The sequence below is a fragment of the Anaerotignum sp. genome, assembly GCF_031981185.1.
Classification (GTDB): Bacteria; Bacillota; Clostridia; order Lachnospirales; family Anaerotignaceae; genus Chakrabartyella.
In genome coordinates this window covers 42,193-99,863 of sequence record NZ_DALYUL010000003.1, presented here as the reverse complement: position 1 = coordinate 99,863, position 57,671 = coordinate 42,193, and the positions used below count along the sequence as shown (strand labels likewise).

48 protein-coding genes, 1 tRNA gene, 1 pseudogene and 2 other annotated features are annotated in these 57,671 nt (G+C 39.2%); of the genes and pseudogenes, 34 read left to right on the top strand and 16 right to left on the bottom strand.

All coding sequences use genetic code 11. The features are described from left to right. Window positions 1–124: 124 nt before the first annotated feature. From RTK36_RS02430 to RTK36_RS02415, 4 genes are all read right to left on the bottom strand, one after another. Window positions 125–1,123 (bottom strand): isocitrate/isopropylmalate dehydrogenase family protein, encoded by a 999-nt coding sequence (locus RTK36_RS02430; RefSeq protein WP_312043968.1) that lies wholly within the window; start codon window positions 1,121–1,123, stop codon window positions 125–127. 162 nt (window positions 1,124–1,285) lie between these two features. Further along, window positions 1,286–3,214, bottom strand: coding sequence for an aconitate hydratase (locus RTK36_RS02425; RefSeq protein ID WP_312043966.1), 1,929 nt, complete (start codon window positions 3,212–3,214; stop codon window positions 1,286–1,288). Window positions 3,215–3,229: 15 nt separating this feature from the next. Continuing rightward, entirely contained in the window at window positions 3,230–4,618 is a 1,389-nt protein-coding gene (locus RTK36_RS02420) for a 2-isopropylmalate synthase (protein ID WP_312043964.1), read from the bottom strand. Between the two features lie 450 nt (window positions 4,619–5,068). Next, window positions 5,069–6,076: an ABC transporter substrate-binding protein gene (locus RTK36_RS02415; RefSeq protein WP_312043962.1), complete on the bottom strand. Its 1,008-nt coding sequence runs from the start codon at window positions 6,074–6,076 to the stop codon at window positions 5,069–5,071. 307 nt (window positions 6,077–6,383) lie between these two features. Between RTK36_RS02415 and polA the strand changes: the two genes are divergently transcribed. The 5 genes from polA to galT all read left to right on the top strand — a co-directional run bounded on the left by polA (window position 6,384) and on the right by galT (window position 12,972). Continuing rightward, a complete protein-coding gene (polA, locus tag RTK36_RS02410; protein ID WP_312043960.1) occupies window positions 6,384–9,038 on the top strand; it encodes a DNA polymerase I in 2,655 nt (884 codons plus the stop codon). A 17-nt stretch (window positions 9,039–9,055) separates the two neighbouring features. Then, window positions 9,056–9,649 (top strand): dephospho-CoA kinase, encoded by a 594-nt coding sequence (gene coaE, locus RTK36_RS02405; RefSeq protein ID WP_312043958.1) that lies wholly within the window; start codon window positions 9,056–9,058, stop codon window positions 9,647–9,649. A 186-nt stretch (window positions 9,650–9,835) separates the two neighbouring features. Continuing rightward, a complete protein-coding gene (locus RTK36_RS02400) occupies window positions 9,836–10,390 on the top strand; it encodes a lytic transglycosylase domain-containing protein (protein WP_312043956.1) in 555 nt (184 codons plus the stop codon). A gap of 16 nt (window positions 10,391–10,406) precedes the next feature. Beyond that, on the top strand, window positions 10,407–12,008 hold the full coding sequence (locus RTK36_RS02395; protein ID WP_312043954.1) for an ABC transporter substrate-binding protein: 1,602 nt from the start codon (window positions 10,407–10,409) through the stop codon (window positions 12,006–12,008). 10 nt (window positions 12,009–12,018) lie between these two features. Next, on the top strand, window positions 12,019–12,972 hold the full coding sequence (gene galT / locus RTK36_RS02390; protein ID WP_312043952.1) for a galactose-1-phosphate uridylyltransferase: 954 nt from the start codon (window positions 12,019–12,021) through the stop codon (window positions 12,970–12,972). Window positions 12,973–13,258: 286 nt separating this feature from the next. On the opposite strand, the gene RTK36_RS02385 is transcribed toward galT, so the two are convergent. The 3 genes from RTK36_RS02385 to RTK36_RS02375 form a co-directional block, all read right to left on the bottom strand. Continuing rightward, a tRNA-Leu gene (locus RTK36_RS02385) sits at window positions 13,259–13,342 on the bottom strand. Between the two features lie 74 nt (window positions 13,343–13,416). Continuing rightward, window positions 13,417–13,938 (bottom strand): peptidylprolyl isomerase, encoded by a 522-nt coding sequence (locus tag RTK36_RS02380; RefSeq protein ID WP_312043949.1) that lies wholly within the window; start codon window positions 13,936–13,938, stop codon window positions 13,417–13,419. Window positions 13,939–14,098: 160 nt separating this feature from the next. Continuing rightward, window positions 14,099–14,920, bottom strand: a complete 822-nt coding sequence (locus tag RTK36_RS02375; protein ID WP_312043947.1) for a metallophosphoesterase — start codon at window positions 14,918–14,920, stop codon at window positions 14,099–14,101. 278 nt (window positions 14,921–15,198) lie between these two features. Between RTK36_RS02375 and RTK36_RS02370 the strand changes: the two genes are divergently transcribed. From RTK36_RS02370 to RTK36_RS02310, 13 genes and pseudogenes are all read left to right on the top strand, one after another. After that, on the top strand, window positions 15,199–16,434 hold the full coding sequence (locus RTK36_RS02370; RefSeq protein WP_312043945.1) for a DNA polymerase Y family protein: 1,236 nt from the start codon (window positions 15,199–15,201) through the stop codon (window positions 16,432–16,434). A gap of 394 nt (window positions 16,435–16,828) precedes the next feature. Then, window positions 16,829–17,134, top strand: coding sequence for a hypothetical protein (locus RTK36_RS02365; RefSeq protein WP_312043943.1), 306 nt, complete (start codon window positions 16,829–16,831; stop codon window positions 17,132–17,134). Between the two features lie 11 nt (window positions 17,135–17,145). After that, on the top strand, window positions 17,146–17,541 hold the full coding sequence (locus tag RTK36_RS02360) for a (deoxy)nucleoside triphosphate pyrophosphohydrolase (protein ID WP_312043941.1): 396 nt from the start codon (window positions 17,146–17,148) through the stop codon (window positions 17,539–17,541). 193 nt (window positions 17,542–17,734) lie between these two features. After that, a complete protein-coding gene (locus RTK36_RS02355; protein ID WP_312043939.1) occupies window positions 17,735–18,025 on the top strand; it encodes a putative quinol monooxygenase in 291 nt (96 codons plus the stop codon). Between the two features lie 76 nt (window positions 18,026–18,101). Next, window positions 18,102–18,383, top strand: a pseudogene (locus RTK36_RS16535) (DUF402 domain-containing protein); the annotation flags it as partial. Continuing rightward, on the top strand, window positions 18,384–18,530 hold the full coding sequence (locus RTK36_RS02345; RefSeq protein ID WP_312043937.1) for a hypothetical protein: 147 nt from the start codon (window positions 18,384–18,386) through the stop codon (window positions 18,528–18,530). Between the two features lie 3 nt (window positions 18,531–18,533). Continuing rightward, window positions 18,534–19,238, top strand: a complete 705-nt coding sequence (radC, locus tag RTK36_RS02340; protein WP_312043935.1) for a RadC family protein — start codon at window positions 18,534–18,536, stop codon at window positions 19,236–19,238. Beyond that, window positions 19,235–19,456, top strand: coding sequence for a PspC domain-containing protein (locus tag RTK36_RS02335; RefSeq protein ID WP_312043933.1), 222 nt, complete (start codon window positions 19,235–19,237; stop codon window positions 19,454–19,456). Before radC ends, RTK36_RS02335 begins: the two co-directional genes overlap by 4 nt. An 85-nt stretch (window positions 19,457–19,541) precedes the next feature. Then, complete coding sequence (gene trpS / locus RTK36_RS02330; RefSeq protein ID WP_312043931.1) at window positions 19,542–20,546, top strand: tryptophan--tRNA ligase; 1,005 nt, start codon at window positions 19,542–19,544, stop codon at window positions 20,544–20,546. Window positions 20,547–20,719: 173 nt separating this feature from the next. Further along, window positions 20,720–22,138: a S1C family serine protease gene (locus RTK36_RS02325; protein WP_312043929.1), complete on the top strand. Its 1,419-nt coding sequence runs from the start codon at window positions 20,720–20,722 to the stop codon at window positions 22,136–22,138. A 482-nt stretch (window positions 22,139–22,620) separates the two neighbouring features. Next, a complete protein-coding gene (locus RTK36_RS02320) occupies window positions 22,621–27,471 on the top strand; it encodes a nicotinate-nicotinamide nucleotide adenylyltransferase (RefSeq protein ID WP_312043927.1) in 4,851 nt (1,616 codons plus the stop codon). Window positions 27,472–27,487: 16 nt separating this feature from the next. Further along, window positions 27,488–28,369, top strand: coding sequence for a hypothetical protein (locus tag RTK36_RS02315; RefSeq protein ID WP_331654925.1), 882 nt, complete (start codon window positions 27,488–27,490; stop codon window positions 28,367–28,369). Then, window positions 28,366–29,442 (top strand): flavodoxin family protein, encoded by a 1,077-nt coding sequence (locus tag RTK36_RS02310; protein ID WP_312043925.1) that lies wholly within the window; start codon window positions 28,366–28,368, stop codon window positions 29,440–29,442. Before RTK36_RS02315 ends, RTK36_RS02310 begins: the two co-directional genes overlap by 4 nt. A 193-nt stretch (window positions 29,443–29,635) precedes the next feature. On the opposite strand, the gene asnB is transcribed toward RTK36_RS02310, so the two are convergent. Then, window positions 29,636–31,210 (bottom strand): asparagine synthase B, encoded by a 1,575-nt coding sequence (asnB, locus tag RTK36_RS02305; protein ID WP_312043923.1) that lies wholly within the window; start codon window positions 31,208–31,210, stop codon window positions 29,636–29,638. A gap of 49 nt (window positions 31,211–31,259) precedes the next feature. Next, window positions 31,260–31,503: a binding site (T-box leader), on the bottom strand. A 440-nt stretch (window positions 31,504–31,943) separates the two neighbouring features. Between asnB and RTK36_RS02300 the strand changes: the two genes are divergently transcribed. From RTK36_RS02300 to RTK36_RS02270, 7 genes are all read left to right on the top strand, one after another. Further along, the gene (locus RTK36_RS02300) at window positions 31,944–34,040 is read left to right on the top strand and encodes a glutamine synthetase III family protein (protein ID WP_312043921.1); all 2,097 of its coding nucleotides are present in this window, start codon (window positions 31,944–31,946) and stop codon (window positions 34,038–34,040) included. A gap of 79 nt (window positions 34,041–34,119) precedes the next feature. Further along, window positions 34,120–34,362, top strand: coding sequence for a hypothetical protein (locus tag RTK36_RS02295; protein ID WP_312043919.1), 243 nt, complete (start codon window positions 34,120–34,122; stop codon window positions 34,360–34,362). Window positions 34,363–34,755: 393 nt separating this feature from the next. Further along, window positions 34,756–36,447, top strand: a complete 1,692-nt coding sequence (locus RTK36_RS02290) for a GGDEF domain-containing protein (protein WP_312043917.1) — start codon at window positions 34,756–34,758, stop codon at window positions 36,445–36,447. Window positions 36,448–37,127: 680 nt separating this feature from the next. Next, a complete protein-coding gene (locus RTK36_RS02285; protein ID WP_312043915.1) occupies window positions 37,128–37,895 on the top strand; it encodes a Rossmann-like and DUF2520 domain-containing protein in 768 nt (255 codons plus the stop codon). Continuing rightward, the gene (gene panB / locus RTK36_RS02280; protein WP_312043912.1) at window positions 37,892–38,719 is read left to right on the top strand and encodes a 3-methyl-2-oxobutanoate hydroxymethyltransferase; all 828 of its coding nucleotides are present in this window, start codon (window positions 37,892–37,894) and stop codon (window positions 38,717–38,719) included. The genes RTK36_RS02285 and panB overlap by 4 nt, the downstream gene beginning before the upstream one ends. An 18-nt stretch (window positions 38,720–38,737) precedes the next feature. Further along, window positions 38,738–39,586: a pantoate--beta-alanine ligase gene (panC, locus tag RTK36_RS02275; protein WP_331654923.1), complete on the top strand. Its 849-nt coding sequence runs from the start codon at window positions 38,738–38,740 to the stop codon at window positions 39,584–39,586. A gap of 197 nt (window positions 39,587–39,783) precedes the next feature. Beyond that, window positions 39,784–39,981, top strand: coding sequence for a transcription initiation factor TFIIIB (locus tag RTK36_RS02270; RefSeq protein ID WP_312043910.1), 198 nt, complete (start codon window positions 39,784–39,786; stop codon window positions 39,979–39,981). A gap of 85 nt (window positions 39,982–40,066) precedes the next feature. Here the strand turns inward: RTK36_RS02270 and RTK36_RS02265 are convergent, their stop codons facing one another. Then, complete coding sequence (locus RTK36_RS02265; protein ID WP_312043908.1) at window positions 40,067–40,558, bottom strand: hypothetical protein; 492 nt, start codon at window positions 40,556–40,558, stop codon at window positions 40,067–40,069. A gap of 606 nt (window positions 40,559–41,164) precedes the next feature. On the opposite strand from RTK36_RS02265, the gene RTK36_RS02260 reads away from it, so the two are divergent. Further along, window positions 41,165–42,997 (top strand): methyl-accepting chemotaxis protein, encoded by a 1,833-nt coding sequence (locus RTK36_RS02260; protein ID WP_312043906.1) that lies wholly within the window; start codon window positions 41,165–41,167, stop codon window positions 42,995–42,997. 87 nt (window positions 42,998–43,084) lie between these two features. On the opposite strand, the gene RTK36_RS02255 is transcribed toward RTK36_RS02260, so the two are convergent. Both RTK36_RS02255 and RTK36_RS02250 read right to left on the bottom strand, forming a co-directional pair. Then, on the bottom strand, window positions 43,085–43,276 hold the full coding sequence (locus RTK36_RS02255; RefSeq protein ID WP_312043904.1) for a hypothetical protein: 192 nt from the start codon (window positions 43,274–43,276) through the stop codon (window positions 43,085–43,087). A gap of 495 nt (window positions 43,277–43,771) precedes the next feature. Continuing rightward, window positions 43,772–44,263: a helix-turn-helix domain-containing protein gene (locus RTK36_RS02250; protein WP_312043902.1), complete on the bottom strand. Its 492-nt coding sequence runs from the start codon at window positions 44,261–44,263 to the stop codon at window positions 43,772–43,774. A 187-nt stretch (window positions 44,264–44,450) separates the two neighbouring features. On the opposite strand from RTK36_RS02250, the gene RTK36_RS02245 reads away from it, so the two are divergent. From RTK36_RS02245 to RTK36_RS02225, 5 genes are all read left to right on the top strand, one after another. Continuing rightward, on the top strand, window positions 44,451–44,660 hold the full coding sequence (locus RTK36_RS02245; protein WP_312043900.1) for a hypothetical protein: 210 nt from the start codon (window positions 44,451–44,453) through the stop codon (window positions 44,658–44,660). A 145-nt stretch (window positions 44,661–44,805) separates the two neighbouring features. Then, on the top strand, window positions 44,806–44,961 hold the full coding sequence (locus tag RTK36_RS02240) for a hypothetical protein (protein WP_312043898.1): 156 nt from the start codon (window positions 44,806–44,808) through the stop codon (window positions 44,959–44,961). A 331-nt stretch (window positions 44,962–45,292) separates the two neighbouring features. Further along, window positions 45,293–45,472 carry a hypothetical protein gene (locus tag RTK36_RS02235; RefSeq protein ID WP_312043896.1) on the top strand — a complete coding sequence of 60 codons (180 nt, stop codon included), beginning with the start codon at window positions 45,293–45,295 and terminating at the stop codon, window positions 45,470–45,472. A 5-nt stretch (window positions 45,473–45,477) separates the two neighbouring features. Beyond that, entirely contained in the window at window positions 45,478–45,864 is a 387-nt protein-coding gene (locus RTK36_RS02230) for a hypothetical protein (protein ID WP_312043894.1), read from the top strand. A 336-nt stretch (window positions 45,865–46,200) separates the two neighbouring features. Then, entirely contained in the window at window positions 46,201–47,796 is a 1,596-nt protein-coding gene (locus RTK36_RS02225) for a potassium/proton antiporter (protein WP_312043892.1), read from the top strand. Between the two features lie 141 nt (window positions 47,797–47,937). Here the strand turns inward: RTK36_RS02225 and leuB are convergent, their stop codons facing one another. The 5 genes from leuB to RTK36_RS02200 all read right to left on the bottom strand — a co-directional run bounded on the left by leuB (window position 47,938) and on the right by RTK36_RS02200 (window position 53,905). Next, the gene (gene leuB, locus RTK36_RS02220) at window positions 47,938–49,011 is read right to left on the bottom strand and encodes a 3-isopropylmalate dehydrogenase (protein WP_312043890.1); all 1,074 of its coding nucleotides are present in this window, start codon (window positions 49,009–49,011) and stop codon (window positions 47,938–47,940) included. A gap of 5 nt (window positions 49,012–49,016) precedes the next feature. Then, window positions 49,017–49,511 (bottom strand): 3-isopropylmalate dehydratase small subunit, encoded by a 495-nt coding sequence (gene leuD, locus RTK36_RS02215; RefSeq protein ID WP_312043888.1) that lies wholly within the window; start codon window positions 49,509–49,511, stop codon window positions 49,017–49,019. Further along, window positions 49,508–50,782 (bottom strand): 3-isopropylmalate dehydratase large subunit, encoded by a 1,275-nt coding sequence (leuC, locus tag RTK36_RS02210; RefSeq protein ID WP_312043886.1) that lies wholly within the window; start codon window positions 50,780–50,782, stop codon window positions 49,508–49,510. Before leuC ends, leuD begins: the two co-directional genes overlap by 4 nt. Before the next feature lie 118 nt (window positions 50,783–50,900). Then, complete coding sequence (gene leuA / locus RTK36_RS02205) at window positions 50,901–52,565, bottom strand: 2-isopropylmalate synthase (protein WP_312043884.1); 1,665 nt, start codon at window positions 52,563–52,565, stop codon at window positions 50,901–50,903. A 141-nt stretch (window positions 52,566–52,706) separates the two neighbouring features. Next, window positions 52,707–52,951: a binding site (T-box leader), on the bottom strand. A 246-nt stretch (window positions 52,952–53,197) separates the two neighbouring features. Then, complete coding sequence (locus tag RTK36_RS02200; protein ID WP_312043882.1) at window positions 53,198–53,905, bottom strand: FadR/GntR family transcriptional regulator; 708 nt, start codon at window positions 53,903–53,905, stop codon at window positions 53,198–53,200. 524 nt (window positions 53,906–54,429) lie between these two features. On the opposite strand from RTK36_RS02200, the gene ilvD reads away from it, so the two are divergent. The 3 genes from ilvD to RTK36_RS02185 form a co-directional block, all read left to right on the top strand. Further along, a complete protein-coding gene (gene ilvD, locus RTK36_RS02195; protein ID WP_312043879.1) occupies window positions 54,430–56,091 on the top strand; it encodes a dihydroxy-acid dehydratase in 1,662 nt (553 codons plus the stop codon). Window positions 56,092–56,191: 100 nt separating this feature from the next. Next, window positions 56,192–57,217 (top strand): TRAP transporter substrate-binding protein, encoded by a 1,026-nt coding sequence (locus RTK36_RS02190; RefSeq protein WP_312043876.1) that lies wholly within the window; start codon window positions 56,192–56,194, stop codon window positions 57,215–57,217. Window positions 57,218–57,249: 32 nt separating this feature from the next. Then, the coding region (locus RTK36_RS02185; RefSeq protein WP_312043874.1) for a TRAP transporter small permease at window positions 57,250–57,671 on the top strand (422 nt) is incomplete at its 3' end.

Sequence of the window (57,671 nt, the reverse complement as noted above, 5' to 3'; positions counted from 1 at the left end):
CTTTCATTCAATAGTAGATTATTGTTATTTAACCCAACAAAAAAGACTGGTAAAGCGCGAAATAACGCTTTTATCCAGTCTTTTTCTACTATGTGGCAACTCCTTATGAATGGGACTGCATAATTTACAATGCAGAAATCACTGCATCTGCAAATTCTTCTGTAGAAGCGGTTCCTCCCATATCAACAGTGAGAACCTTGCCCTCACCAATAACTTTTTCCACTGCTTTTTCAATACTTGCCGCCGCTTTGCCCTCGCCCAAATGAGCAAGCATAAGAGAAGCGGAAAGAATTGCCGCGGTGGGGTTGATTTTGTGCTGTCCGGCAATGTCGGGTGCAGAACCGTGAATGGGTTCAAAAATTGCGCCATCTACACCGATATTCGCACTAGGGGTTAACCCTAGTCCGCCAACCAAGCCGGCACAAAGGTCGGAAACGATGTCCCCATAAAGGTTGGGACAAACTAACACATCATAATCCTCGGGATGCATTACCAAGCGCATGCACATGGCATCCACAATACTGTCGTTAAACTGAATCTGAGGGTATTCTTTGGCAATTTCTCTGGCAATATCAAGAAACATACCATCAGTACATTTCATAATATTTGCTTTATGAACGGCGGTTACTTTTTTTCTGCCTTCTCTAACGGCATACTCGAAGGCATAACGAATAATACGTTCACAGCCCTTTCTAGTAAAGAGCTTGATGCTTTCTGCCGTATCGTTGTCTACCATACGTTCAATTCCGGCATAGAGATCCTCAGTATTTTCCCGCACGATAACCAAATCAATATTTTCAAACTTTGTAATAACGCCTGGATAGGTTTTTGCGGGGCGAACGTTTGCGTATAAATCAAAAGTTTTCCTCATTGCAACATTTACACTGCGAAATCCTGTGCCAACTGGGGTGGCAACGGGTCCTTTTAATGCAATTCCCGTTTTACGAATGGAAGCAATGGTTTCATCGGGAAGGGGTGTTCCATATTTTTCGATCATCGCCGCACCGGCATGGGCTTCTTCCCACTGTATTTCAACGCCTGTTGCTTCCACAACCTTTTTAGCCGCAGCAATAACCTCGGGCCCGCTGCCGTCACCTGGGATTAAAGTAACATGATGTGCCATTTTTTCTTTCCTCCTGCAATAATAAGGGTTTAGAAACTGCCCTTTTAAGCAATATTAAAGTCAAGTCCTCAAGGGAGTTTGACTTTAATATTGCTTTTTTGGCAATTCCCGCTGATGAAAAAACAAATTTCAGATTCTTTTAAAACAAATAACGTTCTTCTCTCAGTTTGATTCCTTTGTATAGTTTAAAAGACCGCCAGCCAAGAGAATATCTCTTTGTCTTGCAGAAATATTCAAACGAGTTGCAATTTCTTCGCCTTTACGTACATGGGTCACAATAACATCCTGACCGTCTACAGCACCTTTGATTTGATCTGCTGCATATTTAATGATGAATTCATCCCCCAGTTGAATGGAATCATAATCCCATTCGTTAGCAAAAACCAAGGGCAAAATGCCGTTATTAATCAGGTTCGCCATATGGATTCTTGCAAAGGATTTTGCAAGAACGGCCTTTACACCCAATTGTAGCGGTGCCAATGCTGCATGTTCACGGCTACTTCCCTGACCATAGTTTTGACCTGCCACAATGAAACCGCCACCTGCCGCCTTGGCACGAGCGGGAAATTTGGGGTCACAGGGTGTTAAGCAGTAATCTGCCAAAAAAGGCACATTAGAGCGATAAGGGAGCAGTTTCGCGTTGGAAGGCATAATATGATCGGTGGTAATATTATCATCTACTTTAATCAAAGCGCCACCACGAATATCCTTGGGAACTTTTATGTTTTTGGGGAAGGGCTGAATATTTGGCCCTCTTACCACGTTGACCATCTCCCCTTCGGGGGAGGGTGGAATAATTAAATTATCATTTACCAAGAAGTGCTCAGGCATGGAAATGAAAGGTGCTTCACCCAGAGAGTTGGGATCGGTCAGCTTTCCTGTAAGGGCACTGGCAACGGCTGTTTCTGGGCTTACAATATAAACCTGTGCCGATTTTGTTCCGCTTCTTCCTTCAAAGTTACGGTTGATGGTTCTTAACGATACTGCATTGGTAGCGGGAGCTTGTCCCATACCGATGCAAGGGCCACAGCCGCATTCCAAAATACGAGCACCGGCAGAAATAATATCTGCAAGGCCGCCATTTGCCGCCAGCATATTCATTACCTGCTTAGAACCGGGTGCAATAACCAAACTTACATTAGGGTCTACAGTTTTATCTTTCAACAGAGCGGCAACGGTCATCATATCTGTATAAGAAGAATTTGTACAGCTACCGATGGCAACCTGATCTACTGCCAAGCCTTCAATTTCTTTTACTCTTTTGATATTATCGGGGCTGTGTGGACAAGCCACCAAAGGAACAATTTTGTTTAAATCAACGGTGATTTCCTCGTCATATGTAGCATCAGCGTCAGCGGAAAGCTCGATCCAATCTTCTTCACGTCCCTGTGCTTTTAAGAAGGTTTTTGTCACTTCGTCACTGGGGAAAACGGAAGTGGTTGCACCCAACTCTGCACCCATGTTTGTAATGGTTGCTCTTTGGGGAACACTCAAGCTTTTTACACCCTCGCCGCTGTATTCCATCACCTTGCCAACGCCGCCCTTTACAGAAAGAAGACGAAGCACTTCCAAAATGACATCTTTCGCAGTGACCCAAGGCTGTAGCGAACCAACTAAATTCACACGGCAAACCTTAGGCATAGCTAAGTAGTAAGCACCGCCACCCATGGCTACTGCAACATCAAGGCCACCTGCACCAATAGCAAGCATACCAATGCCGCCGCCTGTAGGGGTATGACTGTCGGAGCCCAAAAGGGTTTTACCGGGTTTGCCAAAACGCTCCAAATGAACCTGATGGCAAATACCATTACCCGGTTTTGAAAAATAAATACCATGTTTATTTGCTACGGTTTGAATATACTTGTGATCATCGGCATTTTCAAAGCCTGTCTGCAAAGTATTGTGGTCAATGTAGGCAACGGAGCGTTCTGTTTTTACCCTAGGAATACCCATTGCTTCAAACTGCAAGTAAGCCATGGTTCCTGTGGAATCCTGTGTTAAAGTTTGGTCGATTTTAATAGCAATTTCTTTTCCTGAAATCATGTTACCGCTAATCAGATGGGTGCTGATGAGCTTTTCGGTTAGGTTCATATGGTTGGTTCCTCCTTATTTCTTCTTCTTTTTTAATGCTAATAGATGAGGTGTAAGGGTTTTCATCGCCTCAATCAATTCTTCTTTACTGATAAAGGTAACACGGCCATCTGCATAAAGGCCATCTACCCAGTTTAATAAAGTTGTTGCTTCTGGAGAGTTTTTATGAATCGCTTCTTCATCTTTCAAACTAAGGTATTGATTTAACCAATATGCAATACCTGCGGATCCTGAGTTCTTATTAATTTCAACGCCTATTGGGCGGTTTAAAATCTTTGCAGTATTAAAGATATTGTAGATTTCTTCATCCTTTGCCATGCCATCTGCATGAATGCCTGCTCGGGTTACGTTAAAATCTCTGCCCACAAAGGGCGTTCTATCTGGAATTGGATAACCCAAATCGGATTCATAATATTCGGCAATTTCGGTAATCACGGTAGGGTCCATACCATCCAATGTTCCGCGCATCTGCGCATATTCAATTACCATAGCCTCCAATGGAGTATTTCCTGTTCTTTCACCAATACCCAAAAGGGAACAATTGATGGAACTTGCACCGTAAAGCCAAGCAGTTGTGGCATTTACAACGGCTTTATAGAAATCGTTATGACCATGCCACTCAATTAGCTCACTAGGGAACTGAGCGAAGTGATTAATGCCGTAAATAATACCCGCAACACTTCGGGGAAGGGTTGCACCGGGGTAGGGAACGCCATAACCCATAGTATCACAGAATCGAATTTTTACAGGAATCTGATATTGATCCATCAGCTTTTTCAATTCTGTGGCAAAAGGAACCACAAAACCATAGTAGTCTGCCCTTGTTACGTCCTCAAAATGACAGCGGGGACGAATGCCGTAGTCTAAAGCTGCCTTGACAATCTCCAAGTAATCATGTAAAGCTTGTTCTCTTGTTTTATGTAGTTTATGGAAAATATGATAATCAGAGCAGCTAACCAGAATTCCGCATTCCTGAAGGTTCATATCCTTTACCAACTTAAAGTCTTCTTTAGTGGCACGAATCCAGCCTGTAATTTCCGGGAATTTTAGCCCCATTTCCTGACAAGCACGAATTGCTTTGCGGTCGGTTTCGCTATAAACGAAGAATTCACATTGGCGCACTTTTCCTTTAGGTCCACCTAAGCGGCTGAGCATTTCGTAAAGGGTGGTGATTTGTTCTACGGTATAAGGCGTTCTTGCCTGCTGACCATCACGAAAAGTAGTGTCGGTCATCCAAATTTCATCAGGTGGGTTCATAGGTACCAAACGATGATTGAAGGTGCACTTTGGAATTTCATCATAATTAAAGTTATCACGATAAAGGTTCGGTTCTTCTACGTTTTGTAAACTGTATTTATACTGTCTAAGTTCCAATAAATTGTTTTTATTATTAAAAGAAAGCATGCAATCCCCCCTGTGTTTAGTTTTCATGATAGTAAGCGTTCTTTTCTATTTATAAAATATATCAATAAATCACTTTTTCGTCAATAGAAAATAATTCATAATTTTAATATATAAAAAGGGATTATTTAAGAAAATGTGCCTAAAATTCAATAAATTAGAGAGAGGGATCGAATAGAAACAATAGAAATGAAGAATATTTGGGGTGTGATATATCAAAACTATGAAAAAAATCTATATGTTTCGTGAAGGCGGAATCTAACATGATATCTGTTTCTCTCAAAATATGTTAAGGAACAATTGTGTAATCTACTTCTAGAAAAATGGATAATTGTAAAAATTGATAACTTCACATATTTTATGAAGTTAAAAAGATACAGCAATAAACAATGAAACCCGCACAAAATGCGGGTTTCATAGAATTTGGGGGTGTTTTTTTAAAATTAAAGTTAATTAAGATTTTTTTATTGCATCTTGAGCAAAATCAGTACGGATCAAATCGGTGAAGGGAACTCTTTGTGTAAGTTGGCCGCCTTGCTCCATAATGTCTTGAATAAGGGTGAAGCCCTCTTCTGAAAAAACGGGATCTTCTTTCCAAGTATCTTGAGCCTTGTAACGTTCAATAATAGTGGTTAGGGTTGCAACATCTGAATCGGGAAATTGAGGGGAAACTACTTTGGCGATTTCTTCGGAAGTATGTTCCTTTACCCAAAGCTGTCCTTTATAGATTGCCCTTGTAAAAGCTTCAATGGTCTCGGGGTGACTGTTCATAAATTCATCCCTTGCCATATAAACAGTGTAAGGCACATATCCGCTGGCTGCACCTAGGGATGCAACAATATGGCCGCTGCCACTGTTTTCCAACGTGGTTGCTACAGGCTCGAATTCCACTGTATAGTCGCCAACGTTGCCAGTAAAAGCCCCTGCTGTGGAGGAGAAATCGATGTTATTAATAATTTCAACATCTTCATTTAATTTCAAGCCGTTTTCCTTTAAAACATACTCTAAAACCATTTCAGGCATACCGCCAAGTCTGCCACCGATGACGGATTTTCCTTTTAAATCTTCCCATTTAAAGTTAGGCTCATCTGTACGGGAAACAAGAAAATTCCCTGCTCTTTGGGTGAGCTGAAGAAAAGCTTTTGGATAATTTTCCTTACCTTCGTTATAAACGTAGATGCCTGCCTCTGTACCCAAAAGAGCAATATCAGCGGAATCAGAGAGCAGTGCTGTCATGGACTTATCTGCACCATTTCCAATGGCAACAGTAACATCCAATCCTTCTTCTTCAAAGAAGCCCAATTCTTGAGCAACATACTGGGGGGCATAAAAAACAGAATGCACAACCTCGTTAAGTCTGACGGGGGTCAGTTCTGCCTGTGCCTCAGGTTTGGAGGAACAGCCTGCCAGTAAAGACAAGGTCATCCCGCCAGTTAATAAAAGAGATATGAATTTTTTCATGAGTAACCTCCTGCGGATGTTTTCATTGCTACTATATGCAAAAAAGGTAGAAAATTCAAATTGTCCTTAGGAAAAATTTCAGTTTTTGTAATAGGTTTTTATAATAAATTGGTGTATAATAATTAGCATGGTAAAATACGTAATTATTTCTAAATGAGATTTTATCTGGTTTTTTTGCTAGCATCTGGTTTCGAATAAATTGTTGGAACAGTAGTGCTTGGAATGTACCCACCTAGTGTGGTGGGCAGTAAAGGCTGATCGTTCCATGGAATAGGAAATATGTTTTAAAGAATATAGGAGGTCAGTTATGACTGAAAAAATAATGTTGATAGATGGAAACAGCATTGTAAATCGTGCGTTTTATGGTGTGCCCCTTTTAACTAACAGGGAAGGCCAACATACCAACGGGGTTTACGGCTTTTTAAATATTCTATTTAAACTGATGGATGAGGATAAGCCTGATTATTTGGCGGTTGCCTTTGATTTGCATGCACCAACTTTTCGCCATGTGGAATTTGATGGCTATAAGGGGACAAGAAAGGGCATGCCTGACGAACTAAGGGAGCAAATGCCCCTTTTAAAAGAAATGCTTCAGGCTATGAATATTCAAATTTATGAGATGGAAGGCTTTGAAGCGGATGATATTTTGGGGACCCTTTCTGCAAAAGCAGAGGAAGCAGGGGTTATCCCTATTGTTGTTTCTGGCGATAGAGATTTATTGCAGCTTGCCAGTGAAACACTCAAGGTACGTATTCCAAAAACAAAGGGCGGGCGTACGGAAACAGAGGATTATTACGCAAAGGATGTTATAGAAAAATATGGGGTTACACCTTTGGAATTTATTGATGTGAAAGCTTTGATGGGTGACACTTCTGATAATATTCCCGGTGTGCCGGGAATTGGAGAAAAAACTGCTGTAAAAATTATTCAAGACTATCACGATTTGGAAAATGCCATTGCACATAGCTTGGAGATAAAACCCAAAAAGGCTTCGGAAAATTTGGCTGAATTTCAAGAACAGGCAAGATTAAGTAAATTTCTTGCCACTATTATTCGGGATATGCCCATTTTATTTGAAAAAGAGCAAACAAAAATCGGAGATCTGTTCAATGCGGGAGCTTACGATTTGGTGAAGCGCTTAGAATTAAAGAGTATGTATAACCGCTTTGAAAAGGAAGAGGTTCAAACAGCGCAAACCGAGGATTTTCAGGGTGTTTATTCCTTTGAAATGGCTAAGGCGTTTTTCGCATCTTTAGAGAAAGGGGAAACAGCCTATCATTTTCTTATGGATGAAGGGAAATGTGAAGGACTGGCCTTGTATCAAGAGAAAATTGGTGGATGTTGGCTTGAAGTGGGAGAGAATTTTTCTGTAGAACAGTTATTTCAAGTTGCAGAGACTTTTTTTAATGACAGCGATTATGTGAAAATCGGTCATGATATTAAAAATGATATTAAGTTGCTCCGAGCAAAGCTTGGAAAAACCATTGAGATTTCCTTTGATACTGCCATTGCTGCTTATATTTTAAATCCTACGGGAACATCTTATGCCTATGACGATTTGGCGAAGACTTTCTTAAATCAAATTTTGCCTTCTGGTGAGGAAGTTATGGGCAAGGGGAAAAGCAAAAAGGCTTTTTCTAGCCTTTCTGAGGATGAAAGGAAGGGCTTTGCTGTAACCCAAGCAAAGGTTTTTTTTGAAACAAAAAAGATGATGACTGAGCAGTTAGAGAAAAATGGCCAGCATGAGCTGTATTATGAGATAGAAATGCCTTTAATATATGTCCTTGCTGATATGGAAGAGTACGGCATAAAGGTGGATAAAAGTGCCTTATTGGAATATCAAAAGAATTTAGAAATTAGTATTGAAGGGATTACAAAAGAAATTTTTGCCCTATCGGGAGAAGAATTTAATTTGAACTCACCAAAACAGTTGGGGGTAATTCTTTTTGAAAAATTAGGTTTAAAGGGTGGAAAGAAAACAAAAACAGGCTACTCCACGGCTGCCGATGTTTTAGAAAAATTAAGGTTCGAACATCCAATGGTGGAAAAAATATTGTATTATCGTCAATTGGCAAAGCTGAAAAGCACTTATGCCGACGGCCTTTTGGCCGTAATGGATGAGAAAACAGAGAAAATCTATTCTACCTTTAATCAGACTATTACCGCCACAGGGCGCATCAGCTCTACTGAGCCAAATTTGCAGAATATTCCCGTTCGCTTGGAATTGGGTAGAGAACTTAGAAAAGTATTTATTCCCCAAAGTGAAGAATACTGTTTTTTGGATGCAGATTATTCCCAAATTGAGCTAAGAGTGTTGGCTCACATTGCAGGAGACGAAACCTTAATCAATGCATTCCGCAATGATCAAGATATTCATAGATTGACGGCATCTCAGGTGTTCCACGTTCCTTTCGAGGAAGTGACAGCTTCGCAAAGAAGTAATGCAAAGGCGGTTAATTTTGGGATTGTGTATGGCATTGGTTCCTTTAGTCTTAGTCAAGATTTGGGAATCACCAGAAAAGAAGCAGAGCAATATATTGGGGCATATTTTGCAAAATATCCTAATATCAAAAAATATCTCAACGAAACCATAGAGAATGCAACCAAACAGGGCTATGTTGCCACCCTTTGGAACAGAAGAAGGGCTATGCCTGAATTGCAGAGCAATAATTTTATACAACGTTCCTTTGGGGAGCGTGTTGCCATGAATATGCCCATTCAGGGGAGTGCAGCAGATATTATTAAGATTGCAATGGTTCAAGTCCATCGGGCTCTGAAAGAAGGGGGCTATCGTTCCCGTTTGATTTTGCAGGTTCACGATGAACTATTGATTGAAACCTATAAAGAGGAAAAGGATGCAGTGGCTAAAATTTTGAAAGAAAAAATGGAGCAGGCGGCGGCACTTTCCGTTCCTTTGGATGTAGATGTGCATGAAGGACATTCATGGTTTGAGGCGAAATGATAAATGAGGGATTCGACATGAAAGTGATTGGATTAACAGGTGGAACAGGCAGCGGAAAAAGCGTGGTTAGCCAATGCCTTCGGGAGGCAGGTGCCGCCATTATTGATGCTGATTTGATTGCCCATGAGATTATAAAAAAAGGGAAACCTGCTTATGATGAGTTGGTTGCCTATTTTGGAGAGCAAATTTTACAGGATAATGGCGAAATTTTTCGTCGTAAGCTTGGGGAAATTGTATTTCGGGATAAAGAGAAGCTGAAATTTTTAAATAGTTGTACCCATAAATATATTGTCCAGGAGATTGCAGAGCAGACTCAGGATACGAGAAAAAAGAATCAGGCAGAGCTGATTATTATAGATGCACCACTGCTAATTGAGGCAGGACTGGATGCTATTTGTGATGCAATTTGGGTTGTTTATGCCCATGAGGAAGCCCGCGCCCGCCGTGTCATGCAGCGGGATGGCATTACATATGAAACAGCTAAGGCTCGTATTGCAAATCAAAAATCATGGGAAGAATATGAAAGTTATGCCCAAGAGGTGATTGATAACAGTGACACTTTGGAAAAAGTCCAAGAGCAGATATCAATCTTGATGAAAAAATATGTTTAGTCCACTTTAGAAATGAAGGTATTGGTATTTTTTGAGAGTATTCAGAAATGTCACGGAAGGAATATTTAAAGCTAATTGCAAAATTCTTCTATGACATTGCTTTTGCCTTCAACTAATATTACATGATAGATAGCATAGTAATATTAAAAGAGATAAATTTAAATCTTAAGATTCGTAGGTGAAGAGATGTTTCGTTTAATTAAGAAAATACTAGTTTGGGTTTTCTTGTTCTTAGGGGTAGGGATATTTGCATATTTTGTTGTGTTACCCCAAGTGCTGCCCTTAAAATATCGTGAGCAGGTTGAGAAGTATGCAAAAATGTATGATGTAGAGGAGTCTTTAATTTTTGCGGTTATTTTTTGTGAAAGTCGCTTTGACCCTGATGCCCACTCCAGAGCGGGCGCAAAGGGATTGATGCAGGTCACGACTGAAACAGGTTGGTGGGCCGCCAGCCGAATAGACTATTTAGATGTGGAAACCATTGACTTAAAAGACCCGGAAACCAGCATAGCAGTGGGAACTTGGTATCTGCAATGGCTTGAGGATAAATTTGACGAGGTAGAGCCAACTGTTTTGGCGGCTTATAATGCAGGCCATGGGAAAGTTAGCCAGTGGCTTGATGATGAAAAATATAGCGATGATGGAGATCATCTGAAAGAAATCCCTTTTGCAGAAACAAATAGTTATGTTAAAAAAGTTGAGTTGATGCAAAAGCTTTATAAAATTTGTTATCGTTTATAGCTTTTGGGAGGCACATATGAAAAAGAAATTAATTCCTCTGTTTTTTGCTTGTATCCTGCTTTTTACAGGATGTACAAGTGGAAGCGGAGAAAAAAATAATTTTAATGTTTCCGGAAACGTGGCAAAAACCCAAGGGGAGAGCCGTGTTTTAACGCTATCCATGCGGGTTCCGGAAACATTGAATCCTTTACGAAACAGAGAGGCTACGGTAGATACGGTACTCAAGCTTATTTATCAGCCCTTAATTACCTTTGATGAAACGGGAAAACCTTCTCCCTCCATTGCAAAAAGTTGGAGTTTTTCGAAAGATGGCTTAACCCTTTCCTTAGAGCTACGTAATAATATTACGTGGCAAAATGGCTCTTCTGTGACGGCGGATGATGTGGCATTTTCTATTGAAACCATTCGGGGTGCTGCAGAAGATTCTGTTTACAAAAAGGTATTGGATTATGTTTCAAGCTATTCTAAAACAGGGCAGTACTCCATTGATATTCGTTTTAAAGAACCATTTAGTAAAAACGTGGATGCCCTAAGTTTTCCAGTGATTTCTGCGGCGTATTATCAAGGGCAGACAGATCCGAAAAGTGGCGCAAATATGTCTCCTATGGGTAGCGGACCCTATTCTATGAAATCTTATTCTATGGCATCAGAAATGATATTGACGGCGAACCCCTCGTATGTTGAGGGCAAGCCAAAGATAGAGACGATCTCTGTTCGCACCACTGGTGGCGCTGAAACGGATGTATATGCTTTTGATCAGGGAATGACGGATATTCTGGTGACTGATGCCATCGAAACAGGTCGTTATGCCGATGAAGGTGTAACAGGGGTACACCAATTTACCTCTGAGCAATATGATTTTATTGGATTTAATTTTCATCGGACTTTATTTCAAGACCGAAATATGCGACAAGTAGTAGCGTATGCATTACCCAAAAAAGCAATCTGTGAAAATGTTTACCTGCAGTACGCAAAAGTTGCTTACACCCCTGTAAGTCCAAGCTCATGGTTGTTTGAAGAAAACGTTGCACCCTTTGATTATGATACAAATATGGCAGCAACGTTACTGAAGAATGCAGGATGGTCTGACAAAAATGGGGATGGCAAGTTGGAAAAAGAAAATGAACCAGAGCCCCTTCATGTTTCAATACTAACAAATCAGGAAAATAGTGCAAGACGGCAGACTGCAACAAAACTTAGGGATGAACTTACCCTTTTGGGTTTTGATGTAACTTTAGAGATATTGCCTTTTGACCAATATCAGGAGAAATTTACAGGCGGGGATTATGACCTAATCGTGGGAGGCTGGCAGATGTCCCCTGTGACAAATTTATATGACTTTTTCGGCAGTAATGGAAGTTTAAATTATATTGGTTATCAAGATGAGCAGATGGACAATTTGCTATTGGCTGCCAATCAGGCTGTGGGAGAAGGTGCCACTTTGTTGGCATATAGCAGCCTTCAAAAACGAATCGCAGAGGAGCTTCCGTATATTAGTATTGCTTATCGCAGTAAGGCAATGTTTGTGTCTAACCGTGTTGGGGGTGTGATTATACCAACGGAGGATAATATTTTTCATTCAGTGAACCAGTGGACTTTCGAGGGTGAGAAAGAATAGGGGGAGGAAAATGTCTGAATTAAGAAAAAATCCGTTTACAGGAGAGTGGACTCATTACGCAGAGAATCGGAAAAACCGCCCCTATGAGTTTTTGCATAAAATCGAAGTGAAAAATAACAGTAATGAGAATTGTCCCTTTTGTGGTGGAAATGAAGATAAAACCACAACCCCTTTCTATCAGGATGGCACAGATGAGTGCTGGACTATTCGGGTTTTTCCAAATATGTTTCCTGCGGTGTGTGAGGAAGAAATGGCTATTTGTGAAAATTCTTTTTATCAGCAGCTTTCAGGACAAGGGACTCATGAGGTTTTGGTTGATACCCCAATTCATGAGGAGACTATTGATCAATTTTCTCTAGAACATCTGGGGAAGGTTTTCGTTGTTCTGCAACATCGATATAACGAAATGATCTTATCAAAAAAAGTAAAGTACATTCAAATTTTTAAAAATTGTGGCCCTTCAGCAGGAATGAGCATTCGTCATTCCCATTGGCAGATTGTTGGGATGCCGGTTTTGCCCCAAAGAGAGGTTATAATGCAAGGGCATATGCAGGATGGAGATTGTCTTTTCTGTAAAATGCTTGTTTATGAAAAAGAACAACAAAATCGGGTTGTGATGGAGAATCAAAGCTTTATGGTGATTGCACCGTATGCATCCCGCTTTCCTTACGAGCTTTGGATTTGTCCCAAAAGGCATATCGCCAGCTTTTCCCATGTAACGGAAGAGGAATTGGAGGCTTTGTCCGTTATCATGAAAGGGCTTTTGCCTAAAGTTGCATCGCTACGTAAGGATGTGGGGTATAATATTTGCATGATTGATGGTGAAGTGGGAGGGGATTTTCACTGGCACATGGAAATCTTACCAAGGATTGGTGGTTTTGCCGGTTTTGAATATGCAACTGGGAGCTATATCAATTCTATTTTACCGGAGCAGGCAGCGGAATATTATCGTAATAAAAATTGACTTTAATATGGTAATTTAGCAATAAAGACCACATGCACCTTGTATGTGGTCTTTATTGCTGGTATTTTGAGAACACAGCATTGCTGAATCTTTCATGGTATAGGCAATCAACCTATAGCGAGATAGGAGAATTGCTGCAATAAGAATCAATAATATAGCCTTCACTGCTTTCAAATCTCAGTAGTCTATCTAAAAGCACCGGCAAGGAAAATGATATACAGCCACACATTTGTGACAAAATAAAAAGTCATGTTTGAGAATAAACTCAAACATGACTTTTTATTAGTGCGGATGGTGGGACTCGAACCCACACGATATCACTACCGCCAGATTTTGAGTCTGGTGCGTCTGCCAGTTCCGCCACATCCGCAAGTAAAACTGCTTGCTTATATTATCATAAAAAGATATATAATGCAAGCAGTTTTTTAAATTTTTTTGTAAAATTTACATTTTTTCTGGTTCTGGATAGGTTTCACCAAAGGTATCAACGCTTACTTTTACCATAACCTGATCTTCAATGGGGCGGTCACCACGGCTGGTACGAACAGTTGCCATGGTATCCACCACACTCTGTCCTTCGATTACCTTGCCGAAAGAGGCATACTGTCCATCCAAATGGGGGGATTTTTCATGCATAATAAAGAACTGTGAGCCTGCACTGTTGGGATTCATTGCACGAGCCATAGAAAGCACACCTTTATCATGAGTAAGGTCGTTTTTTACGCCATTCATGGAAAACTCGCCACGAATCTGATATCCGGGGCCACCCATGCCTGTGCCATCGGGACATCCTCCTTGAATCATGAAACCATTAATAACACGGTGGAAAACCAAGCCATTGTAATAGCCTTTATTCACCAAGGAAATGAAATTGTTTACAGTATTGGGGGCGATTTCGGGATACAGCTCTGCCTTGATTACGCCTCCGTTTTGCATTTCAAATGTTACTACAGGATTTTTTGCCATGAGTATCTTCCTTTCAGATTTTGCATTTAAAATAATTGATTTTTTTAATTTACCCATTGCAAACCAGAGCATACTGTAAAAAGCAAAAAGATTGCCAAGGTTTGGTAAGGGGATAGCTTGGCTCATTATAGCATAATGCCTTTGAGGACGCAAATATTCCTTAAATATTTTCACAACTTAAAGTGACCATTACCAGCTCAGGGCGGTTAAAAATGCGAAAAGGAAAGGTGCTGTTGCCTAAACCCCGGCTGACTATCATCCCAGTATCCTTTTTCTCATATAGGCCAGAAGTATAAGTGGGAAAAAAGCCTTGATTAGGAGCAAAAATCCCTCCAAGAAAAGGCAGTCTAATTTGTCCCCCGTGGGCATGCCCTGTAAAAACCAGATTTACACCACTCTCTACATAGGTTTCAAATAATTCGGGTCGGTGAGAAAGAAGAATTTGAAATGTATCTTCCTCCCGCCCTTTTGTCAGGGTGGATAGCACGGCTTGGTAATAAGGGTTGACACGTTTGTCGGCAAGTCCAATGAGGGCAATGGTATCTCCGTTTTTCTGGAGAACGGATTTTCCGTTATCCAAAACAGTCACACCTGCTTCCGTCAATTGCTCAGAAAGCTCCTCAAAATAGCCTGATTGGTGCTCATGATTGCCACTGACATAGTAAATTGGAGCAATATTCACTGCACCCTCAACGAAAACCATAGCTGAATCCAAATTGGTGCGATTTCTGTCAATTAAATCACCTGTGATAACGATAATATCCGGCGCTGCATTTCTGATTTTTTCAAGTATTCTCTCTTGATTTTGTCCGAAACGCTTATTTTGTAAATCTGAAACCTGTAAAATTTTATAACCATCAAATCCCTTGGGGACTTTTTTTGAATATGTTGTCTGTGTCAGTGTAAGCCCATTGTTTTGCCAATATAAAAAACCTACCAGACAGAGCAACGAGCAAGTACCTTTGTTTTTAAAAAATTTCAATTAATTCACCGCCATCTATTCATTTCTTTTTATTATAAAGAGGTTTTTGTTGGAAAACAAGAGGGTGTCTTTCGGAAGTACTTATGTGACAAGAGGTTCATTTTTCCTTTGCTTACTTAGGTGATTAAGTTCGATTTTATCTAATTGATGACTTGTTTTATTCGTGATATACTTGGTAAACGGAATAAACAATATAAATTTAACTGTGCATTTCTGCTTTTTCTTTCTGTGGGTGTTGCTCTGAGATTCGCTTATTATTTACAACAAGGAGGGATGGTATGAGGACAATTTTTCATATTGACGTAAATAGTGCATTTTTAAGTTGGAGTGCGGTAAAGATGCTGAAAGAAGGCGGTATGTTAGATTTACGTACCGTTCCCTCGGCTGTTGCAGGTGATAGCGAAAGTCGCAGAGGTATTATTCTGGCAAAAAGCAATCCTGCCAAAAAATATGGCATTTCAACAGGGGAACCAAAGGGTTTTGCTTTGCAAAAATGTCCCCAATTGATTTGCGTTCCTCCTGATTTTTCTTTATATACCAGAAATTCGGAAGAAATGTTTCGCATCCTTTCTCAATACTCTGACCGTGTAGAACCCTTTAGTATTGATGAAGGTTTTCTCGACTATACGGGTATGGAACATCTTTTTGGTACTCCCTTGGAGGGTGCTGCAAAAATAAAAGAACAAATTAAAAAGGAACTTGGTTTTACTGTAAATATTGGGATTAGTGTAAATAAGCTTTTGGCAAAAATGGCGGGTGAATTGGAAAAGCCCGATAAAATAATTACCCTCTACCCGGAGGAATTGGCCAAAAAGCTATGGCCTTTGCCTGTGGAAGAAATGTTTATGGTGGGTAGAAAGACTGCACCTCGCCTGAAAAAAATGGGCATCCGCACCATTGGGGAATTAGCAAAATATCCTGTTGCTCTTTTGGAAAAGGAGTTCAATAGCTATGGAAGAATGTTGAATGCTTATGCCAATGGGATAGATGATACCTCGGTAGCCCATGTTGAAACAGTGCAAGAGGTAAAAAGTGTTGGAAACAGCACCACCATTCCTTATGATGTGGAGGAACGTGAAGAGGCATACAAAATACTCCTCTCTTTATCGGAGACGGTTTCCATGCGTTTGCGAGAAGGAAAGTTTTGTGCTAGAGAGATTGGTGTAGTGATTAAAACCACTGATTTTCAGGTGTACTCCCATCAAACAAAATTGTTGAATGCCATTGATTGTACCAACGCTGTCTATGAAACGGCGAAGAAAGTTTTTGATGAAGCATGGAAGAAAGAGCCCATCCGACATCTAGGGATTCGTGCGGGGCATTTATGCAGTGACGAGTGCATTCAGCTTTCTATTTTGGACGAGGACTGGAGCAGGCAGAAGCAGGCGGATGCCGCCATGGATATTCTTCGTGGGAAGTATGGACGAGAAACAGTAGTTAGGTCTACTTTTATTGGCGGGATTGAGCCTGCCTATGGAGGGGGAAGCTTAAAGATAAATCATCTAAAAAAATGATCTAAAACTTAAATAGGATGTTATTAAATTACTATATTTTAGAGTTTTTCATATTTCATATGAAGTATTGTGCAGTGTCAAATGAAGTGTGTGTAATAAGTAGGTCAGGCTTTAGTCTCTTTCAAACACGAAAGGCATTGACCTTTTCTCTGTTTCTTTTGGTGTTCTGAACTGATTCCTGAAAATCCTATGAAGAGGTTTTCATTTGAATTATGAAGATACCAATAGGCGGAGAAAGAGGAGGGAGATATATTAATCCAAGACTGGCGAAGTCTTTTTGATTCCCATTGAAAGAAGCTTTTAATAGGATATGCTTCTATATTTATTAATACTGGCAGATAAAACAAGTTAAAATGTGGGATATATATGGACGATGAAATAAGGAGGAACAAACATGACAGACACAGAAAAAAAATTCTCAGATGAATGGGTAAAAAAGGCAGAGCAGGCACAAGGTATGGATGGCTACAATTCTATAAAACTTATAAAGGATATTCAGCAGTATGGCGGTGTTTCCGTTGCTCGTAGAACTTTGAGCAGAAATGGCTGTTCTGATAATTTTGAAATCCTCAAGAAAAACAAACGGTTAGATTTATCTATGGAGGCTTTGATTGTGAGAGGTGAGTTTGGAACGCTGTTTGAGGATGATGAGGTGAATCAGTGCTTCGCATTGCTTTGTGAATGCGATTATTTTGTTTAAGAGGTGAGCAAATGACAGAGGTTGTTGCAGCACTGCTGTGCAGAGAAAACCGGTTCCTTATTTGTCAACGTCCCGCCCATAAAAAAAGAGGGCTTCTTTGGGAATTTGTGGGAGGCAAGCGAGAAGCTGGAGAAAACCAGGCGGAGGCGTTAATACGGGAGTGTTTTGAAGAATTGGGTATTGAAATAAAGGTAGGAAAAATATATATGGAAGTAACCCATGCATATCCCGATATCACCATAAAGTTGACATTGCTTCGAGGGGAAATTATTCAAGGGGAACCTCAATTACTTGAGCACATGGATTTTCGATGGATTACGGTAGAGGAGATTCCAGAATATACCTTTTGTCCTGCAGATGAAGTGATATTATCCCGTTTGATGGAATTTGGATTGCAGGAAAGCTGAGAAATCTGCAGATCAAATATAGGTGTTTGACCAATTGATTCCCTCAACATGTATATTGCTTTAGACAATCATCTTTATTAAATAAACTTAAAGAAATATTATTTAATAATTTGCTACAATTTAAGCTCTGTTCTTGTATTTTATGGTATAATTTCTTATAATAAAATTATTATAAATACAAAGGACTGAGAACATGATTGTTTTAATTGCAAAAAGCGTTGTGGCGGAGAAAAATCAGGCTGCTTTTTTACAGCTTGGAAAAAAACTGGTGGAAGAAACAAGAAAAGAAACTGGATGTATTTTTTATGATTTGGTTCGGGACGTTAACGAAGCAGGAGTATTTTATTTTGTTGAAAAATATGTTGACCAAGCTGCGTTGGATGCCCACACAGGTTCAGATTATTTTAAGACCTATGTACCTCAACTGCAGCCTTTGCGGGAAGATTCCCAATTGAGCCGCTGCGAAATTGTATCATTTGAATGAGCTTTCTTAGGTGAGGATGGGTGAGAAATTGAATGAAATAAAGCTCTAGCGAAAGCGGTTTGTTCCAAATGAAACAATTTTTCTAAAAGATGATATCATTCTTCATCATGATGATGATGTTATTATTACAAAGTGGTATGTTTTTCGGCCAAAGGAAGACTTTGACCATGGTTTATCTTGTTATTATATTAAAAAGGGTTTTAAAATAAGTAAATTTTTCAACCATAAAAATGAACTGGTCTATTATTATTGTGATATTATTGACACTGAATATAATAAAGAAGAAAATTCTTATATTTTTAGCGATTTATTAGCGGATGTAATTATTTATGAAAATGGATTTGTAAAGGTGGTAGATTTGGCAGAGCTTGCGGATTGTTTGGAAAGCGGTATTATTTCTGAAAAAATTGTCAAGGATGCTTTAAGACGGTTGGATTCCCTTTTACAAATTATATACACCAATGGCTTTACCAAGTTAAGTCAGTTATTGGAAATTGAGGAGTAGCTTATGGCAGCGGGTATCCACAGTGGGCATCGGGAACGAATGAGACAGCGATTATTACAAGAGGGTGGCGAAGGTTTTCATGACCACGAGCTTTTGGAAATGCTCCTTTATTATGCTGTACCCAGAGGAGACACCAATCCCCTTGCTCATAAAATGGTAAAGGAATTCGGTTCTTTACCCACTTTGATGGAAGCCGAGCCTATGGATATTTCACGTCTTTGTGGTGTGGGAATAAACACTGCAATATTAATTTCTCTGCAAAAAGAAATCAGCAAGCGGTGCATACAAGCTCGATGGCGTGATAGACCCACGTTGAATTCCTTGGGTCTTGCTATTGAATATTGTAAATCCTTGATGGCATTTAAAAACAGAGAGTTTTTTTATGCCGTATGCTTGGACAATAAGCGGAGAGTGATTAATACAGTTCAAATTGCCGAGGGTACTGTAAATTCAGCGGCAATACACCCCAGAGTTGTCATGGAGGCAGCATTAAAATTACAGGCATCGGCGGTAATTTTTACTCACAATCATCCAGGGGGGAATTGTAAGCCTACCTTCGATGATATTGAGACAACTGCAAAGCTAGCCAAGCTCTTGTTTGCAATAGAAGTTCAGTTAATTGACCATATTATTATTGCAGATAGTATGGCATTTAGTTTTTTGGAGAATAAATTATTAAATAAAGAAATAATGGAGGGACAATTATGACAAAAAGATTATTTCGTTCTAGTACAAATGTGAAAATTTCAGGTGTATGTGGGGGCATTGGGGAGTATTTTGATGTTGACCCTACGATGATTCGCTTGCTTTGGATTTTGGTAAGTTTATTTACAGGTGTTTTTTTGGGCGTGTTGGCGTATGTGATTTGTGTATGTGTCGTTCCCGTAGACACAGGCTATATTGATGGTGAGTTCAAAGAAAAGTAATGAATGAAAGAAATGAGATTAAGGGTGGCACTGGGAAGCTTCCGCAGGCCATCTTTTTCATTGTGATATGAGAGGAGAACAAAACATGGCAGAGGATAAAAAAAGGATTTTCAGTGGAATGCAGCCCTCAGGTTTAATTACATTGGGTAATTATTTAGGCGCACTGAATAACTGGACAAAGCTTCAGGATGACTATGATTGTTTGTACTGTATTGTAGACATGCATGCAATTACCGTGCGTCAAGACCCCGCAAAGCTGCGTAAGCAGGCGAGAGATTTATTAACACAATACCTTGCGGTTGGCTTAGATCCTGAAAAAAACATTATTTATTATCAGTCTCATGTACCTCAGCATGCGGAATTGGGTTGGATTTTGAACTGCTATACTTATATGGGTGAACTGAACAGAATGACCCAGTTTAAAGATAAATCTGCCAAACATTCAGACAATATCAACGCCGGATTATATACTTATCCTGTGTTGATGGCGGCAGATATTTTGTTGTATCAGACAGATTTGGTACCTGTCGGTGAGGATCAGCGTCAGCATTTGGAAATCACAAGAGACATCGCAGCACGTTTTAACGGTGTTTATAGTGATACCTTTAAAATTCCAGAGGCGTATATTGGTAAGGTTGGGGCAAAAATTATGGCGTTGCAGGAACCTACTAAAAAAATGTCAAAATCGGATGAAAACAAAAACAATACCATTGCTTTGATGGATGAGCCTGCAGTGATTATAAATAAATTCAAACGTGCCATGACTGACTCTGACAATCAAGTGCGGTTTGGAGAGGATAAACCTGGCATTTCCAACCTTATAGGAATTTACTGCGCTGTCACAGGGGTATCTCCTGCGGAGGCAGAAAGAGAGTTTGCCAATACTGGATATGGTAACTTTAAGATGGCTGTGGGCGAAGCGGTTGTAGCCAAACTGGAGCCCATTCAACAGCGTGTAAAAGAATTAGAAGCGAATAAGGATTATTTGGATAGCGTAATTAAAAATGGCGCAGAAAAAGCTGGAAGAATTGCCGAGAAAACTTTGTCAAAAGTACAGAAAAAGGTCGGCTTTCCTCCAAAAATACGCTGATCATTAAAAAATAGCCGTTTAGAGGACTGTTTTTAGTAAGAAATAGTTTATTTACTGAAAAAATAACTTGCCAAAGTCGGTAATATTAACCGATTATTTAATTCATGTTCATATTTTGTTCAAAAGGATGCGCTATACTCATATCATAAAATAAATGAACGGAGGAATATGATATGTTTGACCCTGAAGATATGATTCTAAATACTAAAAAAAATAATGAAACAGATGATACTAAAATGAATGAACCGGAAATGTCCAAGGAACCGGAAATGACAGACGAGTCTGAAATGACGACCCATCAGGAAATAATAGATAGTTCTGTAGTTGAAGATGGCCTTTTTGAGGAAGAAAAGGTTGAAGATGAGGATGTAGATACTGACGAATGTTCCTGTGGTAAGGCTCCAAATGGAGAAGGCCCTTCCCTTCGGGAGTACCGTTATGAGGAACAGGTGAAGAAAACCCCAAGAAAAAGAAAAAATTGGGCGAAGTTTATTGCAGCTTGTTTGATTGTAAGTGTGGCTGGCGGTGCAAGCATGGGGGCTGGTTATGGTGCGGTAAAATATTATTTTGCCGATGAGCCTGTTGTTAGTAATACACCAGTTATCGCACAAAAGGTTTCTTCTACTACGGGAATATCGGCAGTGGATATTATTAAAGGTGTAAAACCCTCAGTTGTCAGCATCTCCACGAAGGTTTCAGGTGCTGCCGAATATTTTGGTTCCTTTAGTGTACCTTACGAGGCGAATGGAATGGGCAGCGGCGTAATTTTTTACTCTGATGACGATAAGATAGCTATTGCAACAAATAACCATGTAGTTAACGGCGCAAACTCTATTTTTGTTACTTTAGAAGGTGACGCAAGCGTCCCTGCAAAGGTTGTAGGAACGAAGAGTGAATCTGACCTGGCAGTCATTACTGTATCATGGGATGCATTAAAGAGTGCAGGTGTTAAAAACGTAAGTGTTGCAAGCTTTGGTGATTCAGACCACTTACAGGTTGGGGATAGCGTAATTGCCATTGGTAATGCAATGGGCATGGGTCTTTCTGCAACAGATGGTATGATTAGTATGACACAGCAAACTATAAACGTCGAAGGAAATCAGCTGAATGTTTTACAAACAAGTGCGGCAATTAACGGCGGTAATAGCGGTGGCCCCTTGGTAAACAGCGCAGGTGAAGTAGTGGGTATCAATACTGCAAAATACAATTCTTCCATGGCAGAAGGAATGGGCTATGCAATTCCAAGCAACGTGATTAAACCCATTGTGGAAGACTTGCTGGAGAATGGAACACAGCCTAGACCTTATATCGGAATCAAAGGTACTAGCATTACTTCCGAAAACGCAGATTTATATAAACTGCCAGTAGGTGCTTTGATTATGGAAGTAGCAGAGGGTGGCCCTGCGGAAAAGGCTGGTATTGTGGTAGGTGATATTATTACCAGCTTTAATGGAAATACCGTTATGGATATGGATTCCCTGGTGAAAATTGTTGGCGAAACAAAGGTGGGGGATACGGTAGATGTTCATGTAGTAAGAGACGGTAAGACTGGTCACGATTTGAAGATGACCATTGCTGATAAAAATAGTTAAGAGGAATGAAGCATGAAGGGGTGTTAACAATGCCCCCTGATAATAGAGATATTTTGAAGTTTGCCGTAGGATTTTCTTAGTCCTACGGCTTTTCTTCATATTGCTATTAAAGATAGAATAAATTTTCAATAGGTAAGGAGATACGTTGTCAATTTAAGATAATGCATCTCCTTTTTCTTGTTTGCAATTAACGAAATTGTAATCTTTAAAGTTTCTTGAAATCATGAAAAATTTATTTATCTGCAAATAAACAATAGTAATTTGATAAATATCATTATTCCAGTACTACGAAAGGGACAAAATTTTACGTTTACTCAAGAACAGGTTTATCAATAAACATTGCCTAAAACGGGGATGTTATTCTTATTTATGGAGAAAATTATGTAAATTGTGTAACTTGACTCCAACAAAGCATCAAACCCTATTGAAACAGGGAAAAGGTGGTGTTAAAATTGAAAAAAGAAGAAAAAGGGAGGCTGTGCATGAAGAAAAAACGAGGGATTGCCATTTATCGGGGGCTTTTTGCTGTCCTTACGAATAAAGATTTTTTGAGAAGGATTAATTTAAAAAAGAAAACAGTCATAGCGTTTCTGGAAAAAGAGCGTTGGCTAGAGGCAATTGAAGATATTATTGACAGTGAAGAAATATCTTGCCAAGGGGTTCTTTTTTACTGTGAAAAAATCCTTTCTTCTTTGGCAAAGGAGGTGCCGGAAGAAGGGTGGCTGACGTATATATTTCGTTATTTAATTAAAGGTATTTATCCACATCGTAACGATATCATTCTAAACACTAATGAACGACAATGTGTGGTGTTTTATCTAGAGGTATTGCGCTTTTTTCTAAATTACGAGAGAGAAAATGTAGCTTTTGATTTGCATAAAGATTTTGCTTTTGCCACATTAGTAGAGATGGAAAACAGCCCTTATGAAGCACAATATGATAGATTCCTTGATTGCTTTGATAAGCAGTATATATACGAAATCATGCGCATTGGCCGAGAAGTTACTCCCTTTGATGCTCTCGCTCATGTTGCAGGAGTACATTACATTGCCATGCATATCGGGCGACAGTTGGCGAAGGCAGATGTCCCTGTGGATTTAGGGCTGATTTCAGGAGCGGCGGCAGGGCATGACCTTGGAAAATATGGCTGTAAGGACAATGAAGTCAAGCGCATTCCGTATTTGCACTATTACTATACAGATATTTGGTTTAACAATAATGACCTTTCTGATATTGGGCATATTGCGGCAAATCATTCTACTTGGGATTTAGAGTTGGAAAATCTTCCGGTGGAATCTTTGATATTGATTTATGCGGATTTTCGAGTGAAAAGTAAGGGTTTTGAGAACGGAAAGGAAATCATGGGGATGTATTCCTTAGAAGATTCCTTCCGTGTGATTTTGGATAAGTTGGATAATGTGGATAAGGCAAAGGAAAATCGCTATCGTCACGTGTATTCCCGTTTGGAGGACTTTGAGCAGTATATGCATTCCATTGGGGTAAACACGGATTTAACCAAAGATACCCTAAGCGAAGTTTTCCACAAGGAATTTGCATTATTGGATACCAATGAAACAGTAGATGTGTTTAAGAATATTGCGGTGGATCATAATATCCGTTTGATGCATAGATTAAGCCGTGAGGCATCCTTTGGTACAATTTTGGAGACCGCAAGGAGTGCCAGAGACTGGAAAAACTCCAGAGCGTATCTGAACATTTTCTCCGAGTATTTTACCTACATGAACCAAAAACAGAAGCAAATGTCCATCAGTTTTCTTTATGAATTGATGGTGCACCGAGAGGGAGACATCCGCCGTCAGGCAGGGGATTTATTGGGAAATATGATTGCTCATTATGACATTGCCTATACGAAGGAACTGCCCCCTGATGTAAACATAGTTTTGGATGAGGTAACCAGCTTTGATATGTGGGAAAAATACCTCTATATGATTATTAACCCTGATCATAAAATGATAGATAGGCATCGTCGATGGCTTGGATATGGCCTAAAGCGTGTGGTGACTTCTTTGTTGGAAAATTGTAAGGCGGATGCAAGAGGCAGATATATTGCCTCCTTCTTGGAATATTTCAAAAGCAAAGATTGGGGCGTGGATACAGCTTTTATTCTGATAGACACACTGCCCTCTATTCCTCAAGGATTATTAAAGGAACAGGAACAGGAGATACTGCTCTCCTTTATGGAACATTTTGCAAACCAAGAGTCCTTGGAAATTCGGGCCGCAATTCTATTGAATCTAAAGGATATGGCGGCAGATTATTTGAAAAATTATAAGCTGGTGGAAAGTGTCATTAGAATTGTGGAGAGAGTGACCATCAAGGGCAATGTAAGCTTGGAATTTTTACTTTATATGATTGGGGAAGCATACGGAATCAAAGATGTTATTCGTGGTGTATCCTTCCGACGTATATTTGAGGACGACAGGGTGGTTTCGGATATCTTTTTAGAAAACTTAAAATCCGCAACGCCTTGGAAAATTAAAATTATTAATATTGAGCTTTTGTATGAACGCATCCATTTGGGTTTGGCAATGCCCAAGCTTCATGTTGCTACCCATCTTTCTAACTTATTAAAGATAAGTGAGCAGGTAACGGTACGCCACTTTGCTGGGGAAACATTGGTCAAGCTTGCGCCGCTCCTTTCTTGGGATCAGCGAAATGAGGTTGCCATTGAGTTAATCAAAGGGCTTGAAATCGGCGAATTTGAATTTTCCAAATATATCCCCCAATATCTTGGGGAGTATGTTATGTATTTGCATCCCAAGGAGTTAAACGAATTTTTATTAGAGATTTGCCGCCTGCAATGTAGTACCAACGATCGAATTGCCAGTGTTGCCTTGGATACCCTTGGGGTCATGGTGCGTCATTATGAAAAATACAGTGCTAGGTTTCCTGAATATATTGCAATTTATGAAGAAAGAAAAAAGAAAATCATGGGTATGATTCTAAGAGGCTTTGCCACCTATCAGACCAATGTAAACAGAGAAGCCTTCTGGGTTGTTGGGCATGAATTATTTGGAAGCAATGGTTTAACCCTTCGGGAAAAGAAAAATATTTTTGCGTTCGTCAGCAAAAAGTTGGTTACGATGACGGACAAAGCGGAGGATTCGGAGCTAGGATTTTTTAATGACACTGCTAGCTGGAATGCGATTTATCGTTTTATCAGCGATTATTTGTTTACAAAAGGTAGCTTTTCCTTTAAAGAGCCTAATAAAGTAGCTTTCTTTCCTGGAAGCTTTGACCCTTTTTCTTTGGGGCATAAAGAAATTGCAAAAGAGATTCGTGATTTAGGTTTTATTGTCTACTTGGCAATTGATGAATTTTCTTGGTCGAAAAAGACCCAGCCCCATATGGTTAGACGGCAGATTATTCATATGTCTGTGGCGAACGAGGAAAATATTTATCTGTTCCCCGAAAATGTGCCTGTAAATATTTCAAACCCTGAAGATTTGAAGCGATTAAGAGAGCTGTTCCCAGGTAAAGAGGTTTATATGGTGGCGGGCAGTGATGTTGTGCAAAATGCTTCTTCCTATAAAATTCAGCCGGTGGAGGACTCCATTCAGACCTTCCCGCATATTCTTTTCTTACGGGAAACAGGTGATGACACTGTGCAACAGAAGAAAAACACCTATGAGTCTATTCAAAATGAAGTTTTAGAACTAAAATTACCCACCCATTTTGAGGATGTCAGCTCCACAAGGATTCGAGAGAATATTGACCATAATCGTGACATCACAAATCTCATTGATACCGTAGCCCAGAACTATATTTATGAGAATAGTTTGTATCTTAGAGAACCCCAATATAAACAGCTTTTAGAAACAAAGGCGGTGGAGGTTTCCCATTTTTCTGACGTAGAGGAGGCGGAAGGCGTTATTTTTGGCAGTACCATTCCCTCGGAGATGGTAAGTCATTTGTTAGAGGCTCTCCATAGAGAGGGAAGCGGCATGACTGTTGTTTTTGACAAGTTCGGTAGAGGAAAACCCGATGGCATCATGGTTTACCGCCACATTGCAACGACGGAGCTTTACAGCGAATTTGAAAATATTGAAACTGCGAGCTATATTCGTGAGAATACCTCAGGAAAAATCATCATGTTTGAGGCTTGCTATATCAGAGAAAATTCCAAAATTGATGACTTAGAGCAAATATTATTTACGGAATCCATAGCGAAAGCCTTAAAAGAGGATTATACCTATGGTGTTTTCAGCCTTAGGTCCGGATTTATTAGTGAAACCATCCAAGATGTGTTGGAGCGGCAAGGCTTTTTAAAGCTCATCAATAATACAACCAGAGACATTTATGTTGTAGATATGAAAAGCCCCATTACCCTGTATCATAATTTACAAACGGCAATCAAAGAGCCCTTTAACAGCAATGAACGGGTTTTGAAAACAATTCAAGAAACCCATCACCGTTTTCAGCGAGCATTGACAAAGCTGAACCCGGGGGAATTGGTTATTTCTTTTGATGCGGGGATGATGCATAATCGTTTGATAGAACTGATTACGAAAGCCAATGGAGTACCAAAAGAACCAACAGCAATACGCAGTCTTGGCCCCAATATGTGTGTTCCCTTTGGCAAAATATTAAAGGGGATTGTTATTCCCAATACGGTAACAAAGGTTTTGCATACAGAAAAAGAATTCGACAGAGAAATAAAGTCTTTTAAAATTAAGGAATTTCCTCAATATTTACCCTTGGATTGCCAAGTTCGCATGATTAGGTCCTTCCAGCGCCCGGTGATTCTGGTGGATGATCTTTTGCATAAGGGCTATCGCATTCGCGAGCTGAACCCTCTATTTCAGGAGGAAGCAGTGGACATTGACCGTATAGTCGTCGGTGTACTTTCAGGACGAGGAAGAGATTTAATGGAGATTCAGGGAAGACAGGTAGAAAGCGCTTATTTTGTTCCTTGCCTGAAGGCGTGGTTTGTGGAAACCACTATGTATCCTTTCATTGGCGGAGATGGTGTGGAGCAGCTAAGAGGCAGAAGTAGCAATATGATTGATTCGGTAAACTTAATTTTGCCTTATGTAATGCCTGGTTTCATACAGGATGCATCCAAGGAGGCCATTTATGATTTATCCATGACCTGCTTACAAAATTCTAGAGATATTCTTCGGACTTTGGAGATGGAATATCAAAGAGCATTTGAGCGAAGCCTTACACTGGACAGATTAAGTGAGGTTGTTATTTCTCCCAGATGCCCTGACAACGGCAGAAGTATCCGTTACGATTATCATTTGCCCGCATCTGTTTATTTAGAAAACGATATTGAGCAGTTGGTTCGCCTAAAGCATTTGGTGAAGTAAAAAAGGGGGTAACAAAATGAAGAGATGTGAATTTCAACAGGGTGTCATGATTCCGGTATCATTTCCCCGAGAGAGAAGTAAGGGTTTTTGGAGATTGACCCATGTATGCAAAAGATGGGAATGCGAGTTGAATCAAGCGGCCTTTCCTTGGGAGTATGATAAACTACCTGAGGTAGTTATTTTAAACGAAAAAGAGCTTTTTGATTGCGACATGTTCGTTTTTTGCGCATCAAAAGGCATTCCTCCTGTAGGGTCTGAGGTAAAGGACGTACGTATGGTGCAGTTTGAAGCAAACAAAGGTATTGTATCCCTTTTTGCAAAAAAAGCCAGAGCAAGTCAGTTTCAAGGATTGTTTGCCGTGGTTTCTGATCCTGTGGATCCTTTATGCAAGGCGGCATTTATGGCAAGTAATACCGATGAAAATGGGGTTTTTGATGGAAAAGGATTGCGTCCCGAGCAAATTCAAGGCTACGGTTTGGGTGTTATGAATGCTCGTGCCGCATACTATGCAAAAAAAGATGAACGGTTTTCTTCCTTTTTAAAGGAGGGCAGAGCCTATGGCCCCCATGGACAGGATTTGGTTATTGCCAACAGCATAGACGCTTATGATGATGCCCTTTCCAAGGAATTAACCAGACTTGCCATTGATGCAAATTTGCGTACCAGAGATTTAGGATTTAAGCCTTATGTGGCACCTGCCATTTCCTCAGCAGCGATTTCTCTCATTTTAACACTGCGTGGGGAGTGGCACTACAGCTCTAATTTTTTGGGCGGTGTTTATATGGGTTGCAGAAACCGCACTACTCCTTGGGGATTGGAATTGGAAAGCCTGCCATTGCCACAATCGCTCTTTGTCCGTTTGGAGAAGGCTTTCCAAGGACTGGAGGGGATTGAATGAAAGAAAACCTAACCTTGATTTATCCTCGATGCCAGGATGTCCTTCGCACAAAGCGCCTTACTGCATTGCTGGAGGAGGTTTTGCAGCCTTATGATGTGGAAATGATTGAAACAGTGGATGCCCTTCATCCATTACAGAACTGTCGCATTATTTTTGCAATCCCATTGGGCATTTCTGGTATTAATTTGGAATATTTTCGTTTTTTGAAAAAAATGCGTACCGACCCAAACTTTTTTGAGGGAAGCGTAGGGGGTATTATCATAGATGGTGAAAGTGAACTTTATACAAAATCTGTAGCCAGAGGACTTATGTTTACGGCAAACAAAGCAGGCTGTTCCTTCCCCGGGAGAGCCATGGTTGAGGGAACGAAGGATTTGTTAAACTATAATATTCAAGCTATGAGATTGGATACAGGTAACCTAACTGCATATCATGTTTCTGCAAAAGAAATGGTAAAACGGGTGATGTCATATCAGCAATTGCCAAAAAAAAGAGGTAATATATTAGTGCTTCATGCCAGCAACTATAGCACTTCCAACACGGCGCTCCTTTGGGATATAGTAAAGGAACAGTTGCAATATTGTGATATTACGGAGATATCCCTAAGAAACGGAACCATTCAGGATTGTAGCGGCTGTCCCTATCGCATGTGCATGCACTTTAGTGAAAAATCAAGCTGTTATTATGGTGGCGTGATAACCAAGGAGGTTTATCCTGCAATTCTTGCTTGTAATGCGATGGTGATTCTAGCACCTAACTATAACGATGCATTAAGCGCAAATATTACAGCATTTATTAACCGATTGACTGCGCTGTTTCGCACCAATCAGTTTTACCAAAAGTATCTGTTCTCCATTGTGGTATCCGGCTACAGCGGCGGTGATCTTGTTGCAGAGCAGCTAATTAGTGCGTTGAGCATGAACAAAACTTTCCGCTTGCCTCCACGTTTTTCTATGGTAGAAACGGCAAATGATCCTGCAAGTATTTTAAAAGTAGAGGGAATAACGGAACGAGCTGCAACCTTTGCCCAAGGGATGATGGAGGTGCTGGTGGAGAAGGAGAACAACATATAACCTACGTTTATTTAGGTTTCACTTATGCTGTTACCGGATTTTTACCGGCAAGCAAAGAATACCTTATTCTTCGAGTTATTTCCAAGGAAATGTATGTGTTTCTTCCTTTTAAAGGTAATTGGTTATAGGTAATTGTAAAAGTATTTTAGGCACTTCCCTTTTAGATAAGAAAGAGGGAAGTGCCTAATTATTTTTATTTACCGCTGGCGCCGTAGTTGGAAAGGACACGTGCAGAAGGATCGTTCACGTTACAGCCTTCCCATTCCTTGTTGGGCATCCAGAAATCCTTCACCATTTTAGCTTGACCAGGATAATATTTTTCAAAAATTTCTCGGTACATCAAGCTTTCTTTTGTAAATGGTGTTGCAAAATCATATTTCTTGCCTCTATCGTTAAATTCTTCGTCGGAGCAGATGCTTTCAGCATATTCTTTTAAATCATCTACCATGGAGTGGCCAACTGCATCGCTGAAAGCTGCCTTTTCGCGATAAAGAATAGCATGGGGCAGCCAATCTCCTTCAAAGGCATGGCGTAAAAGATACTTTCCGATGCCATAGGAGTTTTGCTTCATAGCAGGATCAATGGACATAACATAGCGTACAAAGTCTAAATCTCCAAAAGGAACTCTTGCTTCTAAGGAGTTCACGGAAATACAACGATCCGCCCGCAGTACATCATACATATACAGTTCTTCCAAGCGTTTTTTCGCTTCAGCTTGAAATGCTTCAGGAGAGGGGGCAAAATCAGTATATTTATAACCGAAAATTTCATCGGAGATTTCTCCGGTCAATAAAACTCTTACATCTGTTTTTTCGTGGATTGCTTTACAAATCAGATACATCCCCATGCTTGCGCGGATGGTGGTAATATCGTAGGTACCAAGGGTATAAATAACATAATCCAAGGCTTCCAAAACATCCTCTCTAGAGATGATCACTTCAGTATGCTGAGAATGCAGATATTCTGCAACTTCTTTTGCATAACGCAGATCAATGGCATCTTTAGCCATACCAATGGCAAACGTGCGAATGGGTTTCTTTAGAACCTTAGTTGCAACGGAGCAAACCAAGCTGCTGTCTAAGCCGCCACTTAGCAAAAAGCCTAAAGGGGCATCGGCATCCAATCTTTTTTCAATACCTTTTACCAGTAATTCTCGGATTTTTGTGCAGGTCTCCTCTAAGTCGTCAGTGGAATATGATTCAACTGCTGTTAAGTCACAATAGCGAACAAATTTACCATCAGCATAGTAGTGGGCAGGAGGAAAGGGCGTAATTTCTGCACAAAGTCCCACCAAATTTTTTGCTTCGCTGGCAAATACAATGGAACCATCTTGGCAATAGCCATAAAACAATGGACGAATGCCAATGGGGTCTCTTGCGGCAATCAAAGAATCCTTTTTACCATCATAAAGAATCAATGCGAATTCTGCATCCAGCATTTGAAACATGTCTAAACCATATTCTCTATACATGGGCAGAATAATTTCGCAGTCGGATTCGCTGACAAAGGTATATTTTTCAGCCAGCTTTTCTTTTATAGTGCGAAAACCATATAGTTCTCCATTGCAAACCACAGCATCCCCTTCATAGGTAAAGGGTTGCATGCCACTTTCTGATAATCCCATGATGGCAAGGCGGTGAAAGCAAAGCATTCCCTGGCCAACTTCTAATGTGCGAGACATATCCGGACCTCTTGAAACGGTACGTTCAAAGCACTCCATTACTTTCTGTAAATCTTGCATTTTTTCTAAACCCATAATTGAACACATAAAAAAACACCTCCGAATGTAGTATGCAGCTAACTATCCTAATAATTAAAATTAGGACGAATAGCTGCCATCCGCGGTGCCACCTAAATTACTGTGTAAAAACAGTCTCTTTCTGGGTTCAATGAAACCCGTGTCCCATAACGGGGGACAAACCGTCTCACCTACTGCTCTAAAAAGAGGTTCAGATTGAGGCTAAGAAGTGTTATTCATATAAAAGCCTACGCAAAGTTTCCACTATCCTTTGCTCACTGAAGCGGTTTTTTTATATTACTTGTCTTCCTCATCGCCGTTTTCGATTTGTGTGTATTTTACACTGCATAGATTTCGCTGTCAATAGTTAATTTTTTGGAAATAGATAACGATATTTCCCTGGGAAAGTTGTATTTCACAAAATAATTTGTCAGGTATCCCATTTTATACATTAGAAATTGAGGGAGAAAAGACAAATGTACATCGGTTGTGGCTGAAATATGCACAGTGAATTTCAATAAATGAAAGGAATCCTTATTCATTCCTGTTAATTTCGTTACATTTTCTCTTTTTTGCAGTTTAATATTTTTGTTGACAGTCTACAAAGCAAACCCTATAATGACGTGGTATACAGCGACGGGGCTGCGGATGGACGCATTGCCATAAGAGAGGTTTTACATATTTCTTATGGCTGAGCGTTTATCTGCAGCCCCTTCTAGATAGATATGTGTCTAAACAAAGAGGATAGAGGAGGCTGGAAAATATGGAAAATAAAGTTCCCGAATTATTTGGATCAATGGTTTTTCATGAACATGTGATGAAGGAAAGATTGCCAAAAAGCACTTATAAAACAATGTGTAAGGTGATGCAGGAAGGAAAACGGCTGGATAAGGAAGTAGCAGATATTGTTGCTAATGCTATGAAGGATTGGGCCGTTGAAAAGGGTGCAACCCACTTTACACACTGGTTCCAGCCAATGACAGGTATTACCGCAGAGAAGCATGATAGCTTTATAGCACCTGCTGGAGACGGGCAGGTTATTATGGAGTTTTCAGGAAAAGAGTTGATTCAAGGTGAGCCTGATGCATCCAGCTTCCCCAATGGTGGTTTGCGTGCTACCTTTGAAGCAAGAGGGTATACCGCTTGGGATCCTACCTCTTTTGCATTTATTAAAGACGACACATTATGCATTCCTACGGCGTTTTACTCTTACGGTGGGCAGGCTTTGGATAAAAAGACACCATTGCTACGTTCTATGGAGGCATTTAATAAGCAGGCAATGCGAATTATTAGATTGCTGGGTGATACGGAAACAAGCCGTGTGAATACAACGGTAGGTTCCGAGCAGGAGTACTTTTTGATTGAAAAGGACGTTTACTTGAAGCGCAAAGATTTAGTTTACTGTGGCAGAACCCTTTATGGTGCAAAGCCTCCTAAAGGACAGGAATTGGATGATCATTATTTTGGTGCCATTAAGCCTAGAGTAAAGGCATTTATGTATGATTTGAACCAAGAGCTTTGGAAACTGGGCATTCTGTCAAAAACAGAACATAACGAAGTTGCTCCTGCCCAGCATGAATTGGCACCTGTTTTTACTACGGTAAATATTGCGTGTGACCACAATCAGGTAACAATGGAATTGATGAAAAAAGTAGCAGATAAACATGGTTTGGTATGTCTTTTACATGAAAAACCTTTTGATGGTGTAAACGGTAGCGGTAAACATAACAACTGGTCAATTTCCACCGACAAAGGTGCAAACTTGCTGGAGCCTGGTGATTCCCCTGCGGAAAACACAAGATTTTTATTGTTCCTAGTTGCTTTGATAAAGGCAGTTGATGAATATCAGGATATGCTGCGTCTTTCTGTAGCTTCTGCTGGCAATGATCACCGTTTGGGTGCGAATGAAGCACCTCCTGCCATTGTTTCCATGTTTGTGGGAGAAGATTTGCAGGCTGTTTTAGATAGCATCGAAAGCGGCGTGGAATATGCAGGCAAGGATAGAGAAATGATGAAGGTTGGCGTTCATGTCCTTCCTAGATTCTTCAAAGATACAACGGATAGAAATAGAACTTCACCTTTTGCCTTTACAGGTAATAAATTTGAATTCCGTATGTTAGGAAGCGCTGTTTCCATTGCTTGCCCTAACTTTATTTTAAATACCATTGTTGCAGAAGAATTAGCTCTGCTTGCTGATGAGCTGGAAACGGCAGAAGATTTTACCACAGCAGCAAATGAATTAATTCGTAAGACAGTAATTGAGCACAAACGTATTATTTTCAATGGCAATAACTATGCAGATGAATGGGTTGAAGAAGCAGAAAAAAGAGGCTTGTTGAACTTGAAAACCACAGTAGATGTTATGCCCTATTATTTGAAAGAAAAGAATATTGCTACATTCACGAAGCATAGAGTTTTAACAAAAGAAGAAATTCACTCTCGTTACGAAATTTTGGTTGAAAACTATATTAAGGTAATTCATATTGAAGCTTTGACTATGTTGGAACTTGCGAAAAAGAGCATTTTACCTGCGGTTAGTGCATATGCCAAAGAATTGGCTGAAACAATCACACTTAAAAAACAAATTTCAACTGCAATTAACTGCAAGAGCGAAGAAGGTTTGTTGATCGCCCTTTCTGATATGTGTGCTGACTTTGTTGATAAGCAGAAAGCACTGGAAGATGCGTTGTCAAAGGCTAAGAATTTTGAGAATGAACAAATTGTGGCAGAGCATTACAAAGACGATGTTATTCCGGCAATGGTTGCATTACGTGCTGTTGCAGATGCTATGGAGGAACAGGTTAGTGAGAAGTATTGGCCTTTCCCTACTTATGGGGAGTTGCTATTCAGCGTTTTGTAATAGAATATTCACAGTACAAAAGATACATATAGTTTTTTCTCCTTTTATGGTATACTGAATATAATAGGAGGGACAATTTATGAATGAAAAACAAAAGGAAATTATGCAAATAATTCAAACCCAATGTATAAACGGCAGAGAAATGGATGTTCCAGATATTTTGAAGTACAGTTCTTCCTTGACTATGCAGGAGGTATTGGAGGCCATTCCTTTTTTAGAAAATAAAGGTTATATCGAGGTTATAGAAATTGATATGTGCTGCGGGGCCGATTATATTGTTACCGGAATTACAAAAGAAGGAATAAGTAGTTTGCATAGCTAAATTGTCCTATATGCCACAGAATGTAAAATTCTGTGGCATTTTTTTGTTCGCTTTAGCTTGAAAAAATCTTACGGGTGTTGGAGGCTGCTTTTGCTTTCACCGGTGAGCCTTTGCCCTATACTAATGGAATACTCATTTATTATCTTTCGAATTTTACTGTGCTCACCATGTGTGAGGGAGAAGGGTTATTTCAATTTAAATCCTGTGATTGTATTCTTATTATATGTAATAAAAATACAAAAGATATAGGTTGGATATTATTACAAAATTTTCAATTAAATTGTAAGCAAAAGACTAAATTATATTTAATATGATAACAAAATGTGATAAAATTAGTGAGATTTGTTTTTGTGGTTCAGAATAATCATAATCAGATTGGATGGGCGGTGATATATGAAAAAGGTAATACTTTTGCTATTTTCTGTAGCAATGGTTTTATGTGTATTTATTTGTGGTATTTCAATTCAATTTGACTTAAGAGATCTAAGTTTCAATCAGGAAAACATAACGTTTTTGGCCAATGATTGGCAATATCAAACGCAAGATAAACAGATTAGAGATATCACTCTCCCTAGCAAAATACCTGGTGATGCTGAAAAACCATTTCAACTATATAAAACGTTCCAAGAACCTATTGCAGCTGGTACTTGTTTGGCTTTTCGGTCTTCCCATCAAGAGGTACTTGTTACAATCGATGATAAAAAAATTTATTCTTTAGAAAAACCCATGGAAATTATGACCTTTCCAAAATCTCCAGGTAGTGCATGGAATATAATTACATTGCCGGAAGTTTATCCTGGTCAGATCATGAAAATTTCAATCGACTCGTTTTATGATAATTATCAAGAAAAATTTGGTGAAATGATGCTGGGTAGCAAAAGTGCAATTTTATTTCAAATTGGATTTGACTACTTCCCGGCGGTATTTATGAGCATTTTAGTGATTTTATTTGCTGTGATGCTAATTCTTTATGGAGTTTATTTATTCAGAATTAGACACACTACAAACTTTTTATATCTAGGTCTGTTCGCATTCCTACTGGGGGTGTGGTTTTTAGCCGAGTCAAGATTTATTCAATTTTTCTTGGGGAAGGTGTTATTAACGTATCAATTGGTTTTTCTATCAATTGCGTTAATGCCCATACCGGGGATTTTATTTATTAACAATGCATTAAAACCCAAAAATCAAAATACATATCATCAATTAGCCATGGTAGCCATTGCTAATTTTTTCTTAATGATTATTGCGCAATCTTTGGGTCTCGTGGATTTTTATAAATGGATGCCGTTGTCTCATATCATTATTGTTTTGACAATGATGTTATATTTGCATACCATGGTAGAATATATCAGAACCGATTCAGTGGGAAAAAACAGATTATTGTTCCTTGGTTTTGCTGTATTTCTTTTCTTTGCACTGCTAAATATTATTTATTTTTATATCTCAGATCAATTTGACAGTGCTTTATTACTTCGTTGTGGAACGCTGATTGCTTTGCTTATTGTTGCTAAGGGTGAAGTTGACAAAAATCTCGAATTAATAAAAATTGGGATGGAAGCGGCGGCATATAAAAAAGCTGCTTACACAGATGCACTGACCCAGCTTGAAAATAGATATGCCTTTGATATGTATTTAGAGGAAATTTCTAAAGTGGAACCGGAGGATGCAGCGAAAAATGCAATTTGCATTTTAGATGTAGACGGGTTAAAGTTTATCAATGATTCCTATGGACACTGGGTGGGAGATCAATTGATTCGCAATATGTCGGAATGCTTAGAATCTGTTTTTCATGAAGCTGGAAGATGCTTTCGTATTGGTGGTGACGAATTTGCTATTATCTTAAAGGGAGAGAGGGCAGAACTGAAAGGCTATTTATATCAACTTAGAAATGAGATAATTGAAAGAAATATTAATAAACACAGTTTTTTAAGCGCATCATGGGGACTGGCTTTCCAGGCAGATACTAGAGGGAAAAGTATCTATGAGGCCTTTCAATTAGCAGATACACTTATGTATCAGGATAAAGAGCGAAAAAGAGCGAATAAAATGAGATCACGAGAGCGTAAAGAATTTGTAAATGATTAAAATGAAAATTCTTGGTGATCAAACAAACCTCTATTTTACAGAGCTTAAATTCCTTTGAATATGCGATAGTCAATTATTATGATTGAATGAAAAAAGAATAGATTGCATAAAAAATAATGATTGAAATGCCTATAAACATAAGTTATGGGCATTTTTTTAATTTCAAAATAAATATTTATGAATAATTTATTCATCAGCGTCAGATGATTATTCGTGGATTTCTATTTATAATAACCAAATTAGAATGACAAAAACCACTACCTTTAAGTAAATTAGCAAAGGAACTTAAAGGCAGGTATAGCTGTATTACAGTGTTGAAGCACAAATTTAGTGGGGCTTCTCTATGAAATATTTACTAATTTCCAGTAACAAGGAAAAAAAGGTTGAGTTATGAGGGTTTTGGTGGTATTCTGTCTGCGGGTGGTATTGAAAAAACTGCACCAAAGCGAAATGATTTGTAGACCCATAATGGAAAACTACTTTATCAAATGATGAAAGGTAAGATTTCTGAAATAGAGGATGCAAAAAACTTGAATTACCTTGTGTTCAACTCATATCTATCGGGAATGAGATTGACTTGGATGTTGTACTAACCCAAGGAGGTGGTATGATATCAAAATTGGATTGCACGCTACTTTTTGTATCATGGATTAACGGTAAATGGTTTTTTGGGAAGAACTTTGGAAAACACTCAAGAAGCTTGCCGCATAACTCATACAAAAGTATATAAAAATTTGAAAGAAATTGTTCAAGAAAACGATGTTTTATGGATAACAACTCCCGATGATACGGTTCCAGCGATAGATTTTGAAATTTCTAGGTTGAACGTAAAAGGCAAATCAATTTGCCACGCTAGTGGCTCACTTCCATCAACGGTTTTGCGGCTTTCCAAAGCAGCAGGAGCAGCCGTTTATTCAATCCATCCAATTTACGCATTTTCCCATAAGGCTGTGGACTTCGAGGAACTGAAAAATGTGAATTTTTCCGTGGAAGGGCAGTTTTCATCAAAGGATGAAGATGTAGTCTTACAGATGTTAAAGAGAATAGGGAATGCCTATTTTGTGAGAAATCTGGAAACCTCAGCAATGTATCATCTTGCGAATGTCTTTGTGTCAAATCTTACCCTGGCACTCTTGGAGATAGGCGTGTCCTATTTTCAAGAGATCGGTTTGACGGAACAAGAAGCCATTTATGCAGCGATGCCTTTGATTAAGGGTAATATCAGAAATATTGAAGAAAAGGGCTTTTTATCCTCTCTTACCGGTCCGGTTCCAAGAGGAGACTGGAAAACGGTGGAACGTCATCTTGATGTCGTTCGGGAAGAGGATCAAGAACTATATAAAGGTCTTTCGCTTCATTTATTAAAATTGGCCAGAGCAAAGGGGAATGGGGAAAAGTTGAGTAGCTACGACAAGGTAGAACATTGTTTGAAAGGACTGGAAAAATGAAAAATACGGTTTTGACTTTTAAAGAAGCAAAGGTGCAAGGCAAAAAATTGACTATGCTTACAGCCTACGATTATTCCATGGCAAAAATCATTGATGAAAGTGGAATCAATGGGATTCTGATAGGTGATTCCCTGGGTATGGTGATAAAAGGGGATGAAGACACTTTGGCGGTAACGGTAGATGAGATTATTTATCATACCAAAGCGGTGAAAAAAGGTGCCAAAAATGCATTGATTGTGAGCGATATGCCATTTCTATCCTACCATACCAGTATTGAGGATGCCATTTATCATGCAGGTCGCATGGTAAAGGAAGGGGGCGCTCATGCAGTTAAGCTGGAAGGCGGAGCCAATGTTTTACCACAAGTAAGGTCAATTGTTGCAGCGCAAATTCCCGTTATGGGACATTTGGGATTGACGCCCCAGTCAGTGAATGCCTTTGGTGGTTTTAAGGTGCAAGGAAAAAGTGAAGAAACAGCAAAGCAATTGATTGCCGATGCAGTTGCCTTGGAAGAAGCCGGTGCGTTTAGTATTGTTTTGGAGGGGATTCCCGCTAAGGTTGCAGAACTGATTACAAAAGCCGTCTCCATCCCTACCATTGGAATTGGTGCGGGTAGAGAGTGTGATGGTCAGATTTTGGTTTATCAGGACATGCTTGGCATGTTTGATGATTTTATACCTAAATTTGTAAAGCAATATGCCTCAGTCGGGAAAATAATGGGGGAAGCAATTGGTATGTATATCGAAGAGGTGGAAAAAGGCCTTTTCCCAGAGGACAAGCATACCTTTAAAATAGATGAAGAGCAGCTGAAGAAGCTATATTAAAAAACAGGAGACAGAATTATGCTTGTAGAATCAATAAAAGAGGTACGAAATATCATAAAGCAATGGAGGACAGAAGGGCTTTCTGTGGGGTTTGTACCCACAATGGGTGCATTGCATGATGGACACCAGAGCTTAATGGAGCGGGCTGTTCTGGAAAACGATAGGGTTGTTACCAGTGTTTTTGTGAACCCCACTCAGTTTGGCCCAAATGAAGATTTTGAGGCATATCCCAGAGATATAAACAAGGACTATGAGGTATGCAAAAAGATTGGTGTGCATATTGTGTTTTCTCCTCAGGCAGAGACACTTTACTTTCCTGATAAGAGCACCACGGTGCATATTACTGGTTTAACGGATGTTCTTTGTGGGAGCAAGCGTCCTGGGCATTTTGATGGTGTTTGTTTAGTAGTATCAAAATTTTTCAATATCATTCAACCAGATAAAGCCTACTTTGGGCAAAAGGATGCGCAACAAGTAGCAGTTATCAAAAGAATGGTTCAGGATTTGAATTTTGATGTAGAAATTGTACCTTGTCCCATTGTCAGAGAGTCAGACGGTTTGGCTAAAAGTTCAAGAAATATGTACTTATCCTTTGAAGAGCGAAAAGCAGCTCTCGTTTTAAGTAGAAGCTTGGAAATGGCTAAAAGTATATTGGATAAAGGGGAGCGGAATGCATCCATTTTAAAAGCAGCCATGCTTTCTTGCATTATTCAGGAGCCATTGGCGAAAATTGACTATGTAGAAGTTGTGGATAGCCAAGACTTGCATAGCATTAGCGGCGAAATTACTCGCTCAGTTCTTATTCCCATTGCAGTCTACATTGGAAAAACCAGACTGATAGACAATATTATTTATGAAATTTCTTAACCTCAGACGCTCATTAAGGCTATTCTGTGCTATGTACCATGATTATAAGGTGTAAAGACCAAAAAAGCAGCATTAAGCGCTTTCTAAAAACAGTTCTTTTGAATTCTTCCTAAGCGTTTTTTGTTTTTCGGATAACAATGAAAAAGACAGTATAATCTTAAGAATAAACTATGCTATCGTGGAAGGGGAAGCTTTGCATGAAAAAAAGCGAGGAAAATAAGAAATGCCCAATATGTGGATGTGCTGAAATTGGGGAAGGAATACTTTCTGGTTATGCTACGATGAGACCGGCGAATAAATATTTATCCTTTGGTTCAAATGTGCTTGCGGATGTATGCACAAAGTGTGGACATATTTTATCTTTTAGAGTTGCAGACCCTGAAAAATTTAAGTGATTGCAGTATTTATAAAGAATTAAAAGAGAAATGTCTTTTAAAAAAAGGTGCCTTCCAAATTGGATGCACCTTTTTTTTATCAGTTTTAAGCCTTTTTTCCGGTATCAGGGTATAGCGATGGGCCTTCATATAGAACAAATTTACGATAGCGCATTTTTAAGGTTCTATATTTCAAAATAATTTTAGATACACCCACAAGTACGTTATCAATATCATCCATGTCATATACCTGAGTGATAGAATGAATTCCTTTCGGAGGGATACTTAATATATGTCTGTCACACTTGGGGCGGTCTTCATATACTAAGTTGTTCCCTTTATAAAATGCAAGCTTAAATTCGTGTACAATTTGGGGCACATTACTACTATTATAAATTTCCAAATCATATCCCAGTCGAAAAGGTTGCTTAACTTCTTCATAAATTGAATTATTAAAGTTACTATTCAAATGATATTTAATTCGGACATCAGTGGGAAATACTTTAACACTGCCAATATGACGAATACACTCCGTGACAAACAGTGTACTGACGGAGCCCGCCACTGCACCAATAATACCAATATATTCACTTAGCATGGTTACACCTCTTCTCTTTCAGATATGAATATTACTTCAGCATTTGCTACTTATTAAAATGTAAAAATCAGATGGAAAGTATAGAATTAGTCTTTGTTTTTTGTGTGATTATTCATATTAAAGTACTATACCATGTAAAATTATATCACAGAAATAAATAAATACCAATCTATTTTAGTAAAAAATGTGGATTTCCTATGGTTTCATGTGTAAGTATGAAAAGGCAAAACATTGCTTGTTATGTAAACGAATTGTAACCATTTAATCCACCCACCTGCATTTTATCCATATCATCTTTCATATTAAGAATGGAGCACTTTTTTTAAAATAAGCTTTAAATAAGATTTATTAGATTTAAAAAGTTGCAAAAAGCATTGTTTATATGAAATATTTACAATTGTAAGTATCAAATGCTGTTTTTTTTGCATAAAAAATGGAAATAGATGTTGCAAAATGGAGAATGCATGATATAATTTTTATTAATTATATGTTTAATCTACATGAATTAAGGTTCAAAAATGGTAAAAAAGGATAATTAGTCGTATTGCAATAAAAGAGCCATTATGAATTTAATTCGTATGTGCACAGAGAAAAAGGAGGGGTCAAGTGAAATCACTAAAAATCAAAACAAAAATGGCAATTTTAATGCTGCTGGTAGCACTTTCGGGGATTGGTGTAGCGGGGACATCCATTTTAAGAATGGAAACACAAAAAGATATGTTCCTTGATACCATGGAGAAGGAAATCAGAGGGGAATTTGATCAAAAGATTAAAGAACAGGTGGAAGGTGCTGTATCAGTTCTGCAAAGTGTATATAATGAACACTTACAGGGCGCTTATACAAAAGAAGAGGCAGAAAAGATAGGATTTGAAACACTACGTAATATGAGATACGGAGAGGATGGATATTTCTGGGGTGACAAGACTGATGGAACTTGTGTTGTTCTTTTGGGTAAAGACACAGAAGGAACCAACCGAAAGGATGCAAAAGATGCAGCGGGTTTCCCCTTTGTTCAAGCCATTAAGGAACAAGCATTAAATGGTGGAGGCTACACTGATTTTGTTTTTCCAAAACCGGGAGAAACAGAGGCAATGCCTAAAAGAGGCTATTCGGCATATTTTGCTCCTTTTGATTTGGTTTTAGGCACAGGAAACTATACAGATTTTATTGATACCTATATAGCCGAGGAAAATAAAATTGTTGAAGCCAGCATTCAAAAATCCATTATAGAGTTGCTTATTATGATTCTTATCTGTGTAGGTGTATCCTGCTCGTTAGGATTTTATATTGTTTTAAGCATTGTGAGGCCCATTGGAAAATTAAACAAAGTTACTCGTACCTTAGCTGAAGGAAATTTGGATGCAGAGGTTGACACGGACAGCAATGATGAGGTTGGTCAGCTGGCAAAATCCATGGTTGTTTTAATTAATAGATTAAAAACATACATAGTATATATTGATGAAATTTCTTATTTGTTGGAAGAAATTGGACGAGGAAATTTAAATTTAACGTTCCAAAATTCATATGAAGGAGACTTTTGGAAAGTGAAGCAAGCGTTAATTGGCACGGCAGACATGCTGAATGATACCCTAGTGCAAATTAATATCGCCTCGGAACAGGTTGCAAATGGTTCAGAGCAGGTTGCAGCCGGTGCTCAGGCTCTTTCACAAGGGGCAACAGAGCAGGCCAGTTCAATTCAGGAATTGTCCGCATCAATCAATGAGGTCTCAGAACATAGCAGTGAGACGGCAAGAAATGCAGAGAAAGCCAAGGCGATTTCCGTTGCGTCTACAAGTGCGATTCAGCGTGGAAGTGAGCGGATGAATGAAATGGTTCAATCTATGGAAGAAATCAGCGACACCTCTAAGGAAATTGGCAAAATTATTAAAGCTATAGAGGACATTGCTTTTCAAACCAATATTTTAGCGCTAAATGCTGCTGTAGAAGCGGCAAGGGCAGGGGAAGCCGGAAGAGGCTTTGCTGTTGTTGCTGATGAAGTACGTAACTTGGCGGGAAAATCGGCCGAGAGCGCAAAGAATACTGCTGATTTGATTGAAAAATCTGTTAGGGCTGTGGAAATAGGTGCAAATCACGTGAATGAGGCAGCCGCAGCTTTGGCAGATGTTGTGAAAAATGCAGAAAAAAGTTCTCAAATTATTCAATATATTGCAGATGCCAGCGAAGAACAAGCTACTTCTATTGCACAGGTGAATTTAGGTGTAGAGCAAATCGCAGTTGTTGTTCAAACGAATTCTGCAACCGCTGAGGAAAGTGCAGCAGCGAGTGAGGAGCTTTCAGGGCAATCGTTGATGTTAAAGGAGTTAATTGGTAAATTTCAGCTAAAGAACTTTCATGACAGAGAAGACACCAAAGTGGAGAATGTTACTTCTCAAATGTTCATTGACCCTATGGCGAAAAATTTAGAGGGCAAGTACTAAGTTTTGAAAGAATAATTAGTTCTAAAAAATCCCCTAAAGGTTGATTTTCGATCGATCAACTTTTAGGGGATAAATTATTTGTTACTATTATTTTTCGATATAGTCCTTAAACTGTAGCATTATGCTTCTTTCTAGAGGATGAAGCTGAAAACAGTGCCTTTGGTGCAACTCTTCCAGTCGTTTTGCCCTGATTTTGGATGATTGCATGCTGATATTGCAAAGTTTGGCAATCTCTTTGTCTGAATGAACATCAAGGGCGGAAAGAACAACAGCTGGCATTGGAATATCTCTTGCAAAAATATCGTTTTTTTTCCATTGTTTGAGAGTCTATTTCACAGTTTCGATAGAAAGTGATTGTCTCAATGTGGCCTAACAAAATATGACCTATTTCATATGCTAATGTGAAGGGAATTCGCCCAAGATAAGGGACACTGTCGTTAAAAAAGATGTAATATTGATTTTGCAGCTTAAAAGAAAATCCGTCTCCATTTTTTGCCTGAGGTTTCACCATATCCCATAAAGTGAATTTAGAATATGGGGCGGTTTTTATTTTGTAATACCTACAGATTTCACCAAGTTAACAGGTAATTGATTAATCCCGCGGTCTCGTAGCACTTTCCAAGAAAGATTTCTTGCTTGCTGATATAAACGATACTTCAATGATAACACTCCTTTTACATGGTTTTGTTTCAAAGGATAATGTTTATAAAAGCAAGTGGATAAAAGGATTATTCTGGAATTGGAAAATCAGATTTACAACCCTAGCACAAGAGACTAAAAATCAATATCTTCAGCAGCTTCGTCAAGAAGACTTTTTATGTTTCTCGGTGTTTTATCAATCATTTCGCTGACGGCGGTTTCCTTAAAGCCTCTGGCGGCAACGTTACCTTCCAAACGAAAATTACGCATGGATGTAATGCCCAATATGCGATCAACAGCAGGCTGCATATTAGGTTGACTACGGTAGGCTTTCAAAACATCCAACTCATGGGTGGTGGGGTGGAAGGTCTCTCTCATTTCTCCAACCTCATTGATGTTCTTTTTCTCCATCAAAGGTGTGCTGTTCTCTGTCCAACCCATTAAAAAGGCGGGAGAGGTTCCTAAAGCCTCTGCAATTGGTTCCAGTATGGTAATGGGTAGGTTTTCGATTTCGCCTTTTTCGTAACGGTAGACAGTAGCCCGATTCTTCTTCAGTTTTTCTGCCAGTTCATCTACGGTGAGCCCCCTTCTAATTCTGCATTCTTTAATTCTTTGTCCAACATTCATTTTGTAACCTCCTTCCTTTTGAAAACATAAGTTAAGTATAACAGAAAATCGCATATATGCAATAGAGTGCGACAAAATTGTTGCATTAAATGCGAATGTACAAAATTTTACAAAAAAGGTTGACTTTTCTACAATACTTCGTTAGTATTAAATTGTCGCATAACATGCGACGGAAAGGGGCGATAGCATGGTGGATACAAACAAATTAAAAGAGAAAATTCAGAAGAAAGGACTCACAGAAGCCAAAATGGCTGAAAAGCTGGGAATAAGCAATCATATTTTTCAGGATAAGCTAAATGGTATTGGTAAATGCTTTACCATAATAGAAGTACATAAACTGGTTCAGATATTGAATCTGGAGGGAAGTGATGCCGAAAGAATTTTTTTTGCAAATTAGTCGCATGAAATGCGACAATAGGTTCGCTTTTTTAGCAGCAAAGTGAGAACATAAAAACTAAGTTCTAGTAAAAAGAATGTGTAATATGGCTAGGTAAAGAATTATAAAAAGGTTTGCTGGCCAATAAAGCAGAGGAGGGTTGGGAGTGCCTTATCAATACAGATTGCGGATAAGAGATGGCATGGGGGCGGGGGCTGGCACGAAATACCGCCTTTGTCCAAACTGTTGTGGAGTAAAATACAAGCTATGTATGTCATTAAAAATAATTGGATTGGCCGTGACCAATGTGAAATACATATAAATTTACCGTTTTAACGTAAAGGCAATTTTTAAATCAAAATGATTTGCGGAGATAGTTGCCGTAAAAATAGGAAAATGTGGAGGTTACGTAATGAAATTATAGAAGGGAACAATAATTCCGTGCTAAGGTTTCATTGCATTAAGAAGTAAAGAGGGGGCTTTCCAAAAGGTCTTATCATGTGAATATATTTTTTGATCGCCAAAATATTATGTGTAGAATTTTAAATTTTTCTGAAAGCTTTTTCATACAAATTGACAGTCGTTTTTTTTTGATGGTTTCTGAGGTCTACAAAAGCTAGTTTGAGCGTATTTTGCAATAGGGAGGGGTTAAAATGTGTTATAAAATTACTTGCTGTTACCATTGCCAAGAGCGTCATCCGCTTTGTCATATCAGTTGCTGTCGGTATAAAGAAGAGCGAGAAAAACTGGATAAGCTTCGGGAGGCCCGAACTGCTCATAATGATGAGGTAGAGCGTTATAAAAGGCAGAAGCTAAACAAAGTTAAGAGGTGAAGCCATTGGCTAAGGAAAGAGATTTACAACTTTCGGAGTATGATATCTCCAATAATCGTTATCGGGAATTAAAATATTTTTGCAGGCAGTACAGGGAAAAGAAGAAGGGACTGCTTTCCATGACAGAACTTTCTTCTCCCCAATTCGGAGGAAAAGGTGGTGATATTTTTTCTGACAGAACAGCAAATGTAGCTATAAAAAGAGCAAAACTGTCTGCTGAAATTCAAATGATAGAGCAATCTGCGTTGGAGGCGGATGGTGAATTATATAAATATATTTTAAAAAATGTAACGGACGGGATAACCTATGAATATTTGGACATTCCATTTAGCAGGTCAGGGTTTTATGTACTTAGAAAAAGATTTTTCAGTATATTGGATAAAAAAAGATAAGAATATATTTTGCCTCAATGCTTGATAATGAAAAGAGCATTGGGGCATTTATCAATAGAAAATTTAAAAAGTATTTAATAAGCTTATAAACAGGTAAGATTGGTAAAATACAGTATCAATTGAAAGAAAGAGAATTCTTTAATCCATAAATGTAAATACAATTATTAAAATTTTCCATATATGAAAATATAAAGAAATTATAATGGTAAGTTAGATTTACATAATAATGAATTTTTGTTATAATTAATAAGATAAATAATAATTGTATCTAAAAATTTCAACTGGTTGGCGCTCGACCTTTGGAATCATCAGCACTACTCTTGAAGGGAGGCAAAAATGGTTTTAAATTTACTATTAGTAGCAACAATCATCATTGTATGTGTACTCGGAAATAGAATTTCAAATAAAATTGGAATGCCCGTTCTTTTAGTTTTTATTTTGTTGGGTATGTTTTTTGGTTCCGATGGTATGGTCAAAATTAAATTTGATAATTATTATTTTGCGGAACAGGTCTGTTCTATCGCACTTCTTTTTATAATGTTTTATGGTGGGTTCGGTACGAAGTGGGATGAGGCTAAACCCATTGCCGCTAAAGCAATTTTACTTTCATCCATGGGAACAATTTTTACTGCACTTCTCGTAGGAACTTTTTGCTTTTTCGTTATGGGTATTTCCATTTTAGAAAGTTTTTTAATTGGTGCAGTTGTAAGTTCAACTGATGCAGCTTCCGTATTTTCAATTCTTCGTTCAAAAAGGTTAAACCTTCGAGATCATACAGCATCACTTCTTGAAATTGAAAGTGGTAGTAATGACCCCTTTGCTTATATGCTTACCATAATCGTACTTTCATTTATGAATGGACATAATTCTATTCAGGAGTTTATATTTTTAATTTTTAAACAAATTGTATTTGGTGGTGTTTTTGGCGTAGGTATAGCTGTAATTACACTTCTATATTTTAAAAAATTTAAACTCTCAAGTTCAGGGTTTTATTCCATTTTTATTATGGCAATCGCCATTATCTCCTATGCAGCACCAACAGTCTTTGACGGAAATGGATATCTCAGCGCCTATATTACTGGAATAATTCTTGGAAATAGTAAAATACAGGATAAATCTGAGTTGGTTCACTTTTTTGATGGGTTGACAGGCTTAATGCAGATATTACTTTTTTTCTTGCTTGGACTTTTAGCATTTCCATCTCAATTGCCAAAGGTGGCATTTACTGCTTTGTCAATCTCACTTTTTCTCACTTTTATTGCTCGTCCTGTGGCTGTTTATGCAATACTAACACCCTTTAAAAGTTCCGAAGGGCAAAAACGTTTGGTTTCTTGGTCAGGATTAAGGGGTGCTGCATCCATTGTTTTTGCTATCATGGCCACAATCAGGGTAAATGAAATGAATAATGATATTTTTCATATTGTGTTTTTCATCGTGCTTTTTTCGATTTTGATTCAGGGAACATTAATTCCCTTTGTTTCGAAGAGACTAAATATGACGGATAACGATATTGACGTTATGAGTACCTTTAACGATTATATGGATGAACTACCTGTGCAGTTTCTACAGCTTGCAATTCCTTCTGATCACCGATGGGTTCATCAGAAAGTGAAAGATATCCTGCTTCCACCGGATTCCTTTTTACTGTTGATTGTAAGAGAAAAAGAAAATATTATGCCAAATGGAGATACAGAAATTTTGGCGGGTGACATTTTCATACTAAGCGGAAAATCACCAAATAGGATTGAAGGGTTAACTTTATATGAATTGAAGGTGAAAAAAGAATCGCGCTGGTATGGAAAAACAATAGCAGATGCTAGTAGCGGGGATGAACGGGTTATCGTGATTCGCCGAGGAGAGAGTATTGTGATTCCCAAGGGAGATACCGTATTGCAGGAGGAAGATATACTTGTTTTTTCAGAAGTTTTATAGATGAAACAGACGTTTATTTTAAATTAGGGTGACATGGCACATGGCCATGTCACCCTAAACTAAGTTTGAATACTCTAAATAATTTTATTTGTAAGATCATAAAACGGAAAACTACTTTAATCATTAAGGCAATCCTTCTAATTAAATGTGTTCAGCAATTGCCTCTCCCATTTCCTTTGTACCCATAAGTGTGGTGCCCTGTGAATAGATATCGGGAGTACGCAAGCCTTGTTCCAAAACTGCTTTTACTGCATTCTCAATGGATTCTGCTTCTTTTTCCAAATAAAATGAATATTTTAACATCATCCCAACTGATAGAATGGCGGCAATGGGGTTTGCTTTGTTTTGTCCTGCTATGTCAGGTGCAGACCCATGGATGGGTTCATACATTCCAAGGGTGCTATCCCCTAAACTTGCTGATGGAAGCAGGCCGATAGAGCCTGTAATCATGCTTGCCTCATCAGATAAAATATCGCCGAACATATTGGAGGTAACAATCACGTCGAACTGCTTGGGATTTCGCACCAGCTGCATCGCCGCATTATCTACATACATATAGGAAAGAACAACCTCTGGATAATCCTCTTTCATTCCTTCGGCAACCTTTCTCCAAAGGCGGGAGGTTTCCAGTACATTTGCTTTATCTACACAACAAACTCTTTTTTTCCTTTGCATTGCAACTTCAAAAGCATTTTTTAGAATACGCTTAATTTCAATTTCGCTGTAGGCTTCCACATCATAAGCCTCTTCGCCATACTTCCCATCACGATAGCCTCGTTCACCAAAATAAATGCCTCCTGTTAATTCCCTTACAATAAGGATATCCAGCCCTCCTGCTACGATTTCAGCTTTTAAAGGACAAGCATCTGCCAAAGCATCATAAATCTTTGCTGGACGCAGGTTGGAGAACAGCCCTAATTCAGAGCGCAAGCCTAACAGAGCTTTTTCGGGACGTTGGGCATTGGGCACATTATCCCATTTTGGCCCGCCAACAGCACCTAGCATAACGCTGTCTGCGGTTTTGCAAATGCTTAAAGTTTCTTTTGGTAAGCACACTCCGCAAGCATCAATAGCAGAGCCACCAGCCAGAGCATACTCGAAAGTAAATTGATGATGAAATTTTTCACCGACGGCTTTTAATATTTTAATAGCCTCTTCTGTGACCTCGGGACCAATACCGTCCCCTTGAATGACTGCAATTTTATATTCTCCCATAATCTTTACCCCTTTATTTTTTCCTTTGTCTGCTCTACCAAGCCACCGGATGCCATAATTTCCTTAATAAAAGGAGGGAAGGGCTGTGCCTGATAAGTACGATTTTTTGTATGGTTGGTGATGATACCACTGTCAAAATCGATGCTTACCTCATCACCGTTTTCAATGTTCTTTGCCGCTTCATCACACTCCAGAATGGGAAGACCAATATTTATGGCATTGCGGTAGAAAATACGCGCGAAGGTGGAGGCAATGACACAACTAATCCCTGCGCATTTAATTGCTAATGGGGCGTGTTCTCTGGAAGAGCCACAACCGAAGTTTTTCAGTCCTACAATAATATCACCTTTTTGTGCTTTCTTAGTAAAATCAGGGTCAATATCAATCATGCAATATTTCGCCAATTCTTCGCCATTGGATACGTTTAAGTATCTTGCGGGAATGATTACGTCGGTGTCCACGTTATCTCCGTATTTTAAAACTTTTCCGTTTGCATTCATTCAGCATTACCTCCAATTTTTCTGGGATCTGCGATTTTACCCGCAATTGCCGATGCCGCAGCTACGGCAGGGCTTGCCAGATAAACTTCGCTTTCCACATGACCCATACGCCCCACAAAATTTCTGTTTGTAGTGGAGACACAACGCTCTCCTGCTGCCAAGATACCCATATGTCCTCCAAGACAAGGGCCGCAGGTAGGCATGGAGAAGATAGCGCCAGCTTCTATAAAGTCCGTTACATATTCTCGGCGGATGCACTCCAAATATATTTCTTGCGTGGCAGGTATGATAATGGTACGAACGTGATCAGCAACTTTTTTACCACGAAGAATATCTGCGGCAATGGCCATATCTTCAATTCTGCCATTTGTACAGGAACCGATAACCACCTGATCAATTTTCACATCTCCAACCTGATCAATGGTTCTTGTGTTATCCGGTAAGTGGGGGAAGGAAACCGTTGGCTCCAAGGAAGAAAGATCAATGGTGATTTCTTCATCATATTCAGCATCTGTATCAGGTTCATATATATCAAAGGTTTTTTTAGAATGCGCTTTTGCATAGGCAATACACGCCTCATCAACAGGGAAAATACCATTTTTTGCTCCGGCTTCGATTGCCATGTTTGCAATGGTAAAGCGATCATCCATAGATAATTCTTTGATGCCTTCTCCGGTAAATTCCATAGAGCGGTATAAAGCTCCGTCTACGCCTATTTTGCCGATGATATGTAAAATAACATCTTTACCGCTGACATAGGGAGGCTTTTTGCCCACAATACGAAACCTAATTGCGGAGGGTACCTTAAACCAGCATTCGCCAGTAGCCATGCCAATGGCCATATCCGTTGAGCCGATGCCAGTGGAGAAGGCACCCAATGCACCATAGGTACAGGTATGACTGTCAGCGCCGATAATTACTTGACCGGGAACTACAATTCCCTGTTCTGGTAACAATGCATGCTCAATGCCTGCTTTCCCCACGTCAAAGAAGTTTTTTATATTCATATCATAAGCAAAGGTGCGACAGCTTTTACACTGTTCAGCCGCTTTGATATCCTTATTGGGTGTGAAGTGATCCAGTACAATAACTACTTTTTCTGTATCAAAAACCTCTGTTGCACCGGTTTTTTTAAATTCAGTTAATGCAACGGCGGTGGTAATGTCATTACCCATTACGATATCCAATTTGGCTTGGATTAACTGGCCTGGAACCACGCTATCTAATCCTGCGTGTTTTGCAAGTATTTTTTGTGTCATTGTCATTCCCATATGATTACATCCTTTCAATAATTATTTAAATTCAAAATGCCTTGGGCTTTGCCCAAACCCCAGAAGCCTTTTTAAAGGCTTGTGGGTAGTTGAGGCAACGCCCCAAGGTTATTGCTCTTTAAACTGACAGCATTTTGTTGATGGTACTTACCACTGCCCGCAGGGAGGACTTACCAACACTGGAGGAGGTGCCTGCTCCATAATATCGGTTTCCTTGAGCATCTTTGGTTTCGATGTAGGATATTGCCCTTGAATTTGTTCCTAATTCCATGGAGTGTCCACGGTAATTGACAATGTCAATTGGCATATGAATAAAATCATTTATGGCATGACAGAAAGCGGAAACAACACCGTTACCCTCGCCTTGAATGAAATGCCGTTCACCATGGTAATCTATTTCTGCTTCAATGGCGAGAACATCTCGCTCAGCATCCACAGTTTCAGTGCGATATTGAATTAATTTTAATGGACTGCGGATATCAACGTATTCTTGATTGAATACCTCAAAAATCTTTTCAGGACTCAGTTCACATTGCATTTCGTCCGAGACTCGAGTTACAACTGCACCCACATCCTTCTGAAATGATTTTGGCATATGCAAAGAATAATACTGCTCCAAAATAAAAGTAACGCCGCCTTTGCCTGATTGGCTGTTGATACGGATGATAGGATCATAATTTCTTCCCACATCCATTGGATCAATGGGCAGATAGGGAACTTCCCAATGCTTAGGATGATTTTTCATTCCTTCCATCCCTTTGCGGATAGCATCCTGATGGCTTCCAGAGAAGGCAGTGTAAACCAATTGTCCAGCATAAGGATGACGGGGATGAACACTCATTTTTGTGGTACTCTCATATATTTCTACTACTTCATCGATTTTTGTAAAATCTAACATTGGGTCAACGCCTTGGGTGAACAGGTTCATAGCAACGGTCATAATATCTGCATTTCCGGTGCGCTCTCCATTGCCAAATAAAGTACCCTCAACACGGTCAGCTCCTGCCAACATGCCCATTTCTGTTGCTGCAACAGCGGTACCACGGTCATTGTGGGCGTGAAGGCTTACCAATACATTTTCTCTGTTGCTCAGATTACGACACATATACTCAATTTGATCTGCATACAGGTTAGGCATAGCCATTTCCACAGTTGCAGGCAAATTAATGATTACTTTATGATCTGCTGTTGGTTCCCAAACATCAATGACCGCATTACAGATTTCTACGGCAAAATCCATTTCTGTCCCAGTGAAGCTTTCGGGAGAGTATTCAAAGCGGAATTTTGTTTCAGGATAGCTTTCTGCAATTTCACGAATCAGGGTAGCACCATAAACTGCCAACTCTATGGTTTCCTGCTGAGAATTCCCGAATACTACATCTCTTTGCAAAGTAGACGTGGAATTATATAAATGAACAATAGCGTTTTTTGCGCCCTTTAATGCTTCAAAAGTTTTTTGAATAATATGTCCACGAGATTGGGTCAAAACCTGAACTGTAACATCTTCGGGAATTAAGTTATTTTCAATCAAAGTTCTTGTAAATTCATACTCAGTTTCGGAAGCCGCAGGAAAGCCGATTTCAATTTCTTTGAAGCCCATTTTTACAAGAAAATCAAAAAATTCCAACTTTTGTTCCAGACCCATAGGAGTTTCTAATGCCTGATTGCCATCCCGAAGATCAACACTGCACCAGTAGGGCGCCTTGGTGATTCTTTTGCCAGGCCAAGTTCTATCAGACATATTAACTGTTTCATAAGCTTTATATTTTTGATAATTCTCCATTTTTCTTCCTCCTCAAATCTCTTCTTTTCTCTTTGATTTTGTTTGCTGCTGCAACTAGAAAAGAATTCTGCGCCACGAAAGTGGTTTATAAAACTGATACAGTAGAAAATAAAAAAAGCCTTTCACCTATTTGCAAATTTGCAAAGAGGTGAAAGGCTGACTTCCACGGTACCACTCTTATTCGCCTAAATCATTAGGCGCACTTTTAGGATACAAGCATATCCTATTCCGTGTAACGGCGGAAATTCCGGGAACACCTACCGACGAAGGTCTTTTCAGTGTCCTGCTCCAAGGCGAGTTCGGCTCTTTTCATAACACTGCCTCGCACCAACCGGCAGCTCTCTGAAGATATCCAAGAATCTACTATTCCTTTTCGTTGCATTTTTATAGATACAATTTAATGAGTACTTTAGCAGAAAATTGTTCTTGTGTCAATACCTTTTTCAATGAAAAAATATTCATTGCATAAAATAAAGAATAGAATGGATGCGTTTCATACACGCATAATTTTTTAATGAATCAATCCAGTTTCTTTAGTATCAGATAAATAGAAGCACTAGAATCGTGAGCTATTTGAGAACAGGCACTTACCTTCTCAAGCACAGATGCCTATTTTTTGTTGGTAAGGGAGCTTAGGGAGTGTTTAAATCCTGAATGCCTTTCTTAAGATGATAGTGCATGGCCATCGCTGCTCCATCAGCATCTCTCATTTCAATGAACTCTGCAATTTTTGCATGATAGGTAAGTGCATTATCAATTGACTTTACATCCGTACCAATTTGTGTTGCCGTGATGATGGAATCCTTAACTGCTGCCGCCAAGGAAGGCATAATGAGCTGAATGATATCGTTATGGGTGGCGGTAGCAATGGCAATATGGAAAAGTTGATCCTCCTTGATGATGGCTTCCTTCTGTACATCTTTTTCTAAAGTATTTACAGCTTCCATACGTTTTGCCGAATCAATAATTGCTTGAAGCTCTTGGGGGGTACCGTTTTGTATTGCAAGGCGAATACAGGAGGGCTCTAAAATTAAACGAAATTCAAACCAACTGTTTATTAGCTTTACCTTATCCTTCAAATAGGTCACGCCAAAAACGTCGGTTGCCTGATCTTCCAAAGGTGAAACAAAAGTACCACTGCCCCGTTTGATGATTAAAATACCTTTAGCTGCTAGAAGTTTAATTGCCTCACGCAATGTGGCACGACTTATGCCTAATTGTGCAGAAAGCTCATGCTCGTTTGGTAATTTCTCGTTTGGCTTATATATTTTTTGTAAAAAAATCATATCGCTTAGTTCGTTAGCTGCAACTTGTGAGGCGGGAATAAATTCAGTTTTCACATTTTTCCTCCTTGTTCTTAAAGATCAACAAAACAATTAAGTAATTCAATTTTGGAGTGGGGACTTATAATCACAACCAGTTACAATGTTGAGTATTTTAATTTTGAACACGATTCCTTCCACTTAATCACCGAAACTGCTTTTTTTAGAGCTTTTTGGGGGATTAAACGAAAATTTGAAATCAATTCATTTGCATACGCCACTCTTTTTATTTGAATACATTTATGTTTTTTGCAATTATAGCAAATTCCAATAAGAATATCAAACCTACCATAACATGAAAACAGAGGTCATTCGTAGAAATTCGATTTCAAAGTTGTATGACCAATTATAGCATTACAATTCTGTACATGTCTATGTATGTTTGCACAAATTTGATAAATGGGTAAATTTCTTATTGACAATCGAAAAAAAATGCATATAATTTTTGATAACAAGAAAAAGATGTCTGACCAATTTCAGCAGTGAAATGTAATCTAAAGCGAAGAAGTATTATATTTTTAAATATAAAGGAGGATTGTAATATGAGAAGTGATGCAATGAAAACGGGGTCAACTAAGATTCCCCACAGATCTTTATTTAAAGCACTGGGACTTACTGACGAGGAAATCAGAAGACCAATGATTGGTGTTGTTTGTGCCAAGAATGATATTATTCCGGGACATGTTCACTTGGATAAAATTGCTGAGGCAGTACAAGCTGGTATCCGCATTGCGGGGGGAACGCCTTTTGTATTCCCTGCAATCGGTGTTTGCGATGGGATTGCTATGGGTCATAGTGGCATGAAGTATTCTCTCATCAGCAGAGAACATATTGCAGATTCGGTAGAAATCATGGCAATGGCACATCCCTTTGATGCGTTGGTTTTTATTCCTAATTGTGATAAAATCGTGCCCGGTATGCTTATGGCGGCGTTGAGATTGAACGTGCCCAGCATTTTTGTAAGTGGTGGCCCTATGATGCCTGGCAGAACAATAGATGGGAAGCAAATTACCTTGTCTAATGCCTTTGAAGTAGTTGGTGCCATTGGCAAAGAGGGAATTACCCAGGAAGTTTTAGATGATGTTGAAAACAACGCTTGTCCCGGATGCGGCTCTTGTGCGGGTATGTTTACCGCAAACTCTATGAATTGCATGACAGAGGTGGTTGGCTTAGGCTTGCCTGGAAATGGTACCATACCTGCTATCAGTGCCGCAAGAATTCGCTTGGCGAAAGAAGCAGGAATGAAGATTATGGAGCTATTGGATAAGAATATTTGCCCCAAAGATATTGTTATAGAGAAAACCTTAAGAAACGCTTTGCATGCGGATATGGCTTTGGGTTGTTCAACAAATACAGTTCTTCACTTGCCTGCCATTGCCCATGCGGCTGGATTAAAGGTGGACTTTGAAGAAATCAATAAAATCAGCAAGGAAACACCTCATCTTGTAAAATTAAGTCCCGCAGGTTCAGATTGCTTGGTGGATTTGGATTATGCAGGGGGCATCAGTGCCGTAATTAAGGAATTGGCTGAATATGGTCTGTTTGATACAGATGTAATTACCTGTACAGGGAAAACGGTGAGAGAAAATATTGAAAAGGCAAGGGTCTTGGATACCAATGTAATACGCACCAAGGAAACTGCTTATTCTCCTGATGGCGGCTTGGCAATTTTATGGGGAAATATTGCTCCTGATGGTGCTGTTGTTAAGAAGGGGGCTGTGCTGCCTGAAATGTTAGTGCATGAAGGTCCAGCGAAGGTATTTAACAGCGAGGAGGAAACCATCGAGGCAATCTTAAATGACAAGGTTGTTGCGGGTGATGTTTTAGTTATTCGCTATGAAGGACCTAAGGGTGGCCCTGGTATGAGGGAAATGCTTGCACCCACAGCATCCTTGGCTGGAAAAGGGTTGGATAACAGCGTTGCACTGATTACCGATGGTAGATTTTCTGGTGCATCCAAGGGTGCATCCATCGGTCATGTTTCTCCTGAGGCGGCAGCTGGGGGTGTAATTGGGTTAATTCAAGACGGGGATATGATCAGCATTGATATGCTGAATAATAAACTGGAACTTAAGGTTGGCAATGAGGAAATCGAAAGAAGAAGAGGCGAATTTAAGCCTGTATTGAAAGAAGTACCCGATGGATACTTGAGAAGATACAGAGAGCTGGTAACCAGTGCAAACACAGGAGCTATATTCAAATAATTTTGAAGGTTTTCAGTTAGGTTTTAGGCTCATTGCTTAATTTAAACAAGTAGATAGGGCTTCAGTCAAAACATTTTTTTAGCTAGGAAGGGGAATTTGTATGAAACGTTTTATGTCTATGGTTGCCATGACAACCGCACTTGTTGTATCTTTAACCGCTTGTGGCGGTAATGCCGCAAAGCCTGCAGCAGAGGGAAGTGATGCTGCATCCACAGAACCTGTTGTCATAAAGCTTGGTACAACAGTAAACGAACAGGATAGCTTTCAAGTTGCAGCAGAAAAGTTCAAAGAATTGGTTGCAGAAAAAACAAATGGGGCATACGCAATCGAAATTTATCCTAATGGTTCTTTGGGCGATGAAAGAACCATGTTGGAAGGTATGCAGATGGGCACTTTAGATATGGGCATTATCACCAGCGGACCTTTTGTAAACTTCATTCCTGAAATGGGTGTGTTGGACATGCCGTTCTTATTCCCAGATAATTCCTCTGCTTATAAGGTTTTAGATGGTGAAGTAGGTCAGGGCTTGCTGGATAAGTTTGAAGGTGCTAACCTGAAAGGCTTAGCTTACGCAGAAAGAGGATTCAGAAACTTGACAAATAACGTTAAGCCTGTAACGTCTGCTGCAGATGTAAACGGATTGAAGATCCGTGTAATGGAAAATGAGGTATACATCTCTACGTTTGGTTCCTTGGGTGTAAACGCAGTGCCAATGGCATGGTCAGAGGCTTTGACGGCTTTACAGCAGCATACCATTGATGGTCAGGAGAACCCTGTAAACGTTATCCACTCCTTTAAATTATGGGAATCTCAAAAATATTTAACAATGACCCGTCATGCTTATGCATCTGCTATTATTACTATGAGCTTACAGAAATTTAATGCATTGCCTGAGGATGTTCAGGTTGCATTTAAGGAAGCTGCACAGGAAGCTGCTGAATATGAACGTCAGTGGGTTGCAGATAACGAAGCAAACCAGTTGGAAGATATTAAGGCAAATGGCGTAGAGGTAGTTGAAAATCCCGATATTGAATCCTTTAAAACTGCGGTAAAGCCTACTTATGATAAATATGGCGAGAAGTATTCAGATTTAATTGCGCAGATTCAAGATGTATTGAGCAAATAATTATATTTGTTTTGGTTAAGGGAGGGCTACTTATGTCAGTCATAACATTTTTTAGAAAACTAAGCGATACCATTAACAAAGTGTGTTTGACAATTTGTGTAGCCCTTCTGGGCGCAATGGTAGTGACAACATCTGTGCAAATCATTTGCCGTGTGTTTTTTACAGCAATCTCTTGGAGCGAAGAGCTTGCCAGATACTTCTTGATATGGACATCCCTGCTTGGCGCTGGTTGTGTCTATAAATCAGGAAGCAATATTGCGGTGTTGTTTGTTCAGGACTTATTGCCTCAAGGGATGAAAAAATTTGCAAAAATTTTGGTACATATCTTGTGCGGATTCTTTTTTGCCCTCGCAATTTATCATGGCATACGTTATATGGGGATGATGGGTATACAAAAATCTGCTGCTTTACATATCCCTATGAAGTTTATGTATTTGGCCATTCCTTTAGGTTG

Coding starts and splice junctions, on each gene's coding strand:
- leuD (WP_312043888.1), bottom strand. CDS start 49,511: ATGAATGCAAACGGAAAAGTTTTAAAATACGGAGATAACGTGGACACC.
- trpS (WP_312043931.1), top strand. CDS start 19,542: ATGGCAGAGGATAAAAAAAGGATTTTCAGTGGAATGCAGCCCTCAGGT.
- RTK36_RS02430 (WP_312043968.1), bottom strand. CDS start 1,123: ATGGCACATCATGTTACTTTAATCCCAGGTGACGGCAGCGGGCCCGAG.
- leuA (WP_312043884.1), bottom strand. CDS start 52,565: ATGGAGAATTATCAAAAATATAAAGCTTATGAAACAGTTAATATGTCT.
- RTK36_RS02310 (WP_312043925.1), top strand. CDS start 28,366: ATGAAAGAAAACCTAACCTTGATTTATCCTCGATGCCAGGATGTCCTT.
- panC (WP_331654923.1), top strand. CDS start 38,738: ATGCTTGTAGAATCAATAAAAGAGGTACGAAATATCATAAAGCAATGG.
- leuB (WP_312043890.1), bottom strand. CDS start 49,011: ATGGGAGAATATAAAATTGCAGTCATTCAAGGGGACGGTATTGGTCCC.
- RTK36_RS02370 (WP_312043945.1), top strand. CDS start 15,199: ATGAGGACAATTTTTCATATTGACGTAAATAGTGCATTTTTAAGTTGG.
- RTK36_RS02425 (WP_312043966.1), bottom strand. CDS start 3,214: ATGAACCTAACCGAAAAGCTCATCAGCACCCATCTGATTAGCGGTAAC.
- RTK36_RS02360 (WP_312043941.1), top strand. CDS start 17,146: ATGACAGAGGTTGTTGCAGCACTGCTGTGCAGAGAAAACCGGTTCCTT.
- RTK36_RS02315 (WP_331654925.1), top strand. CDS start 27,488: ATGAAGAGATGTGAATTTCAACAGGGTGTCATGATTCCGGTATCATTT.
- RTK36_RS02335 (WP_312043933.1), top strand. CDS start 19,235: ATGACAAAAAGATTATTTCGTTCTAGTACAAATGTGAAAATTTCAGGT.
- RTK36_RS02380 (WP_312043949.1), bottom strand. CDS start 13,938: ATGGCAAAAAATCCTGTAGTAACATTTGAAATGCAAAACGGAGGCGTA.
- asnB (WP_312043923.1), bottom strand. CDS start 31,210: ATGTGTTCAATTATGGGTTTAGAAAAAATGCAAGATTTACAGAAAGTA.
- RTK36_RS02235 (WP_312043896.1), top strand. CDS start 45,293: ATGTGTTATAAAATTACTTGCTGTTACCATTGCCAAGAGCGTCATCCG.
- RTK36_RS02190 (WP_312043876.1), top strand. CDS start 56,192: ATGAAACGTTTTATGTCTATGGTTGCCATGACAACCGCACTTGTTGTA.
- RTK36_RS02395 (WP_312043954.1), top strand. CDS start 10,407: ATGAAAAAGAAATTAATTCCTCTGTTTTTTGCTTGTATCCTGCTTTTT.
- RTK36_RS02290 (WP_312043917.1), top strand. CDS start 34,756: ATGAAAAAGGTAATACTTTTGCTATTTTCTGTAGCAATGGTTTTATGT.
- RTK36_RS02300 (WP_312043921.1), top strand. CDS start 31,944: ATGGAAAATAAAGTTCCCGAATTATTTGGATCAATGGTTTTTCATGAA.
- RTK36_RS02415 (WP_312043962.1), bottom strand. CDS start 6,076: ATGAAAAAATTCATATCTCTTTTATTAACTGGCGGGATGACCTTGTCT.
- galT (WP_312043952.1), top strand. CDS start 12,019: ATGTCTGAATTAAGAAAAAATCCGTTTACAGGAGAGTGGACTCATTAC.
- radC (WP_312043935.1), top strand. CDS start 18,534: ATGGCAGCGGGTATCCACAGTGGGCATCGGGAACGAATGAGACAGCGA.
- leuC (WP_312043886.1), bottom strand. CDS start 50,782: ATGGGAATGACAATGACACAAAAAATACTTGCAAAACACGCAGGATTA.
- RTK36_RS02420 (WP_312043964.1), bottom strand. CDS start 4,618: ATGCTTTCTTTTAATAATAAAAACAATTTATTGGAACTTAGACAGTAT.
- coaE (WP_312043958.1), top strand. CDS start 9,056: ATGAAAGTGATTGGATTAACAGGTGGAACAGGCAGCGGAAAAAGCGTG.
- RTK36_RS02225 (WP_312043892.1), top strand. CDS start 46,201: ATGGTTTTAAATTTACTATTAGTAGCAACAATCATCATTGTATGTGTA.
- RTK36_RS02320 (WP_312043927.1), top strand. CDS start 22,621: ATGAAGAAAAAACGAGGGATTGCCATTTATCGGGGGCTTTTTGCTGTC.
- panB (WP_312043912.1), top strand. CDS start 37,892: ATGAAAAATACGGTTTTGACTTTTAAAGAAGCAAAGGTGCAAGGCAAA.
- ilvD (WP_312043879.1), top strand. CDS start 54,430: ATGAGAAGTGATGCAATGAAAACGGGGTCAACTAAGATTCCCCACAGA.
- RTK36_RS02270 (WP_312043910.1), top strand. CDS start 39,784: ATGAAAAAAAGCGAGGAAAATAAGAAATGCCCAATATGTGGATGTGCT.
- RTK36_RS02400 (WP_312043956.1), top strand. CDS start 9,836: ATGTTTCGTTTAATTAAGAAAATACTAGTTTGGGTTTTCTTGTTCTTA.
- RTK36_RS02255 (WP_312043904.1), bottom strand. CDS start 43,276: ATGCCAGCTGTTGTTCTTTCCGCCCTTGATGTTCATTCAGACAAAGAG.
- RTK36_RS02295 (WP_312043919.1), top strand. CDS start 34,120: ATGAATGAAAAACAAAAGGAAATTATGCAAATAATTCAAACCCAATGT.
- RTK36_RS02325 (WP_312043929.1), top strand. CDS start 20,720: ATGTTTGACCCTGAAGATATGATTCTAAATACTAAAAAAAATAATGAA.
- RTK36_RS02245 (WP_312043900.1), top strand. CDS start 44,451: ATGGTGGATACAAACAAATTAAAAGAGAAAATTCAGAAGAAAGGACTC.
- RTK36_RS02355 (WP_312043939.1), top strand. CDS start 17,735: ATGATTGTTTTAATTGCAAAAAGCGTTGTGGCGGAGAAAAATCAGGCT.
- RTK36_RS02365 (WP_312043943.1), top strand. CDS start 16,829: ATGACAGACACAGAAAAAAAATTCTCAGATGAATGGGTAAAAAAGGCA.
- RTK36_RS02250 (WP_312043902.1), bottom strand. CDS start 44,263: ATGAATGTTGGACAAAGAATTAAAGAATGCAGAATTAGAAGGGGGCTC.
- polA (WP_312043960.1), top strand. CDS start 6,384: ATGACTGAAAAAATAATGTTGATAGATGGAAACAGCATTGTAAATCGT.
- RTK36_RS02265 (WP_312043908.1), bottom strand. CDS start 40,558: ATGCTAAGTGAATATATTGGTATTATTGGTGCAGTGGCGGGCTCCGTC.